This window comes from Nitrospirota bacterium (assembly GCA_004296885.1).
Taxonomy (GTDB): Bacteria; Nitrospirota; Nitrospiria; order Nitrospirales; family Nitrospiraceae; genus SYGV01.
Genome location: SCVN01000016.1, coordinates 223799 through 279601, shown reverse-complemented (window position 1 = coordinate 279601; position 55803 = coordinate 223799). Strand labels below are relative to the sequence as shown.

The following is a 55803-nucleotide window of genomic DNA, read 5'->3' as shown; positions in this document are numbered from 1 at the left end:
CGAAGGCGTCGTCACCCAGACCCTGCTCAAGAAGAAAGGCGGCGGGCGCGTCGCCGCGCTGGAAATCATGACCGGCACCACCGCCGTCCGGAACCTCATCCGCGAGGCCAAGCTCCACCAGATTCCCGGCATCATGCAAGCCAGCAAGAAAGACGGGATGCAGACCATGGACAACGCGCTCATGGACCTGGTCAACAAGGGCCTGGTGACCAAAGCCGAGGCCCAGGCTCGCAGCATGAACCCGAACCTCTTCGGGCCGGCCGGTTCGGCCGCCGGCGCGGCCTAGTTCATCGTCAGGCCCGGGCACAAGCCGACCCTGGGCCTTCGGACCACGTCGCAGAGGAGACGACCATGGCCCTCAGCATTCACGACATTCTCAAGGTGATGGTGGAGAAGGACGCAGCCGACGTCTACCTGACGGTGGACCTTCCTCCCATGTACCGCATCCAGGGCATCACCCAGCCGATTGGCGACAAGCCGTTCACCAACGAAGAATTGGAGACCCTGGCCAACGACGTGATGAAGGAGAAGCAGCGGGTCGAGTTCGCCGAGAAAATGGAGATGAATCTGGCCCTGTATTTCCCAGACCTGGGACGCTTTCGCGTCAATATTTTTCGCCAGCGCGGCAACACGGGCTTCGTCATCCGGCAGATCAAGGTCGAGATCGTCCCGATCGACAAGCTGGGCCTCCCGCCCATCACCAAGGACATCGCGCTGACCAAGCGCGGGCTGGTCCTCTTTGTCGGGGCCACCGGCTCCGGAAAATCCACCAGTCTGGCCGCCATGATCGACCATCGGAACTCGACCTCGCCCGGCCACATCATCACGGTGGAGGACCCGGTCGAGTTCGTGCACCGGCACAAAAAATCGGTCATCACCCAACGCGAAGTAGGCTTCGACACCCTCTCCTTCCAGGCCGCGTTGAAGAACACCCTGCGCCAGGCGCCGGACGTCATTCTGATCGGGGAGATCCGCGACACCGAGACAATGAAAGCCGGCATCGAATTTGCCGAGACCGGCCACCTGTGCATGGGCACACTCCACGCCAACAGCGCCAACCAGGCGCTCGAGCGCATCATGAACTTCTTCCCCCACGAGCAGCATGAACAGATCTATTTGCAGCTCTCGATGAACCTGCGCGCCATCATCTCCCAGCGGCTGATCCGCGGCGTGGACGGGAAACGCGTGGCGGCCCTGGAGATCCTCATGGACACGCCGAGGGTCAAGGAACTGATCAAGAAGGGTGAAACCGACAACATCAAGGAAGCGATGGAGCAAGGCGTCCAGGAAGGCTGCCAGACGTTCGATTACGTCCTGTTCAACTTGTACAAGGACGGCAAAATTTCCCTCGACCAGGCGCTGGCCAACGCCGACAGTGCCAACAACCTGCGGCTGCGCATCAAGCTGGCCGGATTGAAAGTGGACGATGCCCCTGCCGCCGCGAGCGACAAGCCTGAAGCGGAAAAACCAAAGGGGTTCCAGATCCAGGGAGTCGGCGTCCCCCTGAGGAAGCCGTAAGGCTGCGAAGGAGTTACGGACGTGCAGGGGGGGATTCGCCGCCGAGAGACTCGAGATAGATCGCGATCTTGTCCAGCGCCGCAGCGCTGAGCTTCTGGCCATACCAGGGCGGCATCGTCCGGTCCGGATAGCCCGGCACCACATAGACGCCGGGCTTGAGAATGGATTCGATCACGTATTCGTGGACCGACTTGGCCTGGCCCCGGTAGCGTGGGTCGGCCAGTCTGGTCGGCCCGGTTGTTCCGAGAACCAGCTTCGGCCCCACCCGCCCTTCCGCCCCGGGAATGCCCGGGATCGTATGGCAGACCGGACAGCCCGCCCTCGCAAAGAGTTGAGGGATCGGCTCTTCCCCCGTCACAAGCGGCACCATGGTCGGGGAGATGTGCGGGATAGGAACGGCCACTTGCTTGGCAGGGCCGCTCGGGCCCATCCAATACACAATCAGGGTCAACGCCAGCAAGCCGAGGCCGACCCCAAAAAACCTCCGGGCAAGTCGTTCGCGTTCGCGATCAGGCAAGGAGGCCCCTGGCAAGACTAGTAGAGAGGCGCCTGGGGGCCTGGCCTCATGCCGGCCAGGTCCGGATCAGGATCGTCCGGGCTCCGTTCCACGACGTCCTTGGACTTCTTGCGTTCAACCCGTCGGAGCTCTTTTTCTTTCCGCTTTTCAGCCTTGTCGCGCTCGCGCTGGCGTTTTGCGGCTGTGACTTTAGGATTGGTTGGCACGGCTCCTCCTCACTGTTCCATCGTGCACAAAGTTCATCTTCCCGCACGATCTTCGCATCGGCCCATGCCTACCCATGAGGCATGCACCAGCATATCACGTGGCCCACTTAATCGTACAGCCAATCGCGTGCGTGATCGGTTCAGCCGGCTCTCGTTGCACAAGCAGCGCCTCCAGGGCATCCCGGAGGTAGTGTCGCGTCACCGCCTCGGGCCGTTGCCAGTTATCATCGATCTTGCCCGTGTAGCGGAGCCGGCGGTCCCGGTCGAACACGAAAATCTGAGGCGTATGGGGCGCCCCATAGGCCCGTGCCACCCGCTGGGATCTATCGCACAGGTAGGGAAAATTGAAGCCCTTAGCCTTCGCGCGGGCCATCATGGAATCCAGGTCGTCCTCCGGATAGTGCACGTCGTCGTTGGAGTTGATGGCCACCAACTGGACGCCCCGGTTGCCATAGTCGCGCTGAATCCCTATCAAACGATCCTCATAGGCCTGAACATAGGGACAATGGTTGCAGGAGAAGATCACCACCAACACGGGCTTCCCGGCAAACCCATCCAGGCTAGAGGTCGTCCCATCCACACCCGGCAAGGAGAACTCCGGGGCCGGATCACCGAGTTGACGCAACGGCATGGTCAGACCGCCGAGACCGAGACAGACCTACGTGGGAAGATCCATCGCACAGCGTACTCCGATCGTGCGATCCTGAAACTCCGGTTCGGCGGAAATCCGCATGGTCGTCCGGATCCCCATCGGCACGTCCGCCCAGGATCCGCCGCGAATCACCCGTTTCTCACCGGCAGCCGGGCCCGTCGGATTCCGGGCCGGGCTTTTCTGATAGTACTCGCGGTCATACCAGTCGGCCACCCATTCCGCTGCGTTCCCGGCCATGTGGAAGAGGCCATAAGGGCTCTTCCCCCCTTCCTTGGTGCCGTGACGCACACTCATCCCCTCAAGGCCGCTGGTCACCGGAACCAACGTGATCGCATCGCTGACCCAGACCCCGCGATTGTAATTCGCGATGTCCACGAAGGGCTGCATGTGGCCCCAGGGATACCGGCGACCGTCCGTTCCCCTGGCTGCCTTCTCCCACTCGGCTTCGGTCGGCAACCGCTTGCCCGCCCACTTGCAGTAGGCCTCCGCATCGGACCAGGTCAGGCCGACCGCCGGCCTATTACCGGCGGCCGTCACCGCTTCATCATCCCACGTTGGAGGGGGCCCGTGCTTCGCGGATTCGAGAAACTTCGCATAGAGGCTGATCGTCACCTCGTATTGATCGATCGCATAGCTCTTCAACCAGACCCTATGCTCGGGACGCTCATTCGAGGCCCCATCATTGCTGCCCATGAGAAATTCGCCTTCGGAAATCACCACCATCGGCGCCCCGTCTTTCCCGAGCAACCCGGGTGAAGCCTCGCCGGCCCCCAAGGTCATGAGTCCGGCCAACATGACTCCGCCGACCAGACCCAAGGTTCGCGTCAGGCCCATTCCCTGCTCCTCCTGCCAACCTCGGACTTTCCTGTCAGGATTCCGGTGTGGCGCACACAACATAATACGTCCGCCCGCAGCAGACCATCCGCCGAGCAGACTACACATGAGACACGACTGCAGAGATACATACACTCGAAGAATGAACCGGCGCAGCCCTGAAGAGATATTTGGCGTCCCCAACGGGATTTGAACCCGTGTTGCTGGCTTGAAAGGCCAGCGTCCTAGGCCAGGCTAGACGATGGGGACGTTGCGCACGAGATGATCAAGAACAGGCTTCCCACCGGGACAGAGTCCCCTTGAAGCCCATTTCTTGTAACAGATTTTCACGTCCTAATCAACGCCTCTTGCAAGAACCACCTGCGTAGCCGTGGCTATTCTCGCCGGAGGAATTCGGTTGACTCCCACATGGCCTTTCCGGCTTGAGTAAGGCTTACCGCTATCCCCTCTGACATGATGGACTCCAACGCGGACACAACCGGCCCCTCTCAAGGGCGGACACCTCTGGGCGCCATCGGCGTGATCGTCGCCCTGGTGTTGCTCATTCCGATGGTCTTGTTTTACTCCATCGCGCCGGATGAGCCGCTCAAGGAGAGCGTCACGATTTTTTCCGATGGTCGCCAGCGGGCCTATCTGGCCGACCCAGGCCGGTACGAAGGGGCCGGCTATCAGGACTATTGCGTCCTCGAACCACGGGATCAATTGACCATCGTGCAGCCACCGCAACGGCCTGACGGATCGCTGCTCGCACGCGTCGAACGGACCGAGCCAGCCGAGATACCCTTCTGCCCGTCGCAGGCGACCGTCTTCATACGGCCTCAGCAAGTCGTGCAGAAAGAAAGCCCTTGGCAAGAGATCAAGGCTCGGCTGGCCCGATTGTTTGCCCCCTAGCGGGCGTACTTACGGCTTGAGCTTGGCCGAGAACTGCTTGCGGAACTTGGCGAGCTTGGGATTGACGACGTAGGCGCAGTAGGGCTGGGCCGGATTGCGGGCGGCATATTCCTGATGATAGCCCTCGGCCTCATAAAAGGGTGCGGCCGGCGAGACTTCGGTGACAATGGGCTTGTCGAAGAGCTTCGCCTTGGTGAGCGTCGCAATCACTTCCTCGGCGATCCGTTTTTGTTCAGGCGAGTGATAGAAAATCTCCGACCGGTATTGCGTGCCTTCATCGTTACCCTGCCGATCAAGCGTCGTCGGATCGTGGATGGCAAAGAACACTTCGAGCAACTCCTGATAGGTTACGACCTTGGGATCGAACGTGATCTGCACCGCCTCCGCATGGCCGGTCCTCCCCGTGCAGACCGCTTCGTAGGAGGGATTGGCCCCGTGCCCGCCGAGGTAGCCTGACTCGACGGACTTGACCCCCTTCAACTCGTCATAGACGGCTTCGAGGCACCAGAAACAGCCGCCGGCCAGTGTGGCGATCTCTTTTCCGGACATGGCATTCAATCTCCCGCCCTCCTGCTCGGCCGCCCCCAAGAGTCCCACGAGCCGGCTGGATCTTGCAGCCCCGCACAGCTGGAGCTTCGCCTGACCGCCTCAAACAAGAAACACTTGCGGGCGGGCCCCGCGCACATCAATTCGATAAAACGATACTTCGCTTGCGGTATGCGCAAGCGAAGTATCTGAACCTACTGGAGGTAAGGTGCCTTTCCGCACACATGTGATCGAAGCGGGCGGTTCAAGCGAAGCTTGGTATGGTGAGCCGGCTGGGACTCGAACCCAGGGCCCTCGCCTTAAAAGGGCGATGCTCTACCGACTGAGCTACCGGCTCACTGCATCATGGGGCTCTTTTCCTATCACGCGGCTGGTGAGCCGTCAAGCGCCTCGTCCCCCACCCTGCCTCGCCATAGTTTATCAAGGCTGCCAGGCCCAGCGACGTTATTGTCATGCAATCTCTTCATGTAGAGCTCCTACGTGTTTTCCTGTCTCCTTGCCGTCCGCCCGCCATCTGTCCAGGCAATTGGACAGCCAGAGGGCATAATGCCACGTATTAAGAATCTCCTTCCCCGACCGATACAGAACAGGCAGCCCCATACAAGGGGCCGGCATTTCTTCACCTATTATCATGAGGAGGAGAGTCCATGGCATCCGTAGTAAAAGACAGCTTCAGCCGGTGCTGCGTCCACTCGAAGTTTCTGGATCGGTTTTACGAAATCTTCCTGGCAAGCCACCCGACCATCGCGCCGATGTTCCGCAACACCGACTTTGCGAGACAGAAACAATTGCTTCGGACAGGACTGACGATGGTGCTGATGCACGGAGAAGGCAACCAGGTCGGCACGCAGGGCCTGGGCCGTATCGGCCAGAGCCATAGCCGGAAGGGCATGAAGATTGACCCGGCGCTCTATCCCCACTGGGTCGAAAGCCTGATCAAAGCGGTCAAGGAATGCGACCCCCAATGCGACAAAAAACTGGAAGAAGAATGGCGGGAGGTGATCAAGAAAGGGACCACCCTCATCGCCAGCCAGTACTAGGTCTGGTTATCCGCGACGGCCGGCGGCCTTGGCTTTTCGGGCCGCCGGTTTCAGCGGATTGCGGAGGATGATCGTATGGCTTCGCTTGGAACCGGTGGAAACCATGTCAATCCGGCACTCGGCCAGCTCTTCGACCCGGTCCAAGTACCGCTTAGCTTCGGCGGGTAACTTCTTGTAGGTCGTAATCCCCGTGGTCGGCATCGTCCAGCCCGGCAACTTTTGATAGACCGGCTCACAGTCGGAGAGCACCTGAATATCGGCCGGCATCTCCTTGTGGAGGATGCCGTTGTGCCGATAGCCGGTGCAAAGCATGAGTTCCTTGCACCCGTCCAGCACGTCGAGCTTGGTCACGGCCAGAGACGAAAGCCCGTTGATCTTGGTCGCATAGCGCACGAGGACCCCGTCGAACCAGCCGCAGCGTCGAGCCCGCCCCGTCGTCGCCCCGAATTCCTTGCCCCGCTCCTGCAACCCGCCTCCGACCGCATCGTTGAGCTCGGTCGGGAACGGACCGCTGCCTACGCGGGTGGTGTAGGCCTTGGTGACACCCATGACGACGTCGATCTTCGTCGGCCCCACGCCGGTTCCCGTGCAGGCTCCGCCGGCCGCCGCGCTTGACGAGGTGACGTAGGGATAGGTCCCGAAATCCACGTCCAGGTGGGTCCCCTGCGCCCCTTCGAACAGGACCTTGCGGCCCCGGTCGATCGCTTTATTCAGCATAATGGAAGTATCGGCGATGTAGTCCTTCAGACGGTCGGCATAGCCCATATACTGCTGGAACACTTTTTCCACCTGAAAGCCTTCGGCCCGGTAGAGCCGATCCAGGAACAGGTTGATCTCCGCCAGATTTTCCTCCAGCTTGCGCCGGAAGAGCGAAGGATTGAGCAAATCGCCGGCACGAATCCCGATCCGGGCCATCTTGTCCGCATAGGAAGGACCGATGCCGCGCCCGGTCGTCCCGATCCTCCGCGAGCCCTTCGACTGCTCCGCCGCCTTCTCGATGGCCTTGTGGTACGGCAGGATCAGGTGCGCCCGGTGGCTGATGAAGAAATTCCGCCCGATCTGCACTCCCTTGGCTTGCAGCTGGTCCATTTCCTCGATCAGGGACCCAGGGTCCACCACCACCCCGTTCCCGATCATGTTGATCTTGCTCCGGTACAGGATACCGGACGGAATCAAATGGAACACGAAGGTGCCCCGGTCGTTGACGACCGTGTGCCCCGCATTGGAGCCGCCCTGGAAACGGACGACGACGTCGGCGTCGCGGGCCAAGATATCCACAATCTTGCCCTTACCTTCGTCCCCCCACTGGGTGCCGATCACGACTAAATTGGCCATTGCCTTGCTATCCTAATTCCAAAAAAAGAGCCCTGACCTGGAAGAAGTCAGAGCCGTTGGCAGCCAATAGTAAGATGCCCCCCCTCCTTTGTCAAGCCAACCCGCCCGCGTACGGCAAGGGGTGAGGCGTCAGGCGAGCTCACGTTTCACGCCCGACACACCGCACGATTCAACCCTCTCTGCCCCTTGCCTTGGCTGCGGACTGCATGGTAGCATGCGCCTGTTTTGCTGCGGAGTTGATCATCGCCATCATAACCAGCTGAGGGTGGGGCTGTAGCGCAGTTGGGAGCGCGCGTGAATGGCATTCACGAGGTCGCCGGTTCAATCCCGGCCAGCTCCACCAAACCAAGCTTGCTGAGCCGCCGCGTTCGATCACATCGCGGCGGATAGTTATTTTTCCATCGGTGGCTACAATTCTTCGCTTGCGCGTGCCGTCGCCTATTCAGGGTTTTTAGTAATTGAGGCGGCGGAGAAACACCTCAAGTGTTGTGGCAGTTGTAGATATCTTCGTGTGAACCGCGCGCTTAGTATCGTTGTATCGAGATTGATGCGCGCGGAGAAAAACCTTCAGCGTCTTTTGTGCAAGGATCATTCGTGACTCGCTATACTGCCTCCAATCAATTTTTTGTCCTCCTCCTCTGACTGACGTCCCCTTCTGTCCTGTTTCACGCGCTGATCACACACCCAACGGATTAGTATTGCCATGCTGCAAATCGAAGGCGTCAGTAAACAATTTTCCACCCGGGTGCTTCTGACCGACGCCTCCGCGCACCTGCGCCAGGGCTCGCGAGTCGGCTTGGTCGGTCCCAACGGGGCCGGCAAGACCACGCTCATGCGGATGATCCTCGGGGAGGATTCGCCGGACAAGGGCCGGATCCGCAAACGCCCGCACCTGCGCGTGGGCTACCTGGCGCAAGAGCTGGAAACCTTGACCGGCAAGACCGTGCTGGACGCGGCCCATCGGGGCCAGTACCCCGAGCATGAAGCCAAGCGCATCCTGTCCGGATTAGGCTTCGGCGAAGCGGATTTCAGCCGGCCGGTCGAAGCCCTCTCCGGCGGCTATCGCATGCGAGTCGCCCTCGCCCACCTGCTGCTGGCCAACCCGGACGTGCTGATGCTCGACGAGCCGACCAACCACCTGGACAAGCCGACGCAGCGCTGGTTCGAGCAGTTCCTGCTGAACTCCGGCATGACCCTGCTTGTCATCAGCCACGACACGGCCTTTCTGGATCGCATCGCCACGCACATCTGGGACTTGCGCGACCACGTCATTCAGGAATACCGGGGTAATTACACACGTTTTCTGGAGCAGCGGGCCGCGCGCGACGAGCAGTTGGAGGCGGCGGCCAACCGGCAGTCCAAGGAAATCGCCCGGGTCCAGAAGTTCGTGGACCGGTTCCGCTACCAGGCCAACAAGGCCAGCCAGGTCCAGTCCCGCATCAAGCAACTGGAAAAGGTCAAGCGCATCGAGCTGGGCCGGGACGCCAAGCGGGTCCGGTTCAAGTTCCCCCTGCCCCCCGCCAGCGGGCGGCACGTCTTCGACTTGCGCGGGGTGGCCAAGAGCTATGGCGCCACCGTCGTCTACGGCGCACTGGATTTTTCGGTGGAGCGAGGCCAGCGGGTGGCGCTGGTGGGGGAAAACGGGGCGGGGAAAAGCACGCTCCTCAAGATGCTGGCTGGAGTCCTGCCGCCCGACAAGGGCACCAGGACCGTGGGCCACGGCGCCACCGTCCATTACTTCGCGCAGCATCAGGCCGAGACCCTGAACCCGGAACACACGATCCTGGAATCCTTGAGCGAAGTCTCCACCCAGGCGGAGACGAACTTCCTGCGCGGCCTGGCCGGCGCCTTTCTGTTTTCCGGGCAGGACCAGAAAAAGCCGATCAAGTCCCTGAGCGGCGGGGAGCGGAATCGCGTGGCCCTCGCGCGGATGCTGGTGGAGCCGGCCAACACGCTGCTGCTGGACGAACCGACCAACCACCTCGACCCGGCCTCGGTGGACGTGCTGACCGACGCCATGACCGACTTTCCCGGTACGATCGTCTTCATCTCGCACGACCCCACCTTCCTCTCGCGCATCGCCACCCGCGTGGTGGAGATCGAAGAGGGCAAGGCGCGGGACTACTATGGAGACTACGAGTACTACTTGTGGAAACGGGCCCAGGAGCTGGAGTCCATCAAGGAATCCACGGCCGACCTCTCGCCGACGCAGAAACAGGCCAAGGCGAGTAACAAGGCCCTCCCCGCGCCGCCTCCCGTCGCGGAGAAGAGCAAGTCGGGCGAACGTCGTGAGCTGACCAAGAGTCAGGCCAGGCTGGAGAAGCAAGTGGCCAGGGCCGAGGCGGAAGTGGCTGAACTGGAAGTCCGCCTCAAGAGCCGGGAACAGGAGCTGGCCGACCCGGCGCTGTACAAGGAAATCGCCCGCTGGAACGACCTGCACCAGGAACAGGACCGGTGGAAAAAGGACCTGGAACGGCTCACCGCCAAATGGTCGAGCCTGTCTGACGAATTGGAAGACGTGAAGAAGAAGCTGGCGTCGGTCTAACGGTCACGCAGAAGACTGTTTCGGCTTGTCATAAAGAGCGGAACCGCTCAAGGCTGCCCAATATCTTCGTGCCACAGCTCAGGATGCGCCGTGATGAATTCCGCCAGCATCAGCCGGCAGGCGTCCGAGTTGAGGTCAAACACTTCGATACCCCGTTCCCGCAGCCAGTCTATCCCACCGGCAAAGGTGCGGGATTCTCCGACGACCACTGCGCCAATGCCGAACTGAACGACGAGGCCGCTGCAATACCAGCAGGGAGCCAGAGTCGTCACCATGATAGTGTCTTTGTAGCTCCGCTGACGCCCGGCCTTGCGAAAGGCGTCCGTCTCGGCGTGCACGGAGGGATCGTTCTCCTGGACTCGCCGATTGTGCCCACGCCCGAGCAGCGTCCCGTCGCGTCGAAACAGGGCGGCCCCGATGGGAATGCCGCCTTCCGAGAGGCCGCTCCGCGCCTCCTCAAGAGCAATCTCAAGCATCTGTTCAAAGTCAGATCTGTTTGTCATTACACTCACCATCAAGCGACCCACCTGTAAGCAGCGTTGGCCCTTGGGGTAACGCTAAGCTCTTGGCGGCATGACCGAAACCCGCCGAACGCTCGGGTTAGGGGCAGCGGCGCGTCAGCGACGACGTCCCCTGGAACCCGTTGTTAGGCACAACTGCCGCTGACGCTGTGCCTACATTGACGAAAACGTAGTACACGCCAGGTTCTACGTTTGGCGAATACCCATCTGCCACGGCATCATGGTTTACCATGATTATTCGGTAATCGGCCTTCTCTCCATTTTTTCGAAGTTTCTTTAACATTGACGATTTCTTACCTTGGAAGAATGACCGCGCAACGTTAAATGCCTCTCCTATGAGACTGGCGCTATCACTTTTCGCCCTAAGGTCGAAACCATTCGAATCTTCATTTCCGAACTCGACGTGGTATGACTTAAACGGAAAGACATCATTATCCAGAAGCCATTTGACGCCGTTATAAATGACTAGATCCGTCATTATTCGGTTCGCGGCCTCAAACAACGTTACATCTGGATATGGGCCGACGTTAACCTTCTCGCGCTTCAAAGATTCGAGCAGAGCCCGCCCTTTGATACCCTGAACAGATGCACCGACCTCTTCAACGGAAGCGACATACTCCCGGAGGAGGTCATCAATGTTTCCTTTGGTCAGGATGCGCTCTTTGTGCGGCATATGTTTGTTGTGCCTAACGCTCAGGCTTAGCCACGGTCTCGCCTCCGCTTTGCTCCGGCAAGCCCGTCGGCTGGAACCTGTTGTTAGAGCGCATATAGGTGCGGCACGTGAGACACCCAACGCTCAATAGTGGCACGATCAGCGAGGTGGCCCTTGATATGCACCGCGGCTGTACCCGCAAGCGATCCGTCCAGCGGTGATGATTCATAGGTGATTCCAAGCAATCCGTAGCTGGTGTCGTTGCTCCAATAAATGGGACCTCCGCTCATGCCGCTCAGATTTCGAATAGCCGGCGTTTCTTGCAGTTCGCTATAGAGTGTAAAGGACGGACCGAAGCCTGAATGGTTGTCTGCGGCAGCGTGAACGCAGGGCATGGCCAACTGATAACCGAGCGGTGTGGGACTTTGTGTTTTTAGTCGGTCTGGGAAGCCAACTGCGATTGCAAACGCAACTTCTGAAAGGGGGCGAATAGGGGCTGCCTCAATGTCGATTGCCAACTTCCCGACATACGCCGGGAATTCCGGACTGAGTTCCCGGATGGCGATGTCTGGTTCAGGCGTGACCCAGTCTCCGGGCGGAATCACAAAACGATCTTGAACCACATGGTGCCGTTTTAAGGCAATGAAAAACGTGTGCGAGAACTCGCTGCCTGACTTCTCTATTCGATCGCGCAAGGCAGCAACAACATGCTTGCAGGTAATGCCGTATGTGCGGCCATGGACTTTGATGAAAGTAAGGGTGGCGCTCGGATCGTCCGCCGTAGGCGTCATTTCGATGTGCTGCCTGATGATGAACATAGGGGCGCAGTGCTTACAGGCATTTGCGCCGAACTCATCACTTACTGTGTAGGCCATAGTACGCTCTAACGTTCTTGACAACCGCCAACCACTTGCGGCCAATCGGTTGCATTAAGGGGTTAGTCGTCATTTGCATCATGCTTCGACGATCGCTTTAGCGATAGAGCTTCTTGGCGGATGTCTTCGCGCGCCCAGCGTTCGAAATTCTCCACTTTTAAGCGTTCGAAGCCCGCGGGATTGCACTCACAATGGTAGTGATGGTGGCGCATTCTGGCTTCTTCCGCTTCTTTTTCTATTTCTGCCTTCGACTTTGGCCATTTGCCCGTAAGTCGCAGTGCCTTTTCTATGGCCTTGTAAAGGCTGTATAGCAATACCACCACGCCTAGCCAGTCACTCCACCACTCCAGAATCGCGACGCCCGCGGGAACAACCACGGCCCAAACGAATACGATCCACCATCCAAGCCGCAGGTGCTTTGCTTTCTGTTGGGCCTCTTCCCGAAGTTGCTGCTTGGTTTTAAAGGGAATCTGGGAGTAGATTTTGCGCAGGTAAGACGTGTCAAGCGCATCCCTGGGCAGTTCTTCGTTCGTAAGTAAGCGCCATTCATGAACGACCTTGTGTTTCTGCTCATCGATGTATCCGATTACGTGATTGCATCCTTGGTTCTTCTCCAGTCTTACGAGGTCTCCGCTGTCATCAAAGGCCGAGGCCATGATCGGAATGGGATAGCGCTCCAACCAAATCACCAACTCTGCTTCCATTGAAGCGGCAATCTCCTCCAGCCTTTTCGCCTTTTCGAGGATCACAAGCTGGAGAGTTGCAAACTGGTAGCCAGAAATCGGTGGGCGATATTCGACAAAGTACCAGCCCCTGTCCTCTTTCACAGGCTGGAAGAAGAGCCGCTCTTGATCTCCCTCTGGACTTGGCATCATGCCGACTAAACGCCCCGCCAGCCCGCGCGGGAACCGCGTCGGGGCAAGCAGCTGGTTATGCATACTCCGCTTCTTTGACTACTTCTAAAACGTGCACGCGCCCTTCGAAGATGGTTTCCTGCGTCTCGATGCTCTCGACGATACCCAACCAATATTGGCGCGCCATTTGGATTGCGGTATTCAACGACTCACTATCGCCGAGGAGATGAGTTTCGCTGGCAGTGTGGATTCGGCCTTGTACATGAAGACGTAACACTTGGAAATCTGCCGCCACTTCCATCCTCTTCAGCCAATACCGTACGCCCGCAAGTGAAGGTATTAACCAGATGCATCGCTGGCGTGACGGCAGATGAGGAAACTCCTTGCGCCTCACGTCCTCCCATATAAGCTCTCTGAGAAACGCAACGAGATGCTTGGCGAGATCATGCGCGATTCCCGGTAGGGCTGTGGAATTCACTTCGTCATTTGCCACTGCGCCGAGAAACCTAACGCCCGAAACGTTGATGGTTGAACCATCCCGTTGGGTCACCGGATAGGTTTTCTTGTGGTTCTCGAAGAATGCAAAATAGGGATTGGTGGTTCCACCGACGTCTAAGATGGAACCCGCTTGTAGAAACTGATACGGCGCCCATGCCGCACGGCGGTTAATGTGGTAATAGTCAACCGTAGTATCCGCTTGCGTCACGCGATGTCCTCTGATGCATAACCATTAACTGTGCTGCAAGCTATCCAGCATAGCCAGGGACCTACGCAGCCTACCGAAAGGTGAGTCTAGGAGGAAATCCGGCCATTATCAAGTTGTCGCACGCTACTGTTTCTTCGGCTTGTAGTAGTGCTTCCCCTTCAGTTGTTCCGGCAGGTGGCCCTGCTCCTTCTTGGCTGCCGGGTCCTCGTGGACGTATCGGTAGCCCTTCCCGTAGCCCAAATCCTTCATCAGCGACGTGACCGCGTTGCGCAGGTGCAGCGGCACGGGCAAATTCCCCCACTCCCTCGCATCCTGCACCGCTTCCAGCAAGCCTGCATAGGAGGCATTGTCCTTCGGCCTGGTGGCGAGGTACGTCGTCCCTTGCGCCAGATTGATCTGCGCTTCGGGCAGGCCGACGAACTCCACTGCGTGAAAGACGGCCGTAGCGATCAGTAGGGCCTGGGGATCGGCGTTGCCGACGTCTTCCGACGCAAAGATCACCATCCGCCTCGCGATGAACTTTGGGTCCTCCCCTCCTTCCAACATCCGCGCCAGCCAGTAGAGCGCCCCGTCCGGGTCTGAGTCCCTCATGCTTTTGATGTAGGCCGAGATCAGGTTGTAATGTTCTTCCCCGGCCCGATCGTACCGGAGCGCTTTCTTGAGCAGCGCCACATCCAGAACCGCTTCATCCACCAGCACACGGCCATCCGGTCCTGGCTTCGTCTGGGTCACCACGAATTCGAGCGCGGTCAGGGCGGCCCGCGCATCCCCGTTGCCGAATCCGACCAAGCGCCGGCGCGCTTCCTGGGACAGGGCCGCCTTGAATTGGCCCAGGCCCCGCTCTGGGTCGGCTAGGGCCCGATCCAGTATCTGCCCCATGGCCTCGTCGGAGAGGGATTGCAGCACCACGACCATGGAGCGTGACAATAACGGAGAGATCACTTCGAAGGAAGGGTTCTCCGTCGTGGCCCCCAACAGAATCACCGTTCCCTTCTCCACGTGGGGCAGAAAGGCATCCTGCTGGGCCTTGTTGAACCGGTGAATTTCGTCCACGAACAGGATCGTCCGCTGCTTGCGCCGCGTCCTTCGTTCTTCTGCCTCTTTGATGAGACGCCGCAGTTCGGGAATGCCGCCGGTGACCGCGGAGAAGAACACGAAGGCTGCCTTGGTGCGCCGTGCGATCAATCGGGCCAGGGTCGTCTTGCCTGAGCCGGGCGGCCCCCAGAGGATGACCGAGGTGAGGGAATCGGACTCGATGGCCCGGCGGAGGGGCCGGTCCTGGGCGATGATCTCTTCCTGCCCGACGAACTCGGCAAAGTCCCTCGGCCTCATCCGTTCGGCCAGGGGGGCCGAGGCGTCCACCTCGTCATCGTCCTGTGGGAAAAGAGCCGACTGATCGTCAGGCAGTTGCGTCATGCGAGGCACGTCCTATTCGGAGCTGTGTCGGACGGTCCATTGTAGCCGGAGAGTCGCTGAGGCCGCAAATAACCTTGTCGTGCTACAATCGCCGGCAAGTCAGCCGGCAAAAAGCGGGAGAGAGAAGATGAAAGCTCAGATCAACGGCATCACGCTCGCCTACAGCGACCAGGGCTCAGGCCTGCCGGTCGTCTTTCTGCACGCCTTTCCCTTCAACCGGACCATGTGGGACCCGCAACTGGCTTGCCTCTCGGACCGTTATCGCATCATCACCGTGGACTTGCGGGGCCATGGGGAATCGGACGCCCCCTTCTGGCGCTACAGCATGGATCTCTTTGCGGATGACGTGAAAGGGCTGCTGGATCATCTCGACATTCGGCAGGCGGTCCTGGTCGGGCTCTCGATGGGCGGATACCTGCTGTTTTCCTTCCACCGGAAGTATCGGGAGCGGATCAAGGGCCTGGTCTTCTGCGACACGAGGGCGGAAGCGGACACGCAGGAACTGGCGGCCTGGCGGTTTGCCCTGGCTCAGAAGATCTATAAGGAAGGGACGAAAGCCGTGGTGGCCGAGATGGGCCCCAAGCTGCTTTCGGTTGCCGCCTACCAGACCAAGCCCGATCTTGTCCGCCAGGTCGAGGCGATCAGCTTGAGCACGCAAATGAGCGGCGCCATCGGCGACCTGATGGCCATTGCGGAACGGCCTGACTCGAGTCCGGACCTGGCCCGGATTTCCTGCCCCACGCTGGTCCTCGTCGGCGACGGGGACCGGCTCACGACGCCGGAGGAGAATCGGCGGATCGCGGAACGGATCACAGGCGCCAAGTTCTCGATCATCCCCTCAGCCGGCCATATCAGCAACCTGGAGCAGCCGGAGGCCTTCAACAATGCGCTTCGATCATTTCTCGAAGCGCTAGGCTGAGGTTAAGGTTGAGAATGGCGCAAGCGGTCCAAACTTCTTCCTCAGAGAACGCTCAACCTTAGCCTCGACCTCAACCTTTCTACAATCAGTCCGGGTCGCCGGCGCCGCCGCGGCGGATGAGCTTGAGAAATTCCACGCGGGTCTGTTGCTGGGTGCGGAACGCGCCGAGCATGGAACTGGTCACGGCGATCGTATTCTGTTTTTCCACCCCCCGCATCATCATGCAGAGATGGCGGGCTTCCACCACCACGCCCACTCCGGCCGGCTTCAGTTTGTCTTGAATCGCCTCCGCGATCTGGACGGTGAGCCGCTCCTGCACCTGGAGCCGCCGGCTGAACATGTCCACGATCCGGGGAATCTTGCTGAGGCCGACGACTTTCTTCCTCGGCAGGTAGCCGACGTGGCAGCGGCCGAAAAATGGCAGCATGTGGTGTTCGCACATCGAGAAAAAGTCGATGTCCTTGACGATCACCATCTCGTCGTATTCGAGCGGGAAGAGGGCTTCGTTGAGGAGATGATCGAGGTTCTGCTTGTAGCCCTGGGTCATGAACCGAAGCGCCTTTTCCACCCGCTCCGGCGTCTTCTCCAGCCCGTGCCGTGAGGGGTCCTCCCCCAACAGCGTCAAGAGCCGCTTTACCACCTCCCGCAGTTCGGTTTCGTGCTCCCGGCCCTTCCCCGTCTGCGCTTGTTTTCCCGCTCGCGTCCGTGCCATGCGCTCCCTTTACCAGACCGGCGATCCACTGGCCACTGCATTCACCGCCGCCTCGCCGGAATATTCGAAATAGTTGTCCCGGGTCTCGATCAACCCGACTTTTCCCAGTTGCCCGGTCGGCAGCTTCGCCGCCAGCAAGTCCCACACGAACAGAACCAAATTCTCACCCGTCGTCGTCCGTTCCGCGAAAGCCGGGTCCCGGTTCAAGTCCCGATGATCGAACCGGGCCACCACGGTCTCCTGCACCAGCCGGTCCAACGCGTCGAGATCGGCCGCCCGGCCGGTCTGCGGGTCCACCGGGCCGCGGACCGTGACAAAGAGGGTGTAGTTGTGGCCGTGGCCGTTCGGATTGTTGCACTTGCCGAAGACCCGCCGGTTTTCCTCTTCGGAAAAGCGTTCCGAGTGCAGCCGGTGCTGGGCCGCAAACTGGTATCGGTGGGTGACGCTGGTCTGGTCCATCAAGAAGCTCTCCGCTTTCAGCCGTCAGCGTTCAGCCACAAAATAAGAGAAAGGGCTGGATCGCACATACAGAAGCGCAACTCCAGCCCCTTCTCTGACTTTGCTTCAGCTGAATGCCGATGGCTAACAGCTTCTTACGCGCTGAACGAGCTGCCGCAGCCGCAGGTGGTCTTGGCCTGCGGATTCTTGATCGCAAACCCCGAGCCCTGCACGCTGTCCACGTAATCCACTTCCGTCCCCTGGAGCAGCGGCGCGCTCTGCGAATCCATGATGACCTTCACGTCGCCCTTCTCGATCACCGTGTCGTCGTCGGCCATCTTGGACTCGAAGGCCATCCCATATTGGTAGCCGTGGCAGCCGCCACCCTTCACGTAAATGCGCAGGCCGACCACGTCCTTCTCCTCGGTCATCAACTCGCGAATCTTGGCTTCCGCCGTCGGTGTAATGGTAACCATGCTCTCCTCCTTATCGGTCTCAGGGTCTTCGCGACCCGGTTGCAATCCGTTTGTCCGCCCTACTTCCGACTTCCCCTGCCCCTGACTCAGGACGCCCGGCCGACCTGCTTGGCCTCCGCCGGCCCGGCGGCCGAGGGCGCTTCCCACTTCTTCTCCGGCACCCGCACGATCACGTTTCCCGTCACCCGCGCCTGGCAGCCCAGCCTGTGCCGGGGTTCGCTGAGCGCCTCGCGGTCCAGCAAGTCCTGCTCCTCGAAGTCGATCTCCGAGAGGTGCTCGCCCCCCGCCTGCACTTCCACGCGGCAGGTCGTGCAGGAGGCGTTGCCGCCGCAGTCATGGTTCAGCGGGAACCCGAGGGCCTCCGCCGCTTCCAGCAGCGTGAGGTTGGCCGGCACCTCGCCGCTCTTCCCGTCCGGATGGAGAAAGGTCACGTGCGGCATCGCGTCACACCCGACGGCGCCCTTACGAAGCAGCGCCCACCGCCGTCCGCGCGGGCTGGAACGGGCAGCGCTTCTGCGCAATATGCGCCTCGAACTCCGGCCGGAACAGACGCACCGCGCTCTGGACGAGCACGGCGGCTCCTGTCACCAGTGTACAGTATCCGGTCCCCTTGACGAAACCGCAGAGCTGCAAGAGGGTATCCATGTCCTTCTGCGTGCCCTCGCCCTCCTCGATCTTGGTCATGAGCGCCGCCAGGTTGAGCGTGCCCATCCGGCAGGGGGGACATTGCCCGCAGCTCTCGTTCTTGAAAAAGTTGGAGAACTTGAGAGTCTGCGCGACCATGCAGGTGGCGTCGTCCACCACGATCACGCCCGCCGACCCCAGCCCCGTCCCGGCTTTCTTGAGCGCATCGAAGTCCATCGGCAAGTCGAGTTGATCGGCGGTCACCATCGAGAAGGCCGGCCCGCCGGGAAACACGGCCTTGACCTTCCGCCCGCCCGGGACACCGCCGCCGAATTCTTCGATCAGCTTGCGCAACGGGGTGCCCAGCGGCATTTCGTAGACCCCCGGCTTGTTCACGGCCCCGCTGAGCGAAAAAAGCATGGTGCCGGGACACTTCTCGGTCCCGACTTGCGTGAACCAGTCCGCGCCCTTCCTGAGAATCCGCGGAATGTTGCAGAGCGTCTCCACGTTGTTGACCAGCGTGGGCTTGCCGTAGAGCCCGAAATCCGTCGGATAGAAGGGCGGCTTCTGCCGCGGCATAGCCGGGCGGCCTTGCATGGATTCCAGCATGGCCGTCTCTTCGCCGGCCACGTAGGAGCCGTGCCCTTCGAAGATTTCGATCTCCAAATCCCGCCCGCTGCCCAGGACGTTCTTGCCCAGCAGCCCCTTGGCCCTGGCCTGCTCGATCGCCTGCTTCAGATTCTTCCGCTCTTCCTCGTACTCGTGATTGGCATAGATGAACGCCGCCTTGGCCCGGACCGTATAGGCCGCGATCAGGCAGCCTTCCAGCAACTGATGCGGGTAATGCTTGAGCAGGTACCGATCCTTGAAGGTGCCCGGCTCGTGCTCGCCCGCATTGCAGACGAAATAGCGCTCCTTCACCCGATGATTCAGCACCTTGTCCCACTTGATCCCCGTGGGAAAGCCCGCGCCGCCCCGACCGCGCAGCCCGGACTTCTTGAGTTCTCCGACGATGTCGTCCGGTTGCATGGACGTGACACACTTCCGCCAGGCCTCATAGCCCCCGACCTTGATGTAGGCTTCAATATCGGTGGGAGAACCTTCCAGCTTTTCCAACAGTCTCGGTTCGGAAGCCGTCACCATCTACCCTCGCTTCATGCCATGAATCCGACCTCAATGGTCGGAAGGTTGTACTATAAGGCCCGCCACCCACGACGTCAAGCCGAAAGCAGCAGAAAAGCAGAAGAATAGGCCTGATTCTCAAGCATTTAGGACAGAGGACCTAGGGAAACGACAGGGCCAGGGGCTTTGGGCCTGTATCCGTGGACAGGGGCAGAGAGCCCGAGAGGATTAGGAAAACCAGGAAGCAAGCAGCCGGCGGGGGCGCGATAGTAGACACGCCCCCGCCCGCAAACCCTATTTCAAGTGGCTGCCGGCCCCCATGAAGAAGAGCATGGGGATCGAGAGCAGGAAGTTGACCCGCGAGGCGAGCAGCGCGGTGCGGCCCCAGGCGGCCATTTCGGGCGGAGTCGGCGTCCCGTCCTTGGCCGTCTTTTCCACCGCCGCGATGATCTTTTTCTGGTTGGGCCAGATGATCCCGTGGACGTTGCCCATCATGATGATGCCGAGCAGGCCCCCGATGCCCAAGGCGATCGCGCCCGTCCCGCCCTTCGAGTAGAGGTAGAAGTAGAGGATCAGCCCGGCCAGCACCGTGACGGTCGCGCCGTGGCGGAACCAGTTCAACGCGGCCGGCATGAGCTTGGGGATCACGATGTTCTTGGTGGGCCCGTCGAGGCTCTTCAGGAACGCCGCGTTGATCAGGTTGAAGAAGTAGAGCAGCCCGATCCAGGTGATGCCGGCCAGGAAATGCACCCAGCGCACCGCCAGCCCGAACCAATCTGTATCCGCACCCGTGCCGGTCATCGCCGAAAACACGATCACCAACAGCACGGCCAATCCGAATCCGGCTCCCATGGTCTGGAAGGGATTTTCGAGAAACTTCATTGCGCACCCCCTCAGGTTGATTGCTGGCCCAGTCTCTACAGCAGCAGGGGGCGGAATGTCAAGGCGTCTCGCAGGAGACTACGTAGCACGGAGGGTCAGAGGACGAGCAAGCGCTCCACCGCGCCGCACAGCTCGGTGACGGCCTCGGCCGACCGGGCCAGCGCCGCCCGCTCGTCCTGCGCCAGATCGTACTCGACGATCGCCTCCGCGCCGCCCCGGCCCAGCTTGACCGGCACGCCAACCACCACGCCGTTCAACCCGTACTCGCCTTCACAGCGCACGGCGCAGGGCAGGACGCGTTTCTGGTCTTTCAGGATCGCCTCGACCATCTCCACCGACGCGGCCGACGGGGCATAGAAGGCGCTGCCGGATTTGAGCAGGTTGACGATCTCGGCGCCTCCGTCGCGCGTGCGCTTGATCAGCGCCTCCAGCCGGTCCTTGGGCAGCCATTCGCTCAGCGGGCGGCCCGCCACCGTCGTATAGCGCATGACCGGCACCATCGAGTCCCCATGTCCGCCCAGCACCATGGCCTGCACATCGTGAACGGACACGTCGAGTTCCGCGGCGATGAACGACCGGAACCGCGCCGAATCCAGCACCCCCGCCATGCCCAGCACCCGCTGCTTGGGAAGCTTGCTGACCCGCTGCGCCACATGGACCATGGCGTCGAGGGGATTGGTCACCATGATCAGGATCACCTCGGGCGACCGGCTCACGAGTTCGCGCACCACGGTCTGCACGATCTTCGCGTTGGTGGCCAGCAGATCGTCCCGGCTCATGCCCGGCTTGCGCGGCACGCCGGAGGTGATGACGGCCACCGACGACCCCTCGGTCTCCGCGTAATCGTTGGCGCCGACCACCTTCGCATCGTAGCCACAGACCGGCCCCGCCTGCGAAAGGTCCAGCGCCTTGCCTTGCGGCACTCCCTCGACAATATCCACCAGGACCACGTCGTAGCAGTTTTTTTCAACCAGTCGCTGGGCGGTCGTGCCCCCGACGTTGCCCGCCCCCACCACCGTCACTTTGGGTCGCCCCATGCTCTCACTCCTAATGCTGAAGAATGAACGCTGCATGATGAACGGAGGAACCGAACCCGCTCATTTTGCCTTCATCGCGTCGCATTCATCAATGATTTTCGTGCTCCGTCCAGCCCGCCACTTTGAAATTGATCGTGCAGACGAAATTCTCGCCGTCGTAAAAGTTCACCTTGATCTTCTTCTTCCCGTAGGTCTTGGCCAGAAACTCCTCCGGGTGGTCGATCAGTTCCTGATACTGGCCCGCCCCATACTGCCCCAGTTCGTGGAACGTCACGATCATCCCCTCTTTCACTTCCTGCAGAATCTTCGCCCAGCAGCGGGGAAAGACCTCCCGGAACTTGGCGTCGATCTCCTCCTTGGTCGGCTCGCTCCGATCCTCGCCGGGCGTCACCGGCTTGGCGAATTTGGCCAGCCGCCGCACGTAGGGGTACTGGTGGCCGGTAAAGAGCTTGTAGAGCCAGGGCGGCACAGTTTGTTTGGTCGTCATACGTCTCTCAAGATGAACCGTCCGTCAAGTCTATCAAGTCTGAAAGTCCGTCAAGTCCGAAGGTCGAACCAACTTTATGACTTGGCAACTTTCTAGACTTTCCAACGTTTCATGTCGTCAACCGTTGATAGGTCCTCGGCAACTGCTCCGGCAGGGCCCCCGCATGGTCCATGATCAAATACCGGACCTCGCCGTACATCCGCTTGAGATAATCGTCGGCCGCGCGATCCACGGTGATGCAGAAGGGGTCGAGGCCCTTCATGCGCGCCTCGCGCAAGGCCGCTTTCGTATCCTCCAAGGAGTACTCGTCCGTGTAGCCCTCGTCAAGAGGCTTGCCGTCGCTCAGCAGCACCAGCAGCCGGACCTTCGCCGGCTGGGCCAGCAGCTTGCGGGTCGCGTGGCGGATGGCCGCCCCGTCCCGGTTCTGCTGCAGCGGCGCGACCGTGCCGATCCGGGAGGCCACGCGCATGCTGGCCGGCTCATCGAACTCCTTCAGGATAACGAAGTCTACCTGGCGCCGCCCCTGGCCGGAATAGCCATAGACGGCATACCGGTCACCGATCGCCTCGAGGGCCTCGCTCAGCAGCACCAGCCCTTCCTTCTCGATGTCGATGACGCGGCGCGTCTGCCCGCCGTGAGACTCGATCTGCCTGCTGGTGGACCCGCTCAGGTCCACCAGAAAGGCGGCGGCCACATCCCGCTCGCATTTCTCGCGCCGAACATACATCCGATCCGACGGATCGGCCCCCGCGGCCAGGTCGGCCTTGCGGCGGACCACCGCGTCCAGGTCCAATTCCTCTCCGTCCGTCTGCCCCGACACCCGCCGCAACCCGGGCGGACGGAGCGCTTCGAAGTACCGACGGAGCAGCCGGACCGACGCCCCATGGGCCGCCAGCGTGGCTTCGGCAAAATCCGAGGTCCCTTCCGGGCCCATCCGCTCGATCACCCGGCACCAGCCCTGGCGGTAATCCTGGATAAGCCCGTCCCACTCGTCGTAGAGAAACGCGTGATGCCGGGCCAACTCAACCGGCTCAGCCCCGGCCCGGCCTTCCTCGACCGCCAGCATCTCCTCCATCACCGAACCAGGGTCCCGTCCTCGGCCCATCCCCTCGGACGTCAGCTCGCGTTGCTGCGCCCCCTGCGACTGCCCGCCCGCTGCCCCGCTGCGCACCAGCGCCTCGGCTGAGGCGAAGGTCAGGCCCTGCGGATGCTCTTCCTGTCGGTCCCCTCCTGTGTCCCGGTTCGTGACCCACTCAGGGTTCATCTCGCCACGATAGGTCCAATTCGTCACCGGCCGGTAGGCGCCCTCCGTCTCTTCGGATGCCGTCGGCCCAGGTCCGAGGTCCGCTTGCGAGTCGGAAGCGCCCCCATCCCCAGTCGGCTGTTGCCTGGCTGCCAGCTCTTCCTCCAACAGAACGTAGACCCGATCCGCCAACCGCACCGCATCTTCGGCTGTGGCGCCTGGATCGAGGACGGCCCGGCACTGAGCCCAGGCCCGATCCACCACGTCGGCAATCGCCTCCGGAATCCGGAAGGAATCCCGCTCCTGCGTGGAGAGGAGCAACAGGGCATCCACGACCATCTCCCGCACCGTCATCCCGTGCAACAGCGACCGAGTCGTGGCCGCGTCCCGCGCCAGCGCCGCCAGATCCCGCTTGAGCCCCGGATACTCGAGCTGGAGCAGGTACTCGACCCGCGCATCTTCCAGCAAGGTCCACAAGTCGCGGATCAGCCCCGGCTGCGGATAGAGGGCAAAGACCTCGGCGAGGCTGACCGGAATGCCGGTTCGCCCGTACCGCAGGCGCAGGGCCTCGATCGAGTCGGCCAGGGGCTCCAGCGAGAGCGCATAGGTGCCGAACTCCAGGTGCCCCGCCTCGTGCGCCGTCATCACCGTGTAGAGCCGGACGTTGTCTTCTCGCTTGTCGTAGCGGCGCAGGATCGCCGGCAGGACAATCGTCCGCCCATCGGCGCTGACCTGCGCCCGGCCCGGTCCCTTGGCCGGCTCCTCGGCCGTGTCGGGGAGCGAGCGGATCGTGACATCGGTCCCGCAGAGTCCCTGGGCGAACAACTTCAACGACCGGGCGATCTGCCGCAACGGCACGCCGCTCATCGCCTGCGTCACCGACGCGAGCGCCTTCTTCGTCTCCAGCGCAAAGTAGGCCCGCGCGCCTTCGACGCTGTAGCCCAGCACCTCCATCCCACCCCGATACCATTGTTCGAACTTGTCGCGCGCTTCTTCGGTCTCGCCGATCAGGGCCAGGATGTCCGGACAGCGCCGCCAGTAAGCCAGGGCTGCTTCCGCATCGCGTTCGCCGACCAGCAGCCCATACTGGAGACAGCGGAGCCGCCAGGCCTCATCGGGCATCCGCCGCAAGAGCGCCGGGGACTCGGCCAGAAAGGCAATCGCCGTCTCCGGGGCGCGATCGGCCAGCACCGAGCCCATCTGCACCACCAAGGCCCGCACCGCCACCTCCGGCACATCGCCCAGGATCATCGGGCTGGTGCGGAAAAACTCCAACGTGCCCACATAGTCGGTCTTGCCCAGGCTGTTCTGCGCGATCAGCTTCATCCCGAACCCGACCCAGGCGCGCACCTGATCCAGCGGGATCACCGCCGCGAGCGCCGGGCTCTGGCGGAGAAATTCGATGCCCAGGACAAAGTCCACGCGGGCCAGCTCCATGCCGACCTCGGCCCAGGCGGACAGTCGTTCGGCCGGAAGAACCGTCAGCAACTCCGGCGACTTGCGGACGAACTCCAGCGCGACGTTGACGTCGCTGTCCGCCAACTCCAAAGCCAGTTCGAGCGCCTGCAGGCGGGCCGGTTCCGTTTCGATCAATCCGAGCAGCAATGGGCTTTCCTTGAAATATTTCATGGCCACGGCGCCGGACGAACCGGCTAGCGCCACGCCCAGGTCCAGCCAGGGGACCACCGAGCCCAAGGCCCCCCGCCGGTCCAATTCGGGCAAGGCCTCGATCGCCCCTTGCGTCACCTTCGCGGAAGTGTCGGCCAATTCGTCGAAGAGGCTCAGGACGGTCGGCACGGCACCGGCCCGGGCCAGTTTGGCGGCCAGCTCCGTGGCGGCGGACCGGTCCAGGACCCAGGCCAGGCGCGCCAGCAGACGTTCGGTCATCTCATTTGGGAACGCAGCGTCCGTCATGCGTCTCGCATCCGTGAATCAGCGGATTGTAAAGGAGGCGGGAATGCTTGTAAACTGCTCAGCGCCGGTGCCGCGCAGCAATCCTCGGCGGACTTTTCAACATCCTGCCAAAAGGGACGGAGCATGGGAGAACCGAGCAAAGACAGTCTCGATAAAATGTGGAAGTTCGTGAAGGGCTTCGCGGAGAAGAGTGGCACCACCTTCCATCCCACCCCCGCCGTGACGGAAGCCGTGGTGAAGGGATTGGCGATGCACGTGGAAGAACTGGGCAGGCCCCTCTGCCCCTGCAACTTCTACAAGGACAAGCAGGCAGAGGCCAAGCTCCGCCGCTGGATCTGCGCCTGCGACGAGATGCAGATCTACAAATACTGCCACTGTTTGCTCTTCGTGCGTGAAGACGGAATGCCGATCACGGAATACCTGCCGGAAGGCCATGAAGGGCGGGAAGTGTACGGAGTGATCACGGACCCGACGCCGGAGAAGGGCCGAGCCCTGCGTCACAAGGCGCAAGCCCAACCGGAAGCGGCCAGGCCCGCAAACCAGGACGACCAACGAAAGCCTTGACCCATCGCGCGATGCTTCTCCGAGGAGCCGCAGGTCTGTGCATCGGCTCCCTCCTGCTCACATCACTGGGGGCCATGCAACCAGTCGAGCCTTCCAGCCTTCCGATCACCAGCGACCAAGCCAAAACCTTACACAGCCACGTCCGCTCCCTGGCCGATCCCTCCCTTCAGGGCCGCAAGCCGGGCACGCAGGGCAACCGGACCGCGGCGGACTACATCAGGACCCGCTTTCAGGAAGCAGGGCTGATCCCTTTGTCGTCACTGGGTGGCTACGGACAGGGCCTGCCGGCCCAATTGGGCGACAACCTGCTCGGCCTCAAGCCGGCGACCACAGTCGCCGCACAAGCCCCGTACATCATAGTGGGCGCCCACTATGACCACTTGGGCGGGGCCCATCTCGGCGCTGACGACAATGCCTCGGGCGTGGCGATCCTGATCGAGCTGGCCCGATCCCTGCCGGCGCTCCGTCACCATCATGTCCTGTTCGCCGCCTTCAATGCCGAGGAACCGCCCTATATCCGCACCCCCCAGATGGGCTCGCAGTATTTTGCCGATCACCTTCCGCAAGAGATCGGCTCCCTCGACGCGATCCAGGCCGTCGTCATCATGGACCTCATGGGCGGCGTCTATTGGGAACCCATGCGCGAGATGGTCTTTGCGGCGGGAGCGGAGAAGAGCCAGGGGCTCTACCGCCGCCTCAAGGAGGCCGCTTCATGTTCCAGCCACGAGGTGGAAGGCGTGCCCGACGCGGAGAAGGGGAGACGGGGTGACGCGGGGCAAGCCCGGTCGCCGTGTCGCCATGTCACCGCGTCGCCCCTCACCGTTCTCCCGCTCGGTCTGCATCTGATCGAAGAACTCCCGCTGGTCGGCCACGTGCCGTTCAGCGACTACGATGCGTTCCGCAACGCCTCAGTGCCGTTTCTGTTCCTGTCCAGCGGACGGACCCCGCGCTATCACCAGCCCACCGACTTGCCTGAGACGCTGCACTACGAACGGATGGCGGCCACGGTTCGCTGGCTTCAGCGATTGCTCTCCATCATCGACCAGGATCGGGAGCGCTACCGGTTCGACGCGAACCGAATGGAGTTGGCCGACGAGGTGGCGACCCTGCAGCCCCTCGCCGTCCAGGCAGCCGAGCGGGGCCGTGACATTCCCGGCACGTCGTGGCTCTCACGCCGGGCCATGCAACGGGACGCAGATTGGCTGAAGACCTTCGATCCCCGCTCGCCCAAGCCGGAGGACATCACCAGACTGGAACGGCTCTCCATCCGGATGCAGTGCTTGCTGGCCGACCTGCCTGTTTGTTTTCTACTTTGAGCGATCAGAAGGTCAGCACCCGGTCCGAATCCACGACCCATTGGGCCAACTGGCTCATGGTGCTGACGGCAACGCCCTCGATGAGACCGAGCCTCTCCAATCCGCGGGCCTCTACGCAGGTCCCGCAAGCTTTGACCTGCCCGCCCTTATTCGCAACGGCCTTGAGCATCCGCTCGACGTTGTAATACCCCTGGGGCGTGGTCTGACCGGGCAACGCAGCGGTGACGGCATCCGCCATCAGAAAGACTCGAACCTCGGCATCGACCTGCTCCTGTTGTAACTTCATCGCGAGCCGAAGGGCGTTATAGAGTTTTTCGGATCCGTAGGGCGCATCATTGACAATGAACAGGATTTTCATGCCAGACCTCGCTGTTCTTTATTGATGGGCCGATGGCAAGAGCCGGCGGCATCACTCCCTTCGACTCAATGGGTAGTGACCCGGATCGCCCGTAAAGGGGAGCGCAAGCATCCCGCCCAACCCCAATCGCATCGGGTCACGAAACTGCTCCAAGCCGAGCGTCATACCTTCCTGCCCAAGCGAAGGCGCCGCCCGGTACGTGCCCAGCAACCGGTCCCACCAGGGCAGGTTGAAACCGAAGTTCGTATTCGTCTCCCGCGGAAGGATCGAATGATGGATGCGATGCATGTCAGGGGTGACCACGACCCATCGAAGAAACCGATCCACCGGCTGAGGCATCCACACATTGCTGTGGTTGAACATCGCCGTGGCATTGAGCAGCACTTCGAAAGCCAGCACCGCCGCCGGCGCCGCACCAATCACCACCACCGCCGCCAGTTTGATCAGCATCGAGAGTGAGACCTCGACAGGATGAAACCGAGCCCCGGTCGTCACATCCACGTCCAGGTCCGCATGGTGCATCATGTGGAAGCGCCAGAGCGCAGGCACCGCATGAAACATGACGTGTTGAAGATAGAGCGCCAAATCCAGGGCCATCACCGCCAGCAGGACTTCAAACCAAGCCGGCACGTCGAGGCGGTTCAGCAGACCCCAGCCCCGCTCGGCAGCCACAAGCGCCATGCCCACCGCCCCACTTGCGAACAGCACCCGGATGACCAACGTGTTCAGCGCGACGATCGAGAGATTCGCCGCCCAGCGTCGCACCTTGGAGGTCGTCAACCGGCGGCGCGGGCTCATGATCTCCCATGAGGCCATGACGCCCAATATACCCACGAATGCGGACAGCCTGATGAACGCCTCGGTGTTCATGCTTCGGGCCTCTGAGTTAGCTCAGCAACCTCGCGACCTCGTTTATGGCGAAGCGCGGAACCGGACGCGGGCGGCCCTCCGTCATCAGTCGGGAGAGCAGCAAAGGAGTCGGGAGCCTTTTTAATATGACAGCCCGCTCAAAAAGGCAGACAGCGAGGCGAGAACAAAGCTGGCTGCTTTTTTCAACAGCCCGTCAGTTCCAGCCCATCGGTTCATAGCCTCGTTCGGCCAAACAGCGGTTGACGAAGTGCTTGTAGGCCTCGCCCGGATCGGGCGTCCTGAACAACGAGCCGAGCAGCCCCCACACGATGCCGCTGGCCGCCCCGACGGCGGACCCGCTCCCCGCGGCCCCGACGATCGCACCCCCCACCGCGCCGGCGGCGGCGCCGATGCCACCGCTGACCGCCGTGTTCTTGGCGACATCCGCAGCCCGCCCCTCGCCTTGTTCCGCGCCGGCTTGTTCCGCCATCTCCCGGCAGGCGGCGATATCCTGCTCTGCCGATTCTGCCCCGACCTGTTTGTAGTGGGCGTTGGGATAGAGGACCGGCTTCGGCCCGGCGCAGCCGGCGAGACTGATCACGAGCATCAGGAGAATGGCGTTACACATCGTCGCCCTGCGCAAAGACATTTTGGACCGAGCCAAGCGCGACGCCCTTCAACAGTACCAGCTTGCGCCGGCCTGTCTGCCCAGCCTGGATCATGATCGCCTTCTTGGGGATTGCGAACAAATCGGCGAGCCAGGAGCAGAGGGCCTCGTTCGCGGCTCCCTCCACCGGCGGCGCAGCCACGCGAATCTTCAGCGCATCTCCATGGAGTCCCACATATTCCGTCTTCTTCGCGCCCGGTTGGACGTGCAGGGTGAGCAGGATCCCTTCGCGGGTTTGGCGGTAGGGAGGGGTCATGGGTGATGGGGTTCCGGCGGGATCGGCTTACCGGCCGACCGCCTGAACCAGGAACGGGGGTTGAGTTGCTTCCGGTAGCGGACCATCAGCTCCCGGCCGGCGAGCAGACAGCCGACCCAGAAGGCCGCCTCTCCCGTGACGACCAATCCTGCCGAGGCCAGGGCTTGCCCTCCGAATCCGAACGGCAGGAAGGGAACCAGGAGCAGCCCGGCATACAACAGGCACGACAAGACGAGGCAGGCAACCCCGGCAACGGTGTTCGTCATGTCCCCCGACGATCAGAGCGCAGGTTAGCCCTTGGCTGCTTGCAGCGCCTCGCGCAGTTCGCCCACCCGCTTGGCCAGCAGCTCCAGGTGCATGTCGCGCAAGGCTTGATCGTCGCGTTTCTTCCAGAGGCGGTGGAAGATCGTCCCGATTTCCCGCCGCAGCGTGTGCGCCTTGGCATAGGCCACCGTCTTGCCCTGCTCCTCCGTCACTTGGCAGGATGATTTCTTCAAGGCATAGAGCTGGTTGTGCAAGGTATCCAACCCGTCCTGATAGTCCGCCTTACCCTGGAGCGCCTTGATGCTGGCTTCGACCATGTTGGTCAGGTTGATCTCCGTCTCGATTCCGCTGGCTCCCTTCGCCTGGTCCAGAAACTCCCCGGCGCGCGGATGCATGAGGCTGCCGCAGCCGGTGACGGTCACGAAGAGGGCTCCGATCACGAGTGCGCGGGCGATGCTGTGCATAGGGGTCTCCTCGACAAATAACTAGAAAATAGCTTTGACCAGTTCGGCGATGCTCCGCTGCATGTCCGGATCGTCGGTGATCGGCTTGGTCACGGCCGCTTCGCAGGCGCGGGCCGGGGCCACGCCCTGCCGGATCAGTTGGCCCGCATAGATCAGCAGCCTGGTGCTGACCCCTTCTTCCAGGCCATGGTTGCGCAGGTTGCGCACTTTTTCGCCCAATGTGACCAGCCGCTGGGCCTGCTCCGCCGTCACACCGGCTTCCTGTTCGATCACCCGCGCCTCGATCTCGCGCGGCGGGTACGTGAATTCGATCGCCATGAACCGCTGTTTGGTGCTCTGCTTCAAATCCTTGAGGACGCTCTGGTAGCCGGGATTGTAGGAGATCACGAGCAGGAAGTCGTCCACGGCCCGGACCATCTGCCCTTTCTTCTCGAGCGGGAGGATGCGCCGATCGTCGCTCAGCGGATGGATGATGACGGTGGTATCCTTGCGCGCCTCCACGATTTCGTCCAGGTAGACGATGGCCCCGTGTTTCACGCCGAGCGTGAGCGGCCCGTCCACCCAGACGGTCTCGTCGCCTTTCAGCAGATACCGCCCCACCAGGTCGGACGCGGTCAGGTCTTCGTGGCAGGCGACGGTGATCAGCGGCCGCTTCAGCCGGTAGGCCATGTGTTGGACGAACCGCGTCTTGCCGCAGCCGGTGGGCCCCTTGAGCATGACCGGCATGCGGGTCTGGGCGGCGATCGTGAAGAGGCCGACCTCGCCCCCAACTTCCGCGTAGAAGGGCTCCTGCTGGACGCGATAGCGGTCGATCTCCAGCTCCTGGCCCTTCGTCTGTGATTCCTGTCGGCTCACGAATTCCTCATGTCCTCTGCCGTTCACCAATAACCGAAAACCGGCTCAAGATCAAGTCGCGCGCGGCCAGCCGAAGCCGGACGCGACCGGCGGGACGCTACCGATGGACATCCAGCACGTCACGCACCTTCCGCAGCAGCTGGATGGACGTAAATGGCTTCTGGACAAAGGCCGTGGCCGATTCCTGCACGCCGTGACGGACGACCGTGTCATCGGTGTAGCCGGACATGTAGAGGACGCGCATATCCGGCCGCATAGACGCCAGCCGTTCAGCCAACTCGCGGCCGCTGATCCGCGGCATCACGACGTCGGTCAGCAGCAGATGAATGGCTCCCTCGTGCCGCCGGCACAGTTCCACGGCCTCCTGGCCCTCCCCCGCCTCCAGCACCTGGTAGCCCCTGTCGCGCAGTTCCCGCCCGAGCAGTTTGCGAATCGACTCTTCATCCTCGACCAGCAAGACTGTTTCGGACCCATTGACGGGACGGTCGGCGGCCGAGACAGACTCCGCCGCCGCCACGGCCTGATACACCCTCGGGAGGTACACCTTCACGGTCGTCCCGAGCCCGACTTCGCTGGAAACAAGGATATGCCCGCCGCTTTGTTTGACGATTCCGTACACGGTGGCCAGCCCCAGTCCCGTGCCCTTTCCCCGTTCCTTGGTGGTAAAGAACGGCTCGAACATATTGGCCTGGGTGTGCGGATCCATCCCGCAGCCTGTGTCTCTCACCGCCAACAGCACATAGGACCCCGGCTGCACGTAGCTGGATTGGCCGAGGAGCGCGGCATCGACGTCCACATTGGCCGTCTCAATGGTCAAACGGCCGCCTTGGGGCATCGCGTCCCGCGCATTGACGGCGAGATTCAAGATCACCTGCTCGATCTGCCCCGGGTCGGCCTTGATCGAGCCCAGCGACGCCCCCGACACCGTGACCAGATCGATGTCCTCGCCGATCACGCGCCGCAGCATCCCGTTCATCCCGGCCATCAGTTCGTTCAGGTCCAGCACTCTGGCGGCCAGCACCTGTTTGCGGCTGAACGCCAGCAATTGCCTGGTCAGCGCCGCCGCCCGATCCCCGGCCCTCTTGATCTCTACCGCCTTGTTCCGCCGCTCATCGGTCGCATCCAGTTGGTTCACCAAGAGCTGGCTGTAGCCGTTGATCACGGTGAGGAGATTGTTAAAGTCGTGGGCGATCCCGCCGGCCAACCGTCCGATGGCATCCATCTTCTGCGACTGGCGCAGTTGTTCTTCCAGAAGTCCCCGCTCGATGAATTGGCCGACTTTGATGCCGATTTCTGCCATCATCCGCTGCAAGTCATCGTCCGGCTGGCGAACCTGGCGGCTGAAAAACTCCAGCACGCCGAGCAGCTCTCCGCCAAGGATGATCGGAAACCCGATGGCGCCATGCAGGCCGACTTGGGCCGCACCGACTGCCCGGGGAAAGTTGGCGTCCTGCAGGACATCCGCGATCCAGACCGATTGTCCCGTCGCCCAGACGCGCCCTGGCAGCCCAAGCCCCTTCGGAAAGGTCGTGTCTCGACTGAGCGCGGCAAACGCTTCGATGCCCTCCGACGAGACATGCCATATGCAGTCGCACCGTAACAGCGAGGCGGCCCGATCCACGCGCCAAATCACCCCCACTTCCCATCCGACCGTTTCGCACACCGCCTGCAAGAGCTTGGGGGCCGCTTCGTCGAGCGTTCTCGCTTCGCTCAGTGCCACGGTCACAGCCAACTGCGTCGTCTGGCGTTTCTCGCTTTCCTGGCGCTGGGTGATATCCCGCACGAACGCGCTGAACGTGTGAATGTCCCCCTGCCGTGCCGGCGTAATGGTCAACTCCACCGGAAATTCGCGGCCGTCCCGACGGCAGGCGGTGATTTCGACCCGCCGGTTCAGCAGGGGCCCTTGACCGGTGGCAAGAAAGCGCCGCAATCCCCGTTCGTGGGCCTCTCGATAGGCCGGCGGGATGATCGTCTCGGCCAGCATCAGCCCGACCGCCTCCCTGCGGGACCAGCCGAAGATCGCCTCGGCTTGGGCATTCCATTCCGTGATCCGTCCGTCGCTGTCCATCACCACCACGGCATCCAGCGCAGTCTCAATGATCACGCGGGTCTTGGTCTCGCTCTCGCGCAGCGCTCCCTCCGCCGCCCTGGCACGGACGCTCTCCAGTTCCGCTTGAGCCCATTCGCGCCGCAAGCGGCCGGCGCTCCAGAGCAGCAGCCCCAGCAACGGCACCATCACGAACGCTCCGGTCAAACCCAACCGCAACAGCATGGTCTGAATCGGAGCCACGATGTTGCTGCGATCCACGCGCAACAACACCGTCCAAGGCAAGATCCCCCCCCGCTCACTCGGAACAATCCGGGCATAGCCGGTCACGACCGACACATGCCGCCGCAAGTGCAGCTCTTCCACATAGCCGAGCAGATCCCGTTCGCTCAGCAGCGCGGAGGGCAGCCCGATCTGCTTGAGATTGACGAGCCCCTTGTGCGCAAGGTCCGAATCGATGAACACCGCTCCGTTATCCGCCAGAAACTGATATTCGATCGCCCCGATGAATCCTTCCTGTTGTTCGAACACCCGCACCGTCTTGGTCACCACGTCCTCAATCGCCGGCACGCCGATCCTGGTCGACACGGTTCCGAGGAACTCCCCCTCTGCATCGATGATGGGCGCCGTAAACGCCACCGAGTCCGCGCCGCCGGCTGATTCGTAGGGCTCCACGTCCCCCACATGCACGATGCGATCCCGGCGCACGGCCTGAAACCAGTCGCTGCTGCCATAGTCCCACCCGACCGAGCTGGCATCGGACGAGGCGATGATCCGGCCTTCCGCATCAGTCACCCCCAGCCACAGATAGACCGGATAGTGGGTCCGCATCCAGACGAGATACTCCGTGAGGAACCCGAGATTACGGAGTTGCTTGGGAAAGGCCCGCGCCATCATCTGGACATCCCCCCGCCGCTCGAGCAGCAGGCGATCCAAGTTCTGCGCCGTTTGGGCCGCAGCGAACGACAGATTCTCCCCCGCAATCTCCACGAGGCGCTGCTCGACGTAGTAGAGTCCGACCAAGCCGATCGCCACGGTCACGGCGGTCAGCGCCAGGATCAAGACCGTCAGATAGCCATAGGGCCGGCGACTATGCGGGGAAGCGATCACAGGCGCTCCTCCTGAGGCGCGCTCGCCACATAGCTGAGGATCAGGCCGATCGGATGATAAGCCCGTTTCGACCGCGCCAGGCCCGGCAAACCTGAATCGTCCATGGTGTTGACGGAGCCATACCCGAGCGCCGCCGCCTCCCGGCACAGCTCGCGGAAGATGAACTGAGCCAGGCCGGGGACGGATCGGTCGGCGACCTCCAGCAAGCAGCAAAAAACCGCAGCGGTCCTGGCATAACCGAAGGTATAGGCCCGGATCGTCCCCCCCATGCGGACCACCCTGCCGATCAGACCGAGCGCCTGATGATGGGCCAAGGCCTCGGCATGGGCCGAGGCCGCATCCTGCAGCATCCACCGAGCTGCGCGATTCACGTCGTCCCGGCTGCGGGCCTCCTGCTGGGCCATCCAGATGCGGTACAGAGCCAGGCAGTCCTCCCGATCTTCGTCCCGGTACGGCTCGTAGCTGAACGTCTGGGTCCGGACGAACTGATTGTACGCCGCCCTTTGCGACTTGTACCGGTCCCCGGCCAGCTCCACCAAGTCCGCCGTCCGGTAGAGGTAGTCCGGGTCTTTGGGCTTGAGGACATAGCCCATGGATTCGAACAGCGGCCGGAGTGCTTCGGGGACATTTTCGATGCGCGTGACGGCCGAACCGCGATTCCGCTGTTGCATGAAGGCGAAGACCTGCTCAAGAGCGTTCGTCAGGCGTGAGGCGTCAGGCGTAAGGCGAAACCCCTCCTCCCCCTCACGTCTTACGTTTAACGCTTCACGGCTCAGGGGGAACGGCGGGAGCGGCATGAAGAGACCGTCCGCATATTCGGCGAAGAGACAGACGTGGGCTTCGACCTCGGCCCAGGAATAGGCGAACACGTTCCGCCAGATATAGTGGGGCGCAAAGGCGTAATGGGCCAAGGGCGTTTCCACCAAGGCCAGGGCCGCCTCGAATCGAGGACGGTCGTCAAGCGTCAGCGGGTGAAGCGTGAGGGGTGAGGGGTGAGACGTACGGGGATGCGGATCGCCAAACGCAATGTTCCCCTCGCGCCTCACGCCTGACGCCTCACGATCTGCCAGCCGCTTGGTCAGCTCCGGCAACGATCGCAGGACCACCACATCATCCTGAAAACGGCCGATCAGCCGGGGATTCCGGACGAGGGTCTCCAGCATGTCTTCCTGTTCAATCAGGACCGCGACCCGGTCCGCATGGGCTTCGAGGCCCTGGGAAGAGTCGCGCAGAAAAGGACATTTCGTATCCCACCCTAAGACCGCCTCACGCCGATCCGCGGACCACATCAGCGCCAGCGGATAGATCCGGCAATCCAAGGGCCGGGCTTCGTAGATCCGGCAGTGCGCCGTGGCCGGATCGAACGCCGGACAAAGATAGCCCTCGCCCGATTCGTTCGGCACCAGCGCGATTTGCGAGCCGGACGGATCGGGAAACCGGGCTCGGTCCACGCCATGCGCCACGGCCGCCTGAATCTCGGCTGCAGTGAAGTAGGGGCGGAGAAAACTGTCCGGTTCGGGAAATCGGCAGCAGACGTCGCAACTGAAACAGGCCCGGCTGGGCACACACTGAGGGAGTTGGGTGATCGGGATCAAGGTGAGGCGCTCGGCCCCGCGCTCCGTTTCCATAGCCAATCCATGATACGCCCAGAAGGATGGAGGGGCAAGAAACAGCTCATTGCGGGATTCCCACTGCCAGGAAGCATAGTCCGGCACCGGTTCATTATTCCGCCACGCACTTGACTCTACGAGTCGTTCTTTGGATACTCAATCTCCGTGGGGTTCCGAGGCGAGGAGGCACCATGACCGATCCACCGAGCCCGATCCGCCCGCAATACGATCCGCAGGTACTGCTCAACTCCCAGCCGGTGATCGTCACCGTGATCGACCCGGCCTCGTACAGGGTCCAATTCCAGAATCAAACCTCCCTCGCGAAGTTCGGCGACATCTCCGTTCAAACGTGTCACGAGAAAATCGCCAACTGCCCCGCTCCCTGCGCGTTCTGCAAAATGCCCGAAGCCATGCAAACGGGCCGGATCACCGCCAGCGAAGTGCCGCTCCCCAACGATGAATACCTGCTCGTCCAATGGTCCAAGGCGGAAACCCATGACGGCCGCGTCCATATCGTCGAAACCATCCTCGACATCACCGACACCAAACGGCAGCTCACCCGCATCGAGTTGCTCAACCAGCAACTCGAGCAGAACGTCCTGCAACTCCGGGAACTGTCCATCCGGGACGGCCTCACCGGGCTCTACAATCACTCATACTTTCGGGACTCCTTGGCGCGCATGGTGGCCCAGGCCCTGCGCACCAACCATCCCTTGTCGCTCCTGTTCCTGGACCTGGACAATTTCAAGACGATCAACGATTCGCACGGACATGGCATCGGCGACCAAGTCCTGCGGGGCATCGGCCGGCTGCTCAACAATCAGCTCCCCTCCGCCGGCACCCGCCCGATCGGCCGCACGAGCGACCTGCCCGCCCGCTACGGAGGCGAGGAGTTCGCCGTGATTCTGCCCGATACCTCGTTGGACGGGGCTCTGACCCTCGCCGAACAACTCCGCCAGCGAGTCGCCGCGCTGACCACGCAACCGGAGGAACAGAATCTCGCGGCGCTGCGCGTGGCTGTGTCCTGCAGCATCGGCATCGCCTGCCTTCCGGAACACGGCGCCACCGCGGGAGACCTGATCGAAGCGGCGGACCGGGCCCTCTATGCCGCCAAGGCCGCAGGCAAGAACCGCGTGAAGGTGCATGGCTCCGGCATGGCGACCTCCCCACCGGGCGCTCCGCCCCGGTTGCCTTAATCACCCTCCCTTGCAGACGCCTTGCCACCCTTGCCGATACAGCCGGATGCGTAGGACGGGGCTTGCGACCGGCTCTTGTACAGGTCCAAGGGGCCATGTTACGATCACGCGACTTTTCCCGTCCGTCTAGCGCCACAGGCAGCCAGAGCGGAGGATCGTTGGCACTCGCACCCCATCTGTCGCACCCGACCGGCCAGGACCTGCTCCACCGCTGTTCGATCGTCCGTGATGCGCTGGTCCGGGATGGCCTCTACGACGGGTCGGATGACCTCAAGACCGGTCCGGTCGGGCCCGACGCCCAGCCGCCCGCCGATCAGGCCGTCGCCACCAGATGGCGCATTGCGCCGGGCCCCTTGCTGCTGCCTCCCCACGAGGCGGCGTTTCTCCAGTCGCTCGGCCGGCACTTGCTGGCCTTTTACCGGGCTCTGAACCGCTTGTACCAGGAGAGCCTGCGCGGCGCTCAACCGGGTTGGGTGGCCGGCTATCTGGATCAGGGCAAACCCGAGTCCCTCCTCACCTACAGCCGGATGAAACGGTTCCGCGACCTGACGCCCACCGTCATCCGTCCGGACATCATGCCCACGGACGGAGGCATGGTCATCACGGAGCTGGACTCGGTGCCGGGCGGAATCGGCCTGACCGCGGCATTGGGAAGAGCGTATGGCGGATGGCCGATGGCGGATGGCCACACGGACGCTGCTCATCAACCATCAGCGATTGTCTCCCCCCCGTTCAAGATCCTCGGAGGCGCCGACGGGATGGTGCAGGGCTTCGCCCGGATGTTGCGGGCACAGATCGGCGACCGGGTCGGCTGCGTGGGCATCGTCGTGTCCGAGGAAGCCAGGGATTACCGGCCCGAAATGGCCTGGATGGCGGCCCGGCTCCGGGAGCAAGGGCTCGATGCCTATTGCCTGGAACCACGCGACCTGCGCTTCACCGAAGAGGCGCTCTTTGCGACCATCGAGGGGCGGGATCGTCCGGTGGCGCTGGTTTATCGGTTCTTCGAGCTCTTCGACCTCAAGAACGTCCCCAAGGCCGAGCTGGTGATGTACAGTGCCAAGAAGGATCGGGTGCTGGTCACGCCGCCCTTCAAACCGGCGCTGGAAGAAAAGTTGGCCTTCGCGCTGTTTCATCATCCGATCCTGGCCTCGTTTTGGAAACGGGAACTCGGCGACGAGTCCTATCCGATCCTGACGAGAGTCCTGCCGCGCACCTGGGTCCTGGACCCGAGCCCCCTGCCCCCTTCGGCGATCATCCCCGACCTCCGGGTCGGCGGCCGGGCCGTCGCCGATTGGCGCGATTTGGCGGGGGCCACGCAGAAGGACCGTCACTATGTGGTCAAGCCCTCGGGGTTTTCGGAACTGGCCTGGGGCAGCCGGGGCGTGTCCGTGGGCCACGATTTACCCCAGTCGGAATGGGCTGGGGCGTTGGACAAGGCCCTGGCCTCTTTCCCCGCCACCCCCTACATCCTGCAGGAGTTTCATAAAGGCCGGCAGTTCGAGTCGGCCTATTACGATGCGCGGACGGACGACGTGGTGCCCATGGCCGGCCGTGCCCGGCTCTCGCCCTACTACTTCGTGGCCGGCGACCGGGTTGAACTGGCCGGCATCCTGGCCACCATCTGCACGCCGGAAAAGAAATTGATCCACGGCATGAAGGACGCCATCATGGTGCCCTGCGCAGTCGATACAGCAGCCGAAAAGTTTGAAAGTCGGAAAGTCTAAACGTGATGACTCCGGAACTTGCGACTTTCAGACTTTGCAACTTTAACGACTTGTAACACATGGCTTTAACCCTCTATCACGTCGCTTGGTGCCCGGAATGCGAGCTCGTCCGCGACAAGCTGGCGGACCTGGAGTTGGAGTATGAGGGCGTCGTGGTCCCCGACGCCCGCCCCATGCGGACGCAGGTGTTCGAGATATCCGGACAATATTACGTACCGGTGCTGAAGGACGGGGACAAGGTCCTGACGGACACCAGGGACATCCTGGCGCACTTGGAAACCCGCTATACGGTGAATCAATGACGGGCGCGGACCGCCGGACGAGGCATGACGGATTCCCATCCGGGCGGCGCCGGCTTATAGGGCCTATAGAGGAGGGACGGATCTTCTGATGGAGGAATGGCGACAAATACTCGCGGGCAGCATCGTCAAACCGAAGGACTTGGCCGATCATTTGGGCGTCGATCCCAAGGAGATCGAGGCCGTCGTCGGCGACTACCCGATGCGCATTACCCCCACGGTCCTGGCCACGATCAAGGCCAAAGGGGATGCCATCTGGAAACAGGTGGTCCCGGACCCGGCCGAGATGGCCGACTTCGAGGCGCCGGACGATCCGCTCGAAGAAGACCTGATGAGCCCCGTGCCGCACCTGGTGCACCGGTACCCGGACCGGGTCCTGCTCATGGTCACCAACCAGTGCCCCATCTACTGCCGCTTCTGCACCCGCAAGCGCCTGGTCGGCAAGCCCGGCTTCCTCAAGAAGGGCGAACTGGACCGCGCGATCGAGTACCTGCGCGCCCACCACGAGGTGCGCGACGTGATCCTGTCCGGCGGCGACCCGCTGCTGCTGCCCGACCATTTGCTGGCGCGCATTTTGAAAGCCTTGCGGAGCATTCCCCATCTGGAGTTGATCCGGCTCGGCTCCCGCGTGCCCGGCACCTTGCCCCAGCGCATCACGCCGCGGTTCTGCGAGATCGTCAAGAAGTACCATCCGATCTACATGAACCTGCACTTCAACCATCCGGACGAGCTGACCCCCGAAGTCAAGGCCGCCTGCGGGCGGCTGGCGGACGCCGGCGTGCCGCTGGGCGCGCAGACCGTCCTACTGAAGGGCGTGAACGACGATCCGGACGTCATGAAGCGCCTGGTGCATCAACTGCTGCTGGCCCGCGTAAAGCCCTACTACCTCTATCAGGCGGACCTGACCAAGGGCACGAATCACTTCCGGACGACGGTGGAGACCGGCATGCAGATCATCCGTGCGCTGCAAGGCCACACCAGCGGCATGGCCGTCCCGCACTTCGTCATTGACGCGCCGGGCGGCGGCGGCAAGATTCCGATTCTCCCGCCGGATTATCTGGTGCACCTGGATGACGAGGGCGCCGTGTTGAAAAATTACGAGAACAAGACGTTCCACTATCCCCAACCGGCCAACGGCCACGGACCCTTCGACCTGGCTCAGGGCAGGCGGGAACTGCCCATGCTCGGCGCTCATCCGGCCATGAGCGGCTGCAGCGACGGAGCCTTCGAGGACGCATGACCAAGCCACCCAGACACCAAGGCCGGGCGGCCTCACGGCCGACCCGTTCGGCGCCGCGACGGCACGGCATCCTGCCCTACCAGCGGCTCAAGCAGCTCATCGCACAGCAGGCCATCCGCGCGGAGGTGCCCATCCAGGAACGGCAGATCCAGCCGGCCAGCCTGGATTTGCGCCTCGGACGGAAAGCCTACCGGCTGCTCAGCAGCTTCCTCCCGGAGCGGACGGACATCCAAAGCCGCCTGAGCCTGCGGCAGGGGTCGGTGCAGTCCTGGGGGCAGGAGGTCCTGGACTTCTACCAGTCCGACCTCGTGATGTATGAGATGGACTTGCGGGACGGAGCCATCCTCGAGAAGGGCCACGTCTATCTGGTGCCGCTGCTGGAAAGCCTCAACCTCCCCAAGCAGCTCCGGGCCAGGGCCAACCCCAAGAGCACGACCGGACGCTTGGACGTCTTCACGCGCGTCATCACGGACCTGAACACCGGCTTCGACGAAATCCGCCCCGGCTACCAGGGCCCGATGTACCTGGAGATCGTGCCCCGTTCCTTCGCCATCAAAGTCCGTACCGGCCTGTCCTTGAACCAGCTCCGGCTCATCCAGGGCCCCGCGACACTGTCGGACCAGGGCCTCCTCGCGCTGCACCGGAGCGAGCCCCTGCTCTACCACAATGTGTCGGACACGAAGCCCCTGGGCACGCGCGAGATCCGCACCGACCGGGGCCTCTTCCTGCGGGTGGACCTGCGGGGCCAGGACCCGGACCTCAAGACCCTGGGCTCCGAGGCGATCATCGGCTACCGGGCGAAGAAGAACAGCCACGTGATCGATCTCTCCAAAGTCGGCCACTATGCGGCCCTGGATTTCTGGGAGCCGCTCCGCCGCCATCGCAACGACAGCCTCTTACTGGAACCGGAGGAGTTTTACATCCTTGCGTCGAAGGAGCGCATCCGCGTGCCGCCCGGCTATGCGGCCGAGATGGTGGCCTACGAAGCGGCCTGCGGCGAACTGCGCACCCACTACGCCGGCTTCTTCGATCCGGGATTCGGCTACGGGCGCGGCGAGCTGCAGGGGACCCAGGTGGTGCTGGAAGTGCGGCCGCATGACGTCCCCTTCCAGATCTACGATGGACAAACCTTCTTCAAGGTTGTATATGAATCCATGCAGGAACTCCCCACACAGGTGTACGGAGCGGCCTTGGGCTCCTCCTACCAACGGCAAGGCCTCACGTTGAGCAAACATTTTAAAGCGTGACCATGTCGCCGACCGAACCAGACCAGCCAGAGACCGGACCTTCCGCCCCCTCCGCCGCGCCCCGTCCGACCGGGGAGCGAGGCCGGGACCAGGACTCGCAGGAAGACCGTCAGTTCAACATCGCCCAGATGATGGTCGGCACGGCGATGATCTTCGTCGGCTTCCTGAACGTCCTGCTGTCGATCAGCGGCGGGTTCGAAATCGCCGGCGTGGTCCCGGTCCTCCTGTACTTTGCCGGCCTGGCGATCTGGGCCCATGCCACGGTCGCCAACCCCACCGTGCGGTACACCGTCATCACCCTCTCCGTCACCATGGCGCTGGCGTTCCTCAGCTACGGAGAAGTGCTGTTCTGGCACAAGCAACTGATTTTCTGGGGCACGATCCTGATGGTCGGCTACTTCATGTTCAAGACCGCCACGCCCGACAAGACGTAATGACGGTGAGCGTCGTCATCCCGACCCTGAACGAAGAACAGGCCCTGCCGCAGACACTCACCCGAACCCTCGCCTTGGATTTCGACGAAGTGCTGGTGGTGGACGGGGGCAGCCGGGATCGAACCTGCGAGATCGTGGCCTCCGCCCGCGCCGCCGTTCCCGATGCCCCCCTCACCCTGCTCACCGGCCGGCCGGGCCGAGCCCTGCAAATGAACGTCGGCGCTGCGGCCAGCCGCGGAGACGTTCTCTTGTTTCTCCACGCCGACACCCGATTGCCGGACCACGCCAAGCAAGCCATCGTCGGAGCCCTGCAAGAGCCGGAGTGTGTCGGCGGGCGCTTCGATCTGCGCTTCGATCGGGACCGCCCCCTCAGCCGGCTGATCGCGTGCATGATCAACTGGCGCTCTCGTCTCAGCGGCATCGCCACCGGCGACCAGGCCATCTTCGTGCGGCGCAAGGTCTTCGAACGGATGGGAGGCTACGCCTCCATCCCGTTGATGGAGGACATAGACCTCACCCGCCGCTTGAACCGGATGGGGCCCGTCGCCTGCCTCCGCGCCCAGGTGGTCACGTCGTTTCGGCGCTGGGAAACCAACGGCCCGATCCGCACCATCCTGCTCATGTGGCTGCTCCGGTTCCTGTACTGGATCGGCGTTAGTCCGAATCGACTCACCCGCATGTACCGTGATGCACGATGAACACGGAGCGATGAACGATGGGCCTGGCACCACCTAAAAAAGACTCTTCCGCTCAACGTTCCAAGGCGGCCCTGGTCATCTTCGGCAAGGCGCCGATTCCCGGCCAGGTCAAGACCCGCCTCTGTCCCCCGCTCACGCCGGATGAAGCCGCCACGCTCCAGGGCAGCCTGGTGCTGGACGTGGTCGAGCGGGCCCGTGCTGCGGCCAAGTCGGTTCAGTACGATTGCTGCTTCGCCTGCTCCCCCTCACGCGAGCACGTGTTTTTTAAAGTATTGGAGGACCGGCAAGGGCTCCTCCTGCTGGATCAAGTCGGCGAGGATCTGGGCGCCCGCATGCACCGGGCATTTCAGGAGCTGTTCGACCGGGGCTACCAGCAAGTGGTCATCGTGGGAACGGACGTGCCGACACTCCCCGGTTCGACCTTCGGAGCGGCCTTTCGCTCGCTCAAGGACCATGACTTGGTCTTGGGACCTGCCCTGGACGGAGGCTATTATTTGATCGGGCTGCAACGGCCTGCGCCGGACTTGTTCACCGACATACCCTGGTCCACCGATCAGGTCGCGGCCCTGACAAGGAAAAAGGCCGAGAGCTTGGGACTCACAACAGCCCTGCTGCCCCCCTATCGGGACCTGGACCGTCTGGAGGACCTGCAGGTGCTGATCGGCGAGGCCAAATCGGCGCCCAAGACCTTTTCTCCCCGCACTGCCGGCGTCTTGCAGGCACTGGCAGACCGGCTTAAGTCGCGCGACGCGACGTTGGATTGAGCGATTGACTCATTGACGATTTGATCATCGATTAATTCAATGAAAAATGAGGATATGAACCGATGAATCAATTCTCACAGAGTCGAGTGGCCTTGATCACCGGCGGAGCCAAGGGCATCGGACGCGCCATCGCACTCGACCTGGCCGCCCAACATTGGAAGGTCGCGATTTGCTACAGGGCCAGCGAACGGGAGGCCCACGACACGGCTGCGGCCGTCACGGATCGGGGCGGCACGCCTCTCGCCATCCGCTGTGACGTTTCCGATCCCAAGGCGTGCCAGGCGTTAGTCCAACAGGTGGAGCAGGCCTGGGGCCAAATAGACGCGTTGATCCACTGCGCCGGCCCCTACCACCGAGTGAACTTGATGGAGGAAACGCCCGCGGGCTGGATGGAAATGTTCGACCACAACCTGCACCCGATCTTTTATCTGAGCCAGGCGGCCGCGCCCGGCATGAAAGCCCGCAAGTCCGGCCGGATCGTCACCTTCAGCATGGCCAACGCCGACCAGATGGTCGCCCAGCCGGACGTCACCGCCCATTACATCGCCAAAGCCGGCGTGCTCATCTTGACCAAGACCCTGGCCAAGCTGCTCGCCCCGCACGGCATCACCGTCAACGCCGTCTCGCCGGGGTTCATTGACTCGGGCAGCGCCCCGCCGGGCGAACTGGCCGGCGTGGTCAAACGCATCCCCGCCGGCTACGTCGGCGAGGTGAAGGACACGGTCGCGGCTGTGCGGTTTTTGCTTTCCGACGAGGCCCGCTACGTGAACGGGACGAACATCCACGTGTCGGGGGGATGGGGAATATAGGGTCGTGGCTGAGCAAGCCCTGTGCTCCCGAAGCGCGCACGCTCGGAAGGTGCTCGCTCGACGGCCGCAGTTGGGCTCGCTCAACCACTCCTTGGGTGGAGACAGAGAAGAAGAGTAACCGCTAACGACTTCCCGAAGGCCGCTTTAAGTAGCGGTTCGACCTCGCCCATCCTCGAACGCTCAACACTCAACATCTCTCTAATCCGAACCCCCATCGCGGTGGTCTCGACCGAAGCCGAACGGGTCCACCCTCGAGTTAGACAGTTGACGATTCACCGGCAATCCCACGCTGCACCGGAGGGCAAGGCGCTGAGCCATAAGAGCAGAACACGCAGCACGTCCCCGGTTTAGACCTCAACACCGTCTTACAAGAAGGGCAGGGATAAAAAAGGACGCATGCGTCCTCGGGCATGGACTCAGTTGCCTGGTAACCGCATGACGGACACGTAAGAACCGATTTGGTCACGGCACTCACGGTGCCCCCTATCTGCCCAACCAGTGAGTACGCCCACCGACGTAGTCCGCTCACGCAGACTGCAAATTACGACGCGATTCTCGACCGATTTCGCCGACTTGTCAACGCTACTCACGGCCCCGGAACCTCTCTCACCCCAGAGCCGCTGCGCCCCCGAAAATGACGAGGGCGGCTGTCGTGCTCTCACTGCGCGCAACTTTTCACCCGCCCACCCCAGGCGCACAAGACGCGCCTTTTCCCCGTGGCTCGCACTTTCGGAAGTGCGGGTTCGTTGAGCACAAGAGCATGACAGTCGCCCTCGCTGCGCTACAAAAACCGATCTACTTGCCGAACGCCTGCTTCAGCAGCGGCTCGACCTCACCCTTGGCGGCCATTGGGTCCAGGATGTCGGTGTCTCCGTAGAACTGGCCGTTGATGAAGACCTTGGGCAGGGTCGGCCAGTTCGTCATCTTCGTAAGCGCCTCCCGCTTGGCCGGGTTCGAAAGCATGTCGATGACTTCATAGGGATAGCCATACTTGTCGAAGAACTGCATGGTCTCCCGCGTGAACCCGCACATGGGCTGCTGCTTGGTGCCCTTGCCGTAGATCAGAATCTTGTGCTGCTTGATCTCCGCCTGAATCTCGTCGTCTATCGGATTACCCATCGTATCACCTCCGGCCAGGTTGTTTCGTCCTTCGCTGCTCACCATCCACTGTTCACGTTTTACGATCCTTCGGGGGTTTCGGCTTTCAGTTCGAGCGCATGAATGCGCCCGTCCTTCATCGGCTCGTCCAGCGACTGGTAGATCATTCGATGCCGATCCAGCAGGTTCTTCCCCTTGAACGAATCCGAGACCACCCGGACCATCAGATGGTCCATCGTGCCGGTGCGGTCCGTCACCGTCACCGAGGCATCCGGCATCGCCTTGCGAATGTAACTCGTCAACACATCCGTGCTGATCATGATTATCCGGCCCCCTGTTGCAAAAGCAGATTGAGCATATCGCACCCCCGGCGCGAAACGCAATCATCCGCCAGGCCGCTCGCCCAACCATTCTATCGCCTATTCCGGATGGAACTCCCCGAGGATGGCATGGAACAATTCGTGGCCGCAGACTTCGAAGTTCAACTTGGGACAGTAGATGGTCTTCGTGTCGTAATCGAAAAATCCCTTGACCGTTTGGACAGCCACCGCGCCCTCCGCCCCTTGCGGGATGAACTTCACGGAGGGCCGTCCGGACAGTTCCTTCCACTTGGCTTGCAGGCTGGCTTCGTCCATCAAGACGACGGTCAGGCGGGTGACTTGGTAGGTCTCTTCGTACGGCTGTGGTTGGAACCAGGCGCAGGAAGTCAGGCCGATCGCGAGCAACATACCCGAGCCGACATGCCGGACCAGCTTCCGGACACGGATACCTTCCCGCCGAGACTGCATGCACGCTCCTTCTTGTTCTTGTGCCACCGTCACCGGCCTGTGCGCATGGTACAAGAGTCGCGCACGAAGTCAACCGACCCACCGGAAGCGACCGGCACGTCGATAAAATCCGCGTGACAGGGTGGCCTGCTTCTGCTAGAGTCGCCGCCGTTTGTCTGGATCGCCGCCGAGGAATGGCATGGGACAGTGGAACGCAGACAAGTTCTGGCAGTGGAGCATGGGCCTGGCGTTGCCCGTCGCCATCGGGTCGGCCTGCGCGGACCGGCTCGTGCTGGAGACCCTGACCGCGCTCTGGGCGGATCTGACGTCCGCGCGCCTGACCTTCCTGCTGTCTTCAACCTTTCTGTTGGTCGGATTCGCCAGAAACTCGGCCCGCCTGCGGGCTCTCGTGGAAAACCGGGCCGCAACCGTCCCGGCAAGCTCCGCCCCCCGACAAGAATCGTCCCGCGCCTCCGTCCTCGAACCTTGCAACGACTAGGAGGGCACCCATGACCCGCTTGTTTGCCCTGTCCCTGCTGTTGATCTCCGTGCTCATTCTCCCGAGCGGCTGCACCAACACGATGCAGCCGGGCGTCACCGGCTTCTACCAGACCTGGGACGACGTGATCAACCGCTGGATCGGCAAAAACAAGAAGGACCTCTATTACGAGTTGGGCCCGCCCAACCTCCACCCCCACACGTCCGCTGACGGCATGGAAGAAATGGGCTGGGATTTCACCATTGACCGCATGCCCGGACAAGCCGACGAATACAACCTGCTCCCCATGTACGGCGGCAATGTGAGCTGCCGGCTCATCTTCATTGCGGACGCGAACGACCTCATCCGATCCGGCCGGCGCATCGGCTGCGACTAGCACCAGCAAGAGCGATCGGTCGTCAGCCATCCGCTCTCACCGTTCGGAACCGAGAACGGAATACGGACCGCTGCTTTGTCGCGCGTTGGGAACAGCGTCACCGCATCACGGTCCGCTGCGGCGGCGGCCCTGCGGGGCGATGGCGTACGAGGATACGTCGAACGACGGTGCCGTGGGGAACGAGATGGGGCTGCGAACAACGACGCGATCAGGAGGCCGCTTCCGAAAGAGGGCCCGCACCCAGCGCGCCGTTGACGGCATCGAGCAAGGTATGCAAGGCGAAGGGCTTTTCGATGGCCCGATAGGCCCCCAAGTGATTGGCAATGTCCAAGAACCGAATATGCACTTGCGGGCTGCCGCCGGAGATGGCGATGATTTTCGTCTTGGGCGACAGGCGGCGGATCTCCCGGATCACCTCCAGCCCGTCTTTTTCCGGCATGAGAATATCGGTGATGATCAGGTCGAAGGGTTGGTCTTGGTGCTCCCGCCACTGTTTCATGGCCACAGCCCCGTCGGACGCCTCGACGACCAGGTGGCCTTCGCTTTCCAGCATGTCCCGGAGCATGCCACGGATCGCCGCCTCGTCGTCAATGACCAGAATTCTCGCCACGCGTAGCTCCCGAGCAATCATAGGCTCACATCCATTTCACCTGACTTTTCGGCCGGCTAGAGGAAAAACTTGAGGCCCGCGACCGGTCCGGCCGGCCGGTGGTTATGGTATGCTCGCCCCATCTTACTACATGGCAGGCCGACCCGGAGGTAGCCCATGGCACATGACGAGCAAGCCCGAGCGGATCAGCCCCCTGACGATTCCGCCACCGGACCTTCCGACGCCCCACCGGCTGCCCTGAGCCGTCGCGCGATCCTGACGGGGGCCGCCTCATTGGCCGGGTTGACCGCCGCACAGGCGGTTCTGTCCTCGCTGAACGCCGCCCCGCTTTCCTCGCCCGGCCTGGAGGACCCGGCCCGCATCCCCGGACGGCAACCAACGCCCTACGGGCAGCGGTCCACCTTCGAACGGACCACGCGCCTGGCCGGCGCAACCAGCTCCCTCACCCCGCTGCAGGCGCTGCACGGCATCGTCACGCCGTCGGCCCTGCACTTCGAGCGGCACCACAACGGGGTGCCGGTCATCGAACCGGCCCGCCATCGTCTCCTCGTCCACGGACTGGTCGAGCAGCCCATGACCTTCACGCTCGAGGAAATCAAACGGTTCCCTGCCCGCTCCCGGCTGGCCTTCATCGAATGTTCCGGCAACTCCGGAGGCGAATGGCACACGCCGGCCGGACGGACCGTGCAGGAGACTCACGGACTGTTCAGCACCAGCGAATGGACCGGCGTGCCGCTGGCCCTCCTGCTCCGCGAGGTCGGCGCCAAGCCGGAGGCGACCTGGATGCTGGCGGAAGGCAGCGATGCGGCCCTCATGGCCCGCTCGATTCCCCTCGCCCGGGCCCTGGAAGAAGCCCTCATTTGTTACGCCCAGAACGGCGAGGCCCTGCGCCCGGAGCAGGGCTATCCCCTCCGGCTCCTGCTCCCCGGATGGGAGGGCAACGCCAACATCAAATGGCTGCGCCGGCTCAAGCTGGGCCAGGCCCCCTTCATGACGCGGGACGAAACCTCCCATTACACGGACTTGATGCCGGACGGGACCGCCAGGCAATTCACTTTCGACATGGACGCCAAGTCCGTCATCACCAGTCCGTCCGGCGGGCAGCAGGTCCGGGCCGGATTCGTGGAGATCCGCGGACTCGCCTGGAGCGGCCGCGGCCGCATCACGCGGGCGGACGTCAGCACCGACGGAGGACACACGTGGCACCAGGCGCAGCTCGAGGATCCGGTCCTCCCCAAATGCGCCACGGCGTTCCGGTTCCCCTGGCGATGGGACGGCCAGGAGGCGATGCTCCAGTCCCGCTGCACGGACGAGACCGGGTACGCGCAACCGACCCGTCAGGCCCTCGTGGCGGTCCGGGGCATCAACTCCTCCTACCATTACAACGCCATCCAGACCTGGCTCGTGACCATGGATGGGGCGGTTCGGAACGTTCATGTGTAAACGAACGACGGCGGGCTTCTGGACCGGGCTGTTGTTCGCGGGCGCGCTCGCGGGGGCGGCGAACGTGCCCGGAGAAGGACGAGAGCCCCTCGGCTTGGGACGCCAGGCGACCGAGGCGGAGATGCGCGCCTGGGACCACGACGTCTCCCCGGCCGGAGAGGGCTTGCCGGCTGGGAAGGGTACGGCGCAGGAGGGCGCCCGCGTGTTTTCCACCAAGTGCGCCTCCTGCCATGGCGTGACCGGAACGGAAGGGCCCGCGCCCCGACTCGTGGGAGGGCAGGGGATGCTCGCAACGAAGAACCCGGTGAAAACCGTCGGGAGCTACTGGCCCTACGCCACCACGCTCTACGACTATATCCGCCGCGCCATGCCGTTCACCGCGCCGCAGTCGCTCACGTCGGACGAAGTCTATGCGGTCGCCGCCTGGATTCTGGCCCAGAACGGCATCATCAAGGCCGATGCCGTGATGGATGCGCAGACCCTGCCGAACGTCCGCATGCCCAACCGCGACGGCTTCGTGCCGGACCCCAGGCCGGACGTGCCGAACCGGTAACGGCGCTCCCCCACCACCTATGAGCTCACTCCGCCAAACGGCCCTGGGTGATCCCGCCGCCACCCGCCGCGTCAGCGGCTTCACCGCCGCCTGCGTGCTCGTCAGCAACGTCGTCGGCAGCGGCATCTTCACGACCACCGGCTTCATGGCCCGCGACCTGGGCGATCCGGCCTTGATCCTGCTGCTCTGGCTCTTCGGCGCCCTCCTGACCCTGGCCGGCTCCCTCTCCTACAGCGAGCTCGGCGCCGCCCTGCCCCGCTCCGGGGGCGAATACGTCTACCTCCGCGAAGCCTACGGGCCGTTTCCCGCCTTTCTCAGCGGCTGGGCCTCCTTCACGGTCGGGTTCAGCGCGGCGATTGCGGCGGGCGCCATGAGCTTTGCCGCCTATGCCTGGCAGCTCTTTTCGCAGACCGGGGAAGCCGGAGGCGCCGGCACCGTCCTGGCCCTCGCGCTGCTCTGGCTGCTGACGGGCGTGCATCTGGCCGGAGTCGGAGCGGGAGGAGTGGTGCAGCGGCTGCTCACCCTGGCGAAGGTCGGAGCGATCGCGCTGCTCGTAGTCGGGGCCTTCTCGGTCGGCCAGGGCAGTTGGGACCACGTGACCGAACCGGGCGCGACGCCGGGGCCGAGCCCCGGCACGATCGTCGCCTCGTTGATGTTCGTGCTCTTCGCCTATTCGGGCTGGAACGCGGCCGGATACATCGCCGGGGAAATTGCCGATCCGGGCCGGGCCCTCCCCCGGGCCATGCTTTGGGGGACCCTGTTCATCGGATGCGTCTACCTCCTCTTGAACCTCGCCTACCTCTATGCGCTGCCGGTGCGCCTCCTGGCCCAGGCCCCGCTCCTCCCCGTGGCGGAGAAGGCCGCGGCGGCGCTGTTCGGCCCGCCGGCCGCCCGATTCGTGACCGTCACGCTGTGCGTCTCCATCGCCGCCGCGGTCAGCGCGATGGTCTGGGCCGGACCCCGCGTCTACTATGCCATGGCGAAGGACGGCGCCCTGCCCTCGTGGTTTGCCGAACGATGGGGCAAGGGCCAGGCGCCGGGCCAGGCCATCATCCTACAGAGCCTCTGGGCCACGCTCCTGATCCTGTCGGGCACGTTCGAGCAGTTGGTGATCTACAGCGGATTCGTGCTGATCGGCTTCAGCGCCCTCGCCGTCAGCTGCGTCTTCGTCCTGCGCCGCCGACAGCCAGACCTGCCCCGCCCCTATCGCGTGCCCTGCTATCCGTTCCTTCCCGGCTTCTTCATCCTGGCCGCCCTGATCATCCTGGGCTACGGCCTCCTGCAACGGCCGATGGAAGCGGCCTGGGCCGCGGGCACCCTCCTCGCCGGAATCCCCTTCTACTGGCTGGGGCGACGCAGGTAATCGGCGCCGATCCGGTCCGAGGCTCCCCCCGATCGGCCACGAGCGCCGGCCACGGCTGGACCTGGTTCGCTGATTTGTGCGATCTTGCAGCCAGCGGTTGAAGAAAGAGGAACCATGGCGCCGACGATTCTGTTGAGTTGCGAGTCCATCAGCAAGACCTACGGGGTAAAGCCCCTGTTCGACGACCTGTCCCTGGCCTTGTTCGAAGGCGATCACGTGGGCCTGGTCGGGCCCAACGGCTCCGGCAAATCCACCCTGCTCAAGATTCTCGCGGGACTCGAAGACCCGGACCGCGGCACGCGGTCCATGCGCCGGCAACTGCGCGTGGGCTACGTGCCGCAGGACCCGGCGTTCCCCGAAGGCGTGACGGTCGAGGAGGTGCTCGCGCAGGCGCTGGACGCGGAGGGGCTCGATCCCCACGAGCAGGCCGGCCGGGTCGCCAAGGCCTTGAGCATCGGGTCGTTCCCCGACGCCGACCAGCCCGTCGCCACGCTCTCCGGAGGATGGAAGAAACGCCTCGCCATCGTGCGGGCGCTGCTGTCGGAACCGGACGTCCTGTTGATGGACGAACCGACGAATCATTTGGACGTCGAAGGCATCCTCTGGCTGGAAGATCTGCTGAAGGCCCAGGCGCGCGCCTTTCTCGTGGTGAGCCACGACCGCCGCTTTCTGGAATCCGTGGTCTCGCGTATGTTGGAACTGAACCGCTGCTACCCCGAGGGCGTCTTCGAAGCCAAGGGGCGGTACAGCGACTTCCTGGAACAGCGGGACGCCCGGCTCCTGGCCCAAGCCGACGCGCAGGCATCGCTGGCCAACCGCGTCCGGCGCGAAGTGGAGTGGCTGCGCCGCGGACCGAAAGCCCGCACGACCAAGGCGAAGGCCCGGGTGGAGTCGGCCGGACAGTTGATCGACGAGCTGGGCCGGGCCCAGGCCCGGGCGGCGCAGGCCCAGGCCGGGATCGACTTCGTCTCGTCCGGCCGCAAGTCCAAACAGTTGGTGGTCGCGCACCGGCTCGGCAAATCGCTGGGCGGCCGGCCGATCGTGCGGGATCTGGACCTGCTGTTGGGCCCAGGCCAGCGCCTCGGCCTGCTGGGCCCCAACGGCAGCGGCAAGACCACGCTCCTGCGGCTCCTGGCCGGCACGCTGGAGCCGGACGCAGGCACCATCGTCCGGGCGGAAGGGCTCCGGGTCGTCTCCTTCGAACAGCACCGCGACTCGCTGGACCAGACCGCCACGCTCCGGCGGGCGCTGGCCCCGTCGGGCGACGCCGTGGTCTATCGGGACCGGTCGGTGCATCTGGTCTCCTGGGCCAAGCGATTTCTGTTTCGACCGGAGCAATTGGACCTGCCGGTCTCCCGGCTGTCCGGCGGCGAACAGGCGCGGCTGCTGATCGCGCGGCTCATGCTCCGGCCGGCGGACCTGCTCATCCTCGACGAGCCCACGAACGACCTGGACATTCCCACGCTCGACGTGCTGGAAGAGAGTCTGCTGGAGTTTCCCGGCGCGCTCGTCCTCGTGACGCACGATCGCTGGCTCCTGGACCGCGTCTCCACCCGGCTCCTGGCGCTGGACGGAACCGGCCGCGTCGAATGGTTCGCCGACTATGCGCAATGGGAAGCGGCCCAGACGCGGAAGGCCGGCGCCGCCCCGGCATCGGAGCCGCCGCGCCATGCGCGCGACACGAAAGAGGGTCAAGCCGGAGCCGACGCGGCGACGGCCGCGCCGAAACGAAAAGGGCTCTCATATCGCGAGCAACAGGAATGGAGCAAGATGGAACAGGCCATTCTCCGGGCGGAGGACGCCCTCGCCGCCTGCCAGTCGGCGGTGGAGGATCCGGCGGTCGCCTCCGACGCGGCCGCGCTCCATTCCCGGTGCGCCGCGCTGGACGAAGCCCGCGCGACCGTGGAACGGCTCTATGCCCGCTGGGCGGAGCTGGAAGACAAGCGGGGCCAATCCGTCGGGAGCGCCCAGGCATGACCGGCAAGGCACAATTCCCGGACGAACAAACCCACGAGGGGGCGTTCAAGCGCCAGGCGGACGCCCTCCGCGGCTGGGTCACGGAAGACGGTTCGTCCGGCTTCCCCGCCGAGACAGGCCGCTACCATCTCTACGTATCCTGGGCCTGTCCCTGGGCCCACCGCACGATCATCGTGCGGAAGCTCAAGCGGCTGGAAGGGGTGATCGGGATGACCGTGGTGGACCCGATCCGCGACGACCGGGGCTGGGCTTTCCGCAAAGGCCCGGGCCATTCGACCGACCCCGTCAACGGATTCCAATTCCTGAGCGAGGCCTACCGGGCGACCGATCCGCAGTACACAGGACGCGTCACCGTGCCCGTGCTCTGGGATACCGACACCAAACGCATCGTCAGCAACTCGGACGACGACCTCATGCGCATGTTCAACAAAGCCTTCGACCGGTTCACCGACAGCCGGCTGGACCTGTACCCGGAGGCCTTGCGGAACGACATCGACGAGCTGAACGCCTTCCTCTACGAGCACGTGAACGACGGGGTCTATCGCGCGGGATTTGCCACGTCGCAATCAGTCTACGAGCAGGCGGCGCGGCGCCTCTTCGACGCGCTGGACCGGTTGGAGGCGCGCCTCCGTGACCGGCGGTACCTGTTCGGCCCGCAATTCGTCGAGACGGACTGGCGCCTCTTCGTCACCCTCGTCCGATTCGACGCCGTCTACCACGGACACTTCAAGTGCAACGTCCGGCGGATCCTGGACTATCCCAACCTCTTCGGCTACCTCAAAGACCTGTATCAAGCCGACGGGATCGCGGACACGGTCAACTTCGATCACATCAAGCGCCATTACTACGTCACCCACGACGACATCAACCCCACCCGCATCGTCCCCATCGGACCGGACCAGAACCTTCGCGCCCCGCACGACCGCGCGCACTTGGCGTCGTAAGATTCATTCCTTGTCGGCCGGCAATTGTGATAAATTTTCCCCGATACCTTCGCACGTTTATGTTCACGCTACGAAAGGATGACCATGCGCACGATGACGATGTGGCTCTTGACCCTGCTCTGCCTCGGGACGTCGGTGGCCTCGGCCGGCGCCGCCGACCCCGCCACCGACGAGCAGAAAACCCTCTACGCCTTGGGCCTGGCCATCAGCCAGAACGTGAGCGGGTTCGCGCTGACCGAAGCCGAGTTCGAGTTCGTCAGGGCCGGGCTGACGGACGGCGTGCTCAAGCGGCAACCCAAGGTGGATCTCCAGACCTACGGCCCCAAGATCCAACAAATCCGACAAGCGCGGATGGCGGCAGAGCAAGCGCGGATGGCGAAGGGGGCGGAAGGCGAGAAGAAGGCCGGCGCCGCGTTTCTCGCCAAAGCGGCGGCGGAGCCGGGCGCGACGAAGGGCGACACCGGTTACGTGCTCAAGACGATCAAGGCGGGCACCGGCGCCTCGCCCAAAGCGTCGGATGCGGTCAAGGTCCACTACCACGGCACGCTCATTGACGGCACCGTGTTCGACAGCTCCGTGCAGCGGCAGGAGCCGGTGACGTTCCCGCTGGCCAACGTGATCCCCTGCTGGACGCAGGCGGTGCCGAAGATGAAGGTGGGCGGCAAGAGCCGGCTCGTCTGTCCGTCCGACTTGGCCTACGGGGACCGCGGCGCGCCGCCGCAGATCAAGCCGGGCGCGACGCTCGTCTTCGAGATCGAGCTGCTCGATATCGTCAAGCCATGACGGGCCGGACGATGGTCCGTGAGAGATGACGAGGCTATGGCGCTTACGCGGCGACAGGCGCTCCACGCCGGCCTGGGCCTCGCCGCCTCCGCCGTGCTGGCGTCACGCGCACCGGCAGAGCCGGCTCCGGGGCGGACCTTGCGTATAGCCTTCCTGCACCTCGCCCCGCTGCCCGGCGACCTGGCGCACAATCGCCGGCTCCTCGAAACGGCGGTTGCCCGCGCGGCGGAACAAGGCGCGACCTGGATCATCACGCCCGAACTCTGTCTCACCGGCTACACCTTCGCCGACCGGCTCGGCACGGACTGGATTCTGCCGCAGCCGGACCCCTGGATGGCCGACATGTGCCGGCTGGCCGCCCGCCTGCGCGTGACGTTGTTTCTGTCCCACCCGGAACGGGACCGTGAATCCGGCAACCTGCACAACAGCCTGTTCGTCATCGACGCGGACGGGACGATCGTCGGCCGACATCGAAAAATTCGCACCCTGCGCGTGGGATCGGAAGCCTGGTCCACCCCGGGCAGGCAGGCCGCCGCCGTCCCGGTCCGGCCGTTCAACCGTATCGGCATGCTGATCTGTGCCGACGCGTATGGGCCGGAGATTTGCAAGAGCCTTCAGGCGCAAGGGGCCGAGCTCTTAGTGTCGGCCGCCGCCTGGGCGCCTGGCCACCATGGCCCGAGCGGCGAATGGGAACGCTGCACCAGCGACACCGGGCTCCCGCTCCTCGTCTGCAATCGGACCGGGCCGGACCGGACGCTCGACTTCACCAAGGCCGAAACGGTCGTGGTCAAGGACGGGCAACGGCTGCTGTCGTTGTCGTCGGACCGCTCGGCGATGTTCGTGATCGACTGGGACCTGCAGGCCAAGACGCTGGCCCGGCGGGAGTATCAGACGGTATACTTGTAGCGATCGTCACAGCGACTGTTGTTCGCGAGGAGGCAGCCATGTTCGGTCCAATCACCATCCCCTTCGGAGCCAAAATGCTGTTCAACACGGTCAAGCTCAAACCCGGCGTCACCTTCGAGCAGGTGGAGATGGCCGTCGGGGAAATGTGCATGGTCGTCAAGGAAACCTACGGGGGGAACAACGGGGGCTTTCTCGCCGGGCAGGTGTTCAAGTTCTCCGGCTTCGTCTCCGACCAAGGCTCCCTGAGCACCGCCAAGACCGCCGACGACCATTATGCGATCGTGACCTACTGGCAGTCGTTCGAGGCGCATGAAACGTCCCATGCCGACGAAATCTTCAACCGCAAGTTCGCCGCCCTGGCCTCCATGTGTTCCGAAACCAAGGAACTGGGGTACGACATGCTGTGGCAGGGCGCGGCAAAGGCCTAGCAGCATGTTGAAAAAGTCCGCCGGCCTCGGTCGGCCGCCGGTGCAATCGGCGCAGGCGTCCCGCCGGCGCGCGAGCGCATCAGGGCGGTGACGGCAATGAACCACTTGGGCTTGATGCGGCCGAAGTCGGTGCGGACGTGCGTGCGGAGCGCGCGCTTGGGATCGAGCACCACCGGACCTTGAGGCCCCCGCCGGAAGACCACCCAATGCCAGAAGGCCCGCCCGCCGGCCCGATGCCACTTGACGGCGAGCAGGGCCAGGTCCGGCAGAGTGTCCCAGGACAGGAAGGGCGTTTCCTTGCCGGCGGCGTTGAGACCATACTG

At 63.1% G+C, this 55803-nt stretch carries 60 protein-coding genes, 3 tRNA genes and 2 pseudogenes (2 of these 65 only partly in view); 28 read left to right on the top strand and 37 right to left on the bottom strand.

Annotated elements, in window-relative coordinates; all coding sequences use genetic code 11:
- Window positions 1-286 carry the end of a type IV pilus twitching motility protein PilT gene (locus tag EPO61_10415; GenBank protein TAJ08497.1) on the top strand. Its footprint begins 779 nt before the window's first position, so the window shows 286 of its 1065 coding nt (coding positions 780-1065); its start codon lies beyond the left edge, outside the window; the stop codon is at window positions 284-286.
- A gap of 65 nt (window positions 287-351) precedes the next feature.
- Window positions 352-1518, top strand: a complete 1167-nt coding sequence (locus EPO61_10410; GenBank protein TAJ08496.1) for a PilT/PilU family type 4a pilus ATPase — start codon at window positions 352-354, stop codon at window positions 1516-1518.
- A gap of 13 nt (window positions 1519-1531) precedes the next feature.
- Here the strand turns inward: EPO61_10410 and EPO61_10405 are convergent, their stop codons facing one another.
- The 5 genes from EPO61_10405 to EPO61_10385 all read right to left on the bottom strand — a co-directional run bounded on the left by EPO61_10405 (window position 1532) and on the right by EPO61_10385 (window position 3976).
- The gene (locus tag EPO61_10405; protein ID TAJ08495.1) at window positions 1532-2035 is read right to left on the bottom strand and encodes a hypothetical protein; all 504 of its coding nucleotides are present in this window, start codon (window positions 2033-2035) and stop codon (window positions 1532-1534) included.
- 17 nt (window positions 2036-2052) lie between these two features.
- Window positions 2053-2241 (bottom strand): hypothetical protein, encoded by a 189-nt coding sequence (locus EPO61_10400; GenBank protein TAJ08494.1) that lies wholly within the window; start codon window positions 2239-2241, stop codon window positions 2053-2055.
- A gap of 94 nt (window positions 2242-2335) precedes the next feature.
- Window positions 2336-2872 (bottom strand): thioredoxin family protein, encoded by a 537-nt coding sequence (locus EPO61_10395; GenBank protein ID TAJ08493.1) that lies wholly within the window; start codon window positions 2870-2872, stop codon window positions 2336-2338.
- Between the two features lie 27 nt (window positions 2873-2899).
- Window positions 2900-3727, bottom strand: a complete 828-nt coding sequence (locus EPO61_10390) for a hypothetical protein (protein TAJ08492.1) — start codon at window positions 3725-3727, stop codon at window positions 2900-2902.
- 171 nt (window positions 3728-3898) lie between these two features.
- Window positions 3899-3976 (bottom strand) — tRNA-Glu (locus tag EPO61_10385).
- 204 nt (window positions 3977-4180) lie between these two features.
- On the opposite strand from EPO61_10385, the gene EPO61_10380 reads away from it, so the two are divergent.
- Window positions 4181-4618: a hypothetical protein gene (locus EPO61_10380; protein TAJ08491.1), complete on the top strand. Its 438-nt coding sequence runs from the start codon at window positions 4181-4183 to the stop codon at window positions 4616-4618.
- Between the two features lie 9 nt (window positions 4619-4627).
- On the opposite strand, the gene msrA is transcribed toward EPO61_10380, so the two are convergent.
- Together msrA and EPO61_10370 are read right to left on the bottom strand one after the other, a co-directional pair.
- On the bottom strand, window positions 4628-5167 hold the full coding sequence (msrA, locus tag EPO61_10375) for a peptide-methionine (S)-S-oxide reductase (GenBank protein TAJ08590.1): 540 nt from the start codon (window positions 5165-5167) through the stop codon (window positions 4628-4630).
- 258 nt (window positions 5168-5425) lie between these two features.
- Window positions 5426-5501, bottom strand: a tRNA-Lys gene (locus EPO61_10370).
- 310 nt (window positions 5502-5811) lie between these two features.
- Between EPO61_10370 and EPO61_10365 the strand changes: the two genes are divergently transcribed.
- On the top strand, window positions 5812-6204 hold the full coding sequence (locus EPO61_10365) for a globin (protein ID TAJ08490.1): 393 nt from the start codon (window positions 5812-5814) through the stop codon (window positions 6202-6204).
- A 6-nt stretch (window positions 6205-6210) separates the two neighbouring features.
- On the opposite strand, the gene EPO61_10360 is transcribed toward EPO61_10365, so the two are convergent.
- Window positions 6211-7539 carry an adenylosuccinate synthase gene (locus EPO61_10360; GenBank protein ID TAJ08489.1) on the bottom strand — a complete coding sequence of 443 codons (1329 nt, stop codon included), beginning with the start codon at window positions 7537-7539 and terminating at the stop codon, window positions 6211-6213.
- A gap of 267 nt (window positions 7540-7806) precedes the next feature.
- Here EPO61_10360 and EPO61_10355 point away from each other — a divergent pair.
- Together EPO61_10355 and EPO61_10350 are read left to right on the top strand one after the other, a co-directional pair.
- Window positions 7807-7882, top strand: a tRNA-Ala gene (locus EPO61_10355).
- A gap of 360 nt (window positions 7883-8242) precedes the next feature.
- Complete coding sequence (locus EPO61_10350; protein TAJ08488.1) at window positions 8243-10084, top strand: ABC transporter ATP-binding protein; 1842 nt, start codon at window positions 8243-8245, stop codon at window positions 10082-10084.
- Between the two features lie 47 nt (window positions 10085-10131).
- Here EPO61_10350 and EPO61_10345 read toward each other — a convergent pair whose 3' ends face one another.
- From EPO61_10345 to EPO61_10320, 6 genes and pseudogenes are all read right to left on the bottom strand, one after another.
- Window positions 10132-10587, bottom strand: coding sequence for a nucleoside deaminase (locus tag EPO61_10345; GenBank protein TAJ08487.1), 456 nt, complete (start codon window positions 10585-10587; stop codon window positions 10132-10134).
- 172 nt (window positions 10588-10759) lie between these two features.
- A pseudogene (locus tag EPO61_10340) lies at window positions 10760-11278 on the bottom strand (hypothetical protein).
- An 83-nt stretch (window positions 11279-11361) separates the two neighbouring features.
- Entirely contained in the window at window positions 11362-12132 is a 771-nt protein-coding gene (locus EPO61_10335) for a hypothetical protein (protein TAJ08486.1), read from the bottom strand.
- A 62-nt stretch (window positions 12133-12194) separates the two neighbouring features.
- A complete protein-coding gene (locus EPO61_10330; GenBank protein ID TAJ08485.1) occupies window positions 12195-13070 on the bottom strand; it encodes a hypothetical protein in 876 nt (291 codons plus the stop codon).
- Window positions 13063-13707, bottom strand: coding sequence for a DUF2441 domain-containing protein (locus EPO61_10325; GenBank protein ID TAJ08484.1), 645 nt, complete (start codon window positions 13705-13707; stop codon window positions 13063-13065). Before EPO61_10325 ends, EPO61_10330 begins: the two co-directional genes overlap by 8 nt.
- 108 nt (window positions 13708-13815) lie before the next feature.
- Window positions 13816-15108 (bottom strand): replication-associated recombination protein A, encoded by a 1293-nt coding sequence (locus EPO61_10320; GenBank protein ID TAJ08483.1) that lies wholly within the window; start codon window positions 15106-15108, stop codon window positions 13816-13818.
- Between EPO61_10320 and EPO61_10315 the strand changes: the two genes are divergently transcribed.
- Window positions 15107-16027, top strand: a complete 921-nt coding sequence (locus EPO61_10315; GenBank protein TAJ08482.1) for an alpha/beta fold hydrolase — start codon at window positions 15107-15109, stop codon at window positions 16025-16027. The two genes, EPO61_10320 and EPO61_10315, sit on opposite strands and share 2 nt — an antisense overlap.
- An 85-nt stretch (window positions 16028-16112) precedes the next feature.
- Here EPO61_10315 and folE read toward each other — a convergent pair whose 3' ends face one another.
- From folE to EPO61_10270, 9 genes are all read right to left on the bottom strand, one after another.
- Window positions 16113-16739: a GTP cyclohydrolase I FolE gene (folE, locus tag EPO61_10310; GenBank protein ID TAJ08481.1), complete on the bottom strand. Its 627-nt coding sequence runs from the start codon at window positions 16737-16739 to the stop codon at window positions 16113-16115.
- A gap of 9 nt (window positions 16740-16748) precedes the next feature.
- Entirely contained in the window at window positions 16749-17198 is a 450-nt protein-coding gene (locus EPO61_10305) for a hypothetical protein (protein TAJ08480.1), read from the bottom strand.
- A gap of 134 nt (window positions 17199-17332) precedes the next feature.
- On the bottom strand, window positions 17333-17653 hold the full coding sequence (erpA, locus tag EPO61_10300; protein ID TAJ08479.1) for an iron-sulfur cluster insertion protein ErpA: 321 nt from the start codon (window positions 17651-17653) through the stop codon (window positions 17333-17335).
- A gap of 86 nt (window positions 17654-17739) precedes the next feature.
- Window positions 17740-18093 (bottom strand): (2Fe-2S)-binding protein, encoded by a 354-nt coding sequence (locus tag EPO61_10295; GenBank protein ID TAJ08478.1) that lies wholly within the window; start codon window positions 18091-18093, stop codon window positions 17740-17742.
- 22 nt (window positions 18094-18115) lie between these two features.
- The gene (gene nuoF / locus EPO61_10290; protein ID TAJ08477.1) at window positions 18116-19420 is read right to left on the bottom strand and encodes an NADH-quinone oxidoreductase subunit NuoF; all 1305 of its coding nucleotides are present in this window, start codon (window positions 19418-19420) and stop codon (window positions 18116-18118) included.
- A gap of 273 nt (window positions 19421-19693) precedes the next feature.
- The gene (locus EPO61_10285) at window positions 19694-20200 is read right to left on the bottom strand and encodes a hypothetical protein (protein TAJ08589.1); all 507 of its coding nucleotides are present in this window, start codon (window positions 20198-20200) and stop codon (window positions 19694-19696) included.
- A gap of 176 nt (window positions 20201-20376) precedes the next feature.
- Window positions 20377-21318 (bottom strand): malate dehydrogenase, encoded by a 942-nt coding sequence (mdh, locus tag EPO61_10280; protein TAJ08476.1) that lies wholly within the window; start codon window positions 21316-21318, stop codon window positions 20377-20379.
- Between the two features lie 88 nt (window positions 21319-21406).
- On the bottom strand, window positions 21407-21805 hold the full coding sequence (locus tag EPO61_10275; GenBank protein TAJ08475.1) for a hypothetical protein: 399 nt from the start codon (window positions 21803-21805) through the stop codon (window positions 21407-21409).
- 109 nt (window positions 21806-21914) lie between these two features.
- Window positions 21915-24935: a hypothetical protein gene (locus EPO61_10270; GenBank protein ID TAJ08474.1), complete on the bottom strand. Its 3021-nt coding sequence runs from the start codon at window positions 24933-24935 to the stop codon at window positions 21915-21917.
- Window positions 24936-25085: 150 nt separating this feature from the next.
- Between EPO61_10270 and EPO61_10265 the strand changes: the two genes are divergently transcribed.
- Both EPO61_10265 and EPO61_10260 read left to right on the top strand, forming a co-directional pair.
- Window positions 25086-25526, top strand: a complete 441-nt coding sequence (locus EPO61_10265; protein ID TAJ08473.1) for a ferredoxin:thioredoxin reductase — start codon at window positions 25086-25088, stop codon at window positions 25524-25526.
- Between the two features lie 11 nt (window positions 25527-25537).
- Complete coding sequence (locus EPO61_10260; protein ID TAJ08472.1) at window positions 25538-26842, top strand: M28 family peptidase; 1305 nt, start codon at window positions 25538-25540, stop codon at window positions 26840-26842.
- Between the two features lie 4 nt (window positions 26843-26846).
- On the opposite strand, the gene EPO61_10255 is transcribed toward EPO61_10260, so the two are convergent.
- From EPO61_10255 to EPO61_10215, 9 genes are all read right to left on the bottom strand, one after another.
- Window positions 26847-27200: a hypothetical protein gene (locus EPO61_10255; GenBank protein ID TAJ08471.1), complete on the bottom strand. Its 354-nt coding sequence runs from the start codon at window positions 27198-27200 to the stop codon at window positions 26847-26849.
- Between the two features lie 51 nt (window positions 27201-27251).
- Window positions 27252-28070: a sterol desaturase family protein gene (locus tag EPO61_10250; GenBank protein ID TAJ08470.1), complete on the bottom strand. Its 819-nt coding sequence runs from the start codon at window positions 28068-28070 to the stop codon at window positions 27252-27254.
- 193 nt (window positions 28071-28263) lie between these two features.
- On the bottom strand, window positions 28264-28677 hold the full coding sequence (locus tag EPO61_10245) for a hypothetical protein (protein TAJ08469.1): 414 nt from the start codon (window positions 28675-28677) through the stop codon (window positions 28264-28266).
- Window positions 28670-28972 carry a YggU family protein gene (locus EPO61_10240; GenBank protein ID TAJ08468.1) on the bottom strand — a complete coding sequence of 101 codons (303 nt, stop codon included), beginning with the start codon at window positions 28970-28972 and terminating at the stop codon, window positions 28670-28672. Before EPO61_10240 ends, EPO61_10245 begins: the two co-directional genes overlap by 8 nt.
- Window positions 28969-29238: a transporter suffix domain-containing protein gene (locus EPO61_10235; protein ID TAJ08467.1), complete on the bottom strand. Its 270-nt coding sequence runs from the start codon at window positions 29236-29238 to the stop codon at window positions 28969-28971. The genes EPO61_10240 and EPO61_10235 overlap by 4 nt, the downstream gene beginning before the upstream one ends.
- A 24-nt stretch (window positions 29239-29262) precedes the next feature.
- A complete protein-coding gene (locus tag EPO61_10230) occupies window positions 29263-29700 on the bottom strand; it encodes a hypothetical protein (protein TAJ08466.1) in 438 nt (145 codons plus the stop codon).
- A 21-nt stretch (window positions 29701-29721) separates the two neighbouring features.
- Window positions 29722-30555: a CbbQ/NirQ/NorQ/GpvN family protein gene (locus EPO61_10225; GenBank protein ID TAJ08465.1), complete on the bottom strand. Its 834-nt coding sequence runs from the start codon at window positions 30553-30555 to the stop codon at window positions 29722-29724.
- A gap of 97 nt (window positions 30556-30652) precedes the next feature.
- Window positions 30653-33712: a PAS domain S-box protein gene (locus EPO61_10220; protein ID TAJ08464.1), complete on the bottom strand. Its 3060-nt coding sequence runs from the start codon at window positions 33710-33712 to the stop codon at window positions 30653-30655.
- Entirely contained in the window at window positions 33709-35340 is a 1632-nt protein-coding gene (locus EPO61_10215; GenBank protein TAJ08463.1) for a DUF2156 domain-containing protein, read from the bottom strand. The genes EPO61_10220 and EPO61_10215 overlap by 4 nt, the downstream gene beginning before the upstream one ends.
- Window positions 35341-35366: 26 nt before the next feature.
- Here EPO61_10215 and EPO61_10210 point away from each other — a divergent pair, with 26 nt between their 5' ends.
- From EPO61_10210 to EPO61_10170, 9 genes are all read left to right on the top strand, one after another.
- A complete protein-coding gene (locus EPO61_10210) occupies window positions 35367-36518 on the top strand; it encodes a GGDEF domain-containing protein (protein TAJ08462.1) in 1152 nt (383 codons plus the stop codon).
- A 200-nt stretch (window positions 36519-36718) separates the two neighbouring features.
- Window positions 36719-38242 carry a hypothetical protein gene (locus EPO61_10205; protein TAJ08588.1) on the top strand — a complete coding sequence of 508 codons (1524 nt, stop codon included), beginning with the start codon at window positions 36719-36721 and terminating at the stop codon, window positions 38240-38242.
- A 59-nt stretch (window positions 38243-38301) separates the two neighbouring features.
- Entirely contained in the window at window positions 38302-38544 is a 243-nt protein-coding gene (locus EPO61_10200) for a glutaredoxin (protein ID TAJ08461.1), read from the top strand.
- Window positions 38545-38632: 88 nt separating this feature from the next.
- Complete coding sequence (locus tag EPO61_10195; GenBank protein TAJ08460.1) at window positions 38633-39781, top strand: KamA family radical SAM protein; 1149 nt, start codon at window positions 38633-38635, stop codon at window positions 39779-39781.
- Complete coding sequence (locus EPO61_10190; GenBank protein ID TAJ08459.1) at window positions 39778-41028, top strand: 2'-deoxycytidine 5'-triphosphate deaminase; 1251 nt, start codon at window positions 39778-39780, stop codon at window positions 41026-41028. The genes EPO61_10195 and EPO61_10190 overlap by 4 nt, the downstream gene beginning before the upstream one ends.
- A gap of 2 nt (window positions 41029-41030) precedes the next feature.
- The gene (locus EPO61_10185) at window positions 41031-41462 is read left to right on the top strand and encodes a hypothetical protein (protein ID TAJ08458.1); all 432 of its coding nucleotides are present in this window, start codon (window positions 41031-41033) and stop codon (window positions 41460-41462) included.
- The gene (locus EPO61_10180) at window positions 41462-42160 is read left to right on the top strand and encodes a glycosyltransferase (protein ID TAJ08457.1); all 699 of its coding nucleotides are present in this window, start codon (window positions 41462-41464) and stop codon (window positions 42158-42160) included. Before EPO61_10185 ends, EPO61_10180 begins: the two co-directional genes overlap by 1 nt.
- A 17-nt stretch (window positions 42161-42177) precedes the next feature.
- Entirely contained in the window at window positions 42178-42924 is a 747-nt protein-coding gene (locus EPO61_10175) for a glycosyltransferase (protein TAJ08456.1), read from the top strand.
- 62 nt (window positions 42925-42986) lie between these two features.
- Window positions 42987-43733 carry an SDR family oxidoreductase gene (locus tag EPO61_10170; protein TAJ08455.1) on the top strand — a complete coding sequence of 249 codons (747 nt, stop codon included), beginning with the start codon at window positions 42987-42989 and terminating at the stop codon, window positions 43731-43733.
- Between the two features lie 795 nt (window positions 43734-44528).
- Here EPO61_10170 and EPO61_10165 read toward each other — a convergent pair.
- The 3 genes from EPO61_10165 to EPO61_10155 all read right to left on the bottom strand — a co-directional run bounded on the left by EPO61_10165 (window position 44529) and on the right by EPO61_10155 (window position 45619).
- Window positions 44529-44852: a glutaredoxin gene (locus EPO61_10165; protein TAJ08454.1), complete on the bottom strand. Its 324-nt coding sequence runs from the start codon at window positions 44850-44852 to the stop codon at window positions 44529-44531.
- A gap of 59 nt (window positions 44853-44911) precedes the next feature.
- Window positions 44912-45151: a BolA family transcriptional regulator gene (locus EPO61_10160; protein TAJ08453.1), complete on the bottom strand. Its 240-nt coding sequence runs from the start codon at window positions 45149-45151 to the stop codon at window positions 44912-44914.
- 99 nt (window positions 45152-45250) lie between these two features.
- Window positions 45251-45619: a hypothetical protein gene (locus EPO61_10155; GenBank protein ID TAJ08452.1), complete on the bottom strand. Its 369-nt coding sequence runs from the start codon at window positions 45617-45619 to the stop codon at window positions 45251-45253.
- A gap of 178 nt (window positions 45620-45797) precedes the next feature.
- Between EPO61_10155 and EPO61_10150 the strand changes: the two genes are divergently transcribed.
- Both EPO61_10150 and EPO61_10145 read left to right on the top strand, forming a co-directional pair.
- The gene (locus EPO61_10150) at window positions 45798-46097 is read left to right on the top strand and encodes a hypothetical protein (GenBank protein ID TAJ08451.1); all 300 of its coding nucleotides are present in this window, start codon (window positions 45798-45800) and stop codon (window positions 46095-46097) included.
- A gap of 10 nt (window positions 46098-46107) precedes the next feature.
- Entirely contained in the window at window positions 46108-46473 is a 366-nt protein-coding gene (locus tag EPO61_10145; protein ID TAJ08450.1) for a hypothetical protein, read from the top strand.
- Between the two features lie 208 nt (window positions 46474-46681).
- On the opposite strand, the gene EPO61_10140 is transcribed toward EPO61_10145, so the two are convergent.
- The gene (locus EPO61_10140) at window positions 46682-47083 is read right to left on the bottom strand and encodes a response regulator (protein TAJ08587.1); all 402 of its coding nucleotides are present in this window, start codon (window positions 47081-47083) and stop codon (window positions 46682-46684) included.
- Between the two features lie 156 nt (window positions 47084-47239).
- On the opposite strand from EPO61_10140, the gene soxC reads away from it, so the two are divergent.
- From soxC to EPO61_10100, 8 genes are all read left to right on the top strand, one after another.
- A complete protein-coding gene (soxC, locus tag EPO61_10135) occupies window positions 47240-48526 on the top strand; it encodes a sulfite dehydrogenase (protein ID TAJ08449.1) in 1287 nt (428 codons plus the stop codon).
- Window positions 48519-49079, top strand: coding sequence for a cytochrome c (locus EPO61_10130; GenBank protein ID TAJ08448.1), 561 nt, complete (start codon window positions 48519-48521; stop codon window positions 49077-49079). The genes soxC and EPO61_10130 overlap by 8 nt, the downstream gene beginning before the upstream one ends.
- On the top strand, window positions 48997-50442 hold the full coding sequence (locus EPO61_10125; protein TAJ08447.1) for an amino acid permease: 1446 nt from the start codon (window positions 48997-48999) through the stop codon (window positions 50440-50442). Before EPO61_10130 ends, EPO61_10125 begins: the two co-directional genes overlap by 83 nt.
- Before the next feature lie 114 nt (window positions 50443-50556).
- Window positions 50557-52419, top strand: coding sequence for an ABC transporter ATP-binding protein (locus EPO61_10120; GenBank protein TAJ08446.1), 1863 nt, complete (start codon window positions 50557-50559; stop codon window positions 52417-52419).
- On the top strand, window positions 52416-53363 hold the full coding sequence (locus EPO61_10115) for a glutathione S-transferase family protein (GenBank protein ID TAJ08445.1): 948 nt from the start codon (window positions 52416-52418) through the stop codon (window positions 53361-53363). The genes EPO61_10120 and EPO61_10115 overlap by 4 nt, the downstream gene beginning before the upstream one ends.
- Window positions 53364-53447: 84 nt before the next feature.
- Complete coding sequence (locus EPO61_10110; GenBank protein ID TAJ08444.1) at window positions 53448-54146, top strand: FKBP-type peptidyl-prolyl cis-trans isomerase; 699 nt, start codon at window positions 53448-53450, stop codon at window positions 54144-54146.
- Between the two features lie 36 nt (window positions 54147-54182).
- Window positions 54183-55052, top strand: a complete 870-nt coding sequence (locus tag EPO61_10105; GenBank protein ID TAJ08443.1) for a carbon-nitrogen hydrolase family protein — start codon at window positions 54183-54185, stop codon at window positions 55050-55052.
- 38 nt (window positions 55053-55090) lie between these two features.
- Entirely contained in the window at window positions 55091-55480 is a 390-nt protein-coding gene (locus EPO61_10100) for a hypothetical protein (GenBank protein TAJ08442.1), read from the top strand.
- Between the two features lie 89 nt (window positions 55481-55569).
- Here EPO61_10100 and EPO61_10095 read toward each other — a convergent pair.
- Window positions 55570-55803 (bottom strand): annotated as a pseudogene (locus tag EPO61_10095) (hypothetical protein); it runs 168 nt beyond the window's last position.

Coding starts and splice junctions, on each gene's coding strand:
- EPO61_10410 (TAJ08496.1), top strand. CDS start 352: ATGGCCCTCAGCATTCACGACATTCTCAAGGTGATGGTGGAGAAGGAC.
- EPO61_10395 (TAJ08493.1), bottom strand. CDS start 2,872: ATGCCGTTGCGTCAACTCGGTGATCCGGCCCCGGAGTTCTCCTTGCCG.
- EPO61_10390 (TAJ08492.1), bottom strand. CDS start 3,727: ATGGGCCTGACGCGAACCTTGGGTCTGGTCGGCGGAGTCATGTTGGCC.
- EPO61_10380 (TAJ08491.1), top strand. CDS start 4,181: ATGATGGACTCCAACGCGGACACAACCGGCCCCTCTCAAGGGCGGACA.
- msrA (TAJ08590.1), bottom strand. CDS start 5,167: ATGTCCGGAAAAGAGATCGCCACACTGGCCGGCGGCTGTTTCTGGTGC.
- EPO61_10365 (TAJ08490.1), top strand. CDS start 5,812: ATGGCATCCGTAGTAAAAGACAGCTTCAGCCGGTGCTGCGTCCACTCG.
- EPO61_10360 (TAJ08489.1), bottom strand. CDS start 7,539: ATGGCCAATTTAGTCGTGATCGGCACCCAGTGGGGGGACGAAGGTAAG.
- EPO61_10350 (TAJ08488.1), top strand. CDS start 8,243: ATGCTGCAAATCGAAGGCGTCAGTAAACAATTTTCCACCCGGGTGCTT.
- EPO61_10345 (TAJ08487.1), bottom strand. CDS start 10,587: ATGACAAACAGATCTGACTTTGAACAGATGCTTGAGATTGCTCTTGAG.
- EPO61_10335 (TAJ08486.1), bottom strand. CDS start 12,132: ATGGCCTACACAGTAAGTGATGAGTTCGGCGCAAATGCCTGTAAGCAC.
- EPO61_10330 (TAJ08485.1), bottom strand. CDS start 13,070: ATGCATAACCAGCTGCTTGCCCCGACGCGGTTCCCGCGCGGGCTGGCG.
- EPO61_10315 (TAJ08482.1), top strand. CDS start 15,107: ATGCGAGGCACGTCCTATTCGGAGCTGTGTCGGACGGTCCATTGTAGC.
- EPO61_10320 (TAJ08483.1), bottom strand. CDS start 15,108: ATGACGCAACTGCCTGACGATCAGTCGGCTCTTTTCCCACAGGACGAT.
- folE (TAJ08481.1), bottom strand. CDS start 16,739: ATGGCACGGACGCGAGCGGGAAAACAAGCGCAGACGGGGAAGGGCCGG.
- EPO61_10305 (TAJ08480.1), bottom strand. CDS start 17,198: ATGGACCAGACCAGCGTCACCCACCGATACCAGTTTGCGGCCCAGCAC.
- erpA (TAJ08479.1), bottom strand. CDS start 17,653: ATGGTTACCATTACACCGACGGCGGAAGCCAAGATTCGCGAGTTGATG.
- EPO61_10295 (TAJ08478.1), bottom strand. CDS start 18,093: ATGCCGCACGTGACCTTTCTCCATCCGGACGGGAAGAGCGGCGAGGTG.
- nuoF (TAJ08477.1), bottom strand. CDS start 19,420: ATGGTGACGGCTTCCGAACCGAGACTGTTGGAAAAGCTGGAAGGTTCT.
- EPO61_10285 (TAJ08589.1), bottom strand. CDS start 20,200: ATGACCGGCACGGGTGCGGATACAGATTGGTTCGGGCTGGCGGTGCGC.
- mdh (TAJ08476.1), bottom strand. CDS start 21,318: ATGGGGCGACCCAAAGTGACGGTGGTGGGGGCGGGCAACGTCGGGGGC.
- EPO61_10275 (TAJ08475.1), bottom strand. CDS start 21,805: ATGACGACCAAACAAACTGTGCCGCCCTGGCTCTACAAGCTCTTTACC.
- EPO61_10270 (TAJ08474.1), bottom strand. CDS start 24,935: ATGACCGAACGTCTGCTGGCGCGCCTGGCCTGGGTCCTGGACCGGTCC.
- EPO61_10265 (TAJ08473.1), top strand. CDS start 25,086: ATGGGAGAACCGAGCAAAGACAGTCTCGATAAAATGTGGAAGTTCGTG.
- EPO61_10260 (TAJ08472.1), top strand. CDS start 25,538: ATGCTTCTCCGAGGAGCCGCAGGTCTGTGCATCGGCTCCCTCCTGCTC.
- EPO61_10255 (TAJ08471.1), bottom strand. CDS start 27,200: ATGAAAATCCTGTTCATTGTCAATGATGCGCCCTACGGATCCGAAAAA.
- EPO61_10250 (TAJ08470.1), bottom strand. CDS start 28,070: ATGAACACCGAGGCGTTCATCAGGCTGTCCGCATTCGTGGGTATATTG.
- EPO61_10245 (TAJ08469.1), bottom strand. CDS start 28,677: ATGTGTAACGCCATTCTCCTGATGCTCGTGATCAGTCTCGCCGGCTGC.
- EPO61_10240 (TAJ08468.1), bottom strand. CDS start 28,972: ATGACCCCTCCCTACCGCCAAACCCGCGAAGGGATCCTGCTCACCCTG.
- EPO61_10235 (TAJ08467.1), bottom strand. CDS start 29,238: ATGACGAACACCGTTGCCGGGGTTGCCTGCCTCGTCTTGTCGTGCCTG.
- EPO61_10230 (TAJ08466.1), bottom strand. CDS start 29,700: ATGCACAGCATCGCCCGCGCACTCGTGATCGGAGCCCTCTTCGTGACC.
- EPO61_10215 (TAJ08463.1), bottom strand. CDS start 35,340: ATGGAAACGGAGCGCGGGGCCGAGCGCCTCACCTTGATCCCGATCACC.
- EPO61_10210 (TAJ08462.1), top strand. CDS start 35,367: ATGGAGGGGCAAGAAACAGCTCATTGCGGGATTCCCACTGCCAGGAAG.
- EPO61_10200 (TAJ08461.1), top strand. CDS start 38,302: ATGGCTTTAACCCTCTATCACGTCGCTTGGTGCCCGGAATGCGAGCTC.
- EPO61_10195 (TAJ08460.1), top strand. CDS start 38,633: ATGGAGGAATGGCGACAAATACTCGCGGGCAGCATCGTCAAACCGAAG.
- EPO61_10190 (TAJ08459.1), top strand. CDS start 39,778: ATGACCAAGCCACCCAGACACCAAGGCCGGGCGGCCTCACGGCCGACC.
- EPO61_10185 (TAJ08458.1), top strand. CDS start 41,031: ATGTCGCCGACCGAACCAGACCAGCCAGAGACCGGACCTTCCGCCCCC.
- EPO61_10180 (TAJ08457.1), top strand. CDS start 41,462: ATGACGGTGAGCGTCGTCATCCCGACCCTGAACGAAGAACAGGCCCTG.
- EPO61_10175 (TAJ08456.1), top strand. CDS start 42,178: ATGGGCCTGGCACCACCTAAAAAAGACTCTTCCGCTCAACGTTCCAAG.
- EPO61_10170 (TAJ08455.1), top strand. CDS start 42,987: ATGAATCAATTCTCACAGAGTCGAGTGGCCTTGATCACCGGCGGAGCC.
- EPO61_10165 (TAJ08454.1), bottom strand. CDS start 44,852: ATGGGTAATCCGATAGACGACGAGATTCAGGCGGAGATCAAGCAGCAC.
- EPO61_10160 (TAJ08453.1), bottom strand. CDS start 45,151: ATGATCAGCACGGATGTGTTGACGAGTTACATTCGCAAGGCGATGCCG.
- EPO61_10155 (TAJ08452.1), bottom strand. CDS start 45,619: ATGCAGTCTCGGCGGGAAGGTATCCGTGTCCGGAAGCTGGTCCGGCAT.
- EPO61_10150 (TAJ08451.1), top strand. CDS start 45,798: ATGGGACAGTGGAACGCAGACAAGTTCTGGCAGTGGAGCATGGGCCTG.
- EPO61_10145 (TAJ08450.1), top strand. CDS start 46,108: ATGACCCGCTTGTTTGCCCTGTCCCTGCTGTTGATCTCCGTGCTCATT.
- soxC (TAJ08449.1), top strand. CDS start 47,240: ATGGCACATGACGAGCAAGCCCGAGCGGATCAGCCCCCTGACGATTCC.
- EPO61_10130 (TAJ08448.1), top strand. CDS start 48,519: ATGTGTAAACGAACGACGGCGGGCTTCTGGACCGGGCTGTTGTTCGCG.
- EPO61_10125 (TAJ08447.1), top strand. CDS start 48,997: ATGCGCAGACCCTGCCGAACGTCCGCATGCCCAACCGCGACGGCTTCG.
- EPO61_10120 (TAJ08446.1), top strand. CDS start 50,557: ATGGCGCCGACGATTCTGTTGAGTTGCGAGTCCATCAGCAAGACCTAC.
- EPO61_10115 (TAJ08445.1), top strand. CDS start 52,416: ATGACCGGCAAGGCACAATTCCCGGACGAACAAACCCACGAGGGGGCG.
- EPO61_10110 (TAJ08444.1), top strand. CDS start 53,448: ATGCGCACGATGACGATGTGGCTCTTGACCCTGCTCTGCCTCGGGACG.
- EPO61_10105 (TAJ08443.1), top strand. CDS start 54,183: ATGGCGCTTACGCGGCGACAGGCGCTCCACGCCGGCCTGGGCCTCGCC.
- EPO61_10100 (TAJ08442.1), top strand. CDS start 55,091: ATGTTCGGTCCAATCACCATCCCCTTCGGAGCCAAAATGCTGTTCAAC.